The 56,460-nt window shown below is 71.8% G+C and carries 48 protein-coding genes and 2 pseudogenes (1 of these 50 cut by a window edge); 29 read left to right on the top strand and 21 right to left on the bottom strand.

Translation table 11 applies throughout. The annotated features are described in order from the left end of the window. Positions 1-6 precede the first annotated feature (6 nt). On the top strand, positions 7-516 hold the full coding sequence (locus ACSMTC_RS21175; protein ID WP_436561279.1) for an RICIN domain-containing protein: 510 nt from the start codon (positions 7-9) through the stop codon (positions 514-516). 731 nt (positions 517-1,247) lie between these two features. Here the strand turns inward: ACSMTC_RS21175 and ACSMTC_RS21180 are convergent. After that, on the bottom strand, positions 1,248-2,963 hold the full coding sequence (locus ACSMTC_RS21180) for an IS1634 family transposase (RefSeq protein ID WP_436561280.1): 1,716 nt from the start codon (positions 2,961-2,963) through the stop codon (positions 1,248-1,250). A gap of 651 nt (positions 2,964-3,614) precedes the next feature. On the opposite strand from ACSMTC_RS21180, the gene ACSMTC_RS21185 reads away from it, so the two are divergent. Continuing rightward, complete coding sequence (locus tag ACSMTC_RS21185) at positions 3,615-4,199, top strand: recombinase family protein (RefSeq protein WP_436561281.1); 585 nt, start codon at positions 3,615-3,617, stop codon at positions 4,197-4,199. 202 nt (positions 4,200-4,401) lie between these two features. Continuing rightward, positions 4,402-5,157: pseudogene (locus ACSMTC_RS21190) on the top strand (helix-turn-helix domain-containing protein); the annotation flags it as partial. An 86-nt stretch (positions 5,158-5,243) separates the two neighbouring features. On the opposite strand, the gene istB reads toward ACSMTC_RS21190, so the two are convergent. Both istB and istA read right to left on the bottom strand, forming a co-directional pair. Further along, entirely contained in the window at positions 5,244-6,083 is an 840-nt protein-coding gene (gene istB / locus ACSMTC_RS21195) for an IS21-like element helper ATPase IstB (protein WP_436558408.1), read from the bottom strand. Beyond that, entirely contained in the window at positions 6,083-7,354 is a 1,272-nt protein-coding gene (istA, locus tag ACSMTC_RS21200; RefSeq protein ID WP_436558407.1) for an IS21 family transposase, read from the bottom strand. The genes istB and istA overlap by 1 nt, the downstream gene beginning before the upstream one ends. A gap of 116 nt (positions 7,355-7,470) precedes the next feature. Here istA and ACSMTC_RS21205 point away from each other — a divergent pair. From ACSMTC_RS21205 to ACSMTC_RS21225, 5 genes and pseudogenes are all read left to right on the top strand, one after another. Beyond that, positions 7,471-7,941, top strand: a pseudogene (locus ACSMTC_RS21205) (transcriptional regulator); the annotation flags it as partial. Positions 7,942-8,027: 86 nt separating this feature from the next. Beyond that, positions 8,028-8,261, top strand: coding sequence for a hypothetical protein (locus ACSMTC_RS21210; RefSeq protein WP_436561282.1), 234 nt, complete (start codon positions 8,028-8,030; stop codon positions 8,259-8,261). Then, a complete protein-coding gene (locus ACSMTC_RS21215; protein WP_436561283.1) occupies positions 8,254-8,430 on the top strand; it encodes a hypothetical protein in 177 nt (58 codons plus the stop codon). The genes ACSMTC_RS21210 and ACSMTC_RS21215 overlap by 8 nt, the downstream gene beginning before the upstream one ends. 106 nt (positions 8,431-8,536) lie before the next feature. Next, the gene (locus ACSMTC_RS21220; protein ID WP_436561284.1) at positions 8,537-8,824 is read left to right on the top strand and encodes a DUF7848 domain-containing protein; all 288 of its coding nucleotides are present in this window, start codon (positions 8,537-8,539) and stop codon (positions 8,822-8,824) included. A gap of 656 nt (positions 8,825-9,480) precedes the next feature. Then, complete coding sequence (locus ACSMTC_RS21225) at positions 9,481-9,741, top strand: hypothetical protein (RefSeq protein ID WP_436561285.1); 261 nt, start codon at positions 9,481-9,483, stop codon at positions 9,739-9,741. Between the two features lie 71 nt (positions 9,742-9,812). Here ACSMTC_RS21225 and ACSMTC_RS21230 read toward each other — a convergent pair whose 3' ends face one another. Further along, positions 9,813-12,347, bottom strand: a complete 2,535-nt coding sequence (locus ACSMTC_RS21230) for a helicase-associated domain-containing protein (protein ID WP_436561286.1) — start codon at positions 12,345-12,347, stop codon at positions 9,813-9,815. Positions 12,348-12,741: 394 nt separating this feature from the next. Between ACSMTC_RS21230 and ACSMTC_RS21235 the strand changes: the two genes are divergently transcribed. Beyond that, positions 12,742-13,533 carry a hypothetical protein gene (locus tag ACSMTC_RS21235; RefSeq protein WP_436561287.1) on the top strand — a complete coding sequence of 264 codons (792 nt, stop codon included), beginning with the start codon at positions 12,742-12,744 and terminating at the stop codon, positions 13,531-13,533. An 11-nt stretch (positions 13,534-13,544) separates the two neighbouring features. Here ACSMTC_RS21235 and ACSMTC_RS21240 read toward each other — a convergent pair whose 3' ends face one another. Then, positions 13,545-14,570: an ABC transporter substrate-binding protein gene (locus ACSMTC_RS21240; protein WP_436561288.1), complete on the bottom strand. Its 1,026-nt coding sequence runs from the start codon at positions 14,568-14,570 to the stop codon at positions 13,545-13,547. 205 nt (positions 14,571-14,775) lie between these two features. On the opposite strand from ACSMTC_RS21240, the gene ACSMTC_RS21245 reads away from it, so the two are divergent. Next, positions 14,776-15,378, top strand: coding sequence for an HAD family hydrolase (locus tag ACSMTC_RS21245; RefSeq protein WP_436561289.1), 603 nt, complete (start codon positions 14,776-14,778; stop codon positions 15,376-15,378). Positions 15,379-15,464: 86 nt separating this feature from the next. On the opposite strand, the gene ACSMTC_RS21250 is transcribed toward ACSMTC_RS21245, so the two are convergent. Further along, positions 15,465-15,692, bottom strand: coding sequence for a hypothetical protein (locus ACSMTC_RS21250; protein ID WP_436561290.1), 228 nt, complete (start codon positions 15,690-15,692; stop codon positions 15,465-15,467). A gap of 269 nt (positions 15,693-15,961) precedes the next feature. On the opposite strand from ACSMTC_RS21250, the gene ACSMTC_RS21255 reads away from it, so the two are divergent. Both ACSMTC_RS21255 and ACSMTC_RS21260 read left to right on the top strand, forming a co-directional pair. Continuing rightward, the gene (locus ACSMTC_RS21255; RefSeq protein ID WP_436561291.1) at positions 15,962-17,119 is read left to right on the top strand and encodes an alpha/beta hydrolase; all 1,158 of its coding nucleotides are present in this window, start codon (positions 15,962-15,964) and stop codon (positions 17,117-17,119) included. Between the two features lie 422 nt (positions 17,120-17,541). Next, positions 17,542-17,925, top strand: coding sequence for a cold-shock protein (locus tag ACSMTC_RS21260; protein WP_436561292.1), 384 nt, complete (start codon positions 17,542-17,544; stop codon positions 17,923-17,925). Between the two features lie 154 nt (positions 17,926-18,079). Here ACSMTC_RS21260 and ACSMTC_RS21265 read toward each other — a convergent pair whose 3' ends face one another. The 4 genes from ACSMTC_RS21265 to ACSMTC_RS21280 form a co-directional block, all read right to left on the bottom strand. Further along, complete coding sequence (locus ACSMTC_RS21265) at positions 18,080-18,922, bottom strand: 1,4-dihydroxy-6-naphtoate synthase (RefSeq protein WP_436561293.1); 843 nt, start codon at positions 18,920-18,922, stop codon at positions 18,080-18,082. Beyond that, entirely contained in the window at positions 18,915-19,664 is a 750-nt protein-coding gene (locus tag ACSMTC_RS21270; protein ID WP_436561294.1) for a futalosine hydrolase, read from the bottom strand. Before ACSMTC_RS21270 ends, ACSMTC_RS21265 begins: the two co-directional genes overlap by 8 nt. Further along, positions 19,661-20,197 carry a hypothetical protein gene (locus ACSMTC_RS21275; protein ID WP_436561295.1) on the bottom strand — a complete coding sequence of 179 codons (537 nt, stop codon included), beginning with the start codon at positions 20,195-20,197 and terminating at the stop codon, positions 19,661-19,663. The genes ACSMTC_RS21270 and ACSMTC_RS21275 overlap by 4 nt, the downstream gene beginning before the upstream one ends. A 124-nt stretch (positions 20,198-20,321) precedes the next feature. Further along, the gene (locus ACSMTC_RS21280; protein WP_436564755.1) at positions 20,322-21,644 is read right to left on the bottom strand and encodes an MFS transporter; all 1,323 of its coding nucleotides are present in this window, start codon (positions 21,642-21,644) and stop codon (positions 20,322-20,324) included. Positions 21,645-22,316: 672 nt separating this feature from the next. On the opposite strand from ACSMTC_RS21280, the gene ACSMTC_RS21285 reads away from it, so the two are divergent. Together ACSMTC_RS21285 and ACSMTC_RS21290 are read left to right on the top strand one after the other, a co-directional pair. Next, positions 22,317-23,198 carry a DUF3027 domain-containing protein gene (locus ACSMTC_RS21285; protein WP_436564756.1) on the top strand — a complete coding sequence of 294 codons (882 nt, stop codon included), beginning with the start codon at positions 22,317-22,319 and terminating at the stop codon, positions 23,196-23,198. Positions 23,199-23,490: 292 nt separating this feature from the next. Then, a complete protein-coding gene (locus tag ACSMTC_RS21290) occupies positions 23,491-26,784 on the top strand; it encodes a sacsin N-terminal ATP-binding-like domain-containing protein (protein ID WP_436561296.1) in 3,294 nt (1,097 codons plus the stop codon). A gap of 79 nt (positions 26,785-26,863) precedes the next feature. Here ACSMTC_RS21290 and ACSMTC_RS21295 read toward each other — a convergent pair whose 3' ends face one another. Together ACSMTC_RS21295 and ACSMTC_RS21300 are read right to left on the bottom strand one after the other, a co-directional pair. Beyond that, positions 26,864-29,320: an HAD-IC family P-type ATPase gene (locus ACSMTC_RS21295; RefSeq protein WP_436561297.1), complete on the bottom strand. Its 2,457-nt coding sequence runs from the start codon at positions 29,318-29,320 to the stop codon at positions 26,864-26,866. Positions 29,321-29,372: 52 nt separating this feature from the next. Beyond that, positions 29,373-29,654 (bottom strand): DUF2530 domain-containing protein, encoded by a 282-nt coding sequence (locus ACSMTC_RS21300; RefSeq protein ID WP_436561298.1) that lies wholly within the window; start codon positions 29,652-29,654, stop codon positions 29,373-29,375. Positions 29,655-29,961: 307 nt separating this feature from the next. On the opposite strand from ACSMTC_RS21300, the gene ACSMTC_RS21305 reads away from it, so the two are divergent. Further along, a complete protein-coding gene (locus tag ACSMTC_RS21305; protein ID WP_436561299.1) occupies positions 29,962-31,422 on the top strand; it encodes an NCS2 family permease in 1,461 nt (486 codons plus the stop codon). 135 nt (positions 31,423-31,557) lie between these two features. Here the strand turns inward: ACSMTC_RS21305 and ACSMTC_RS21310 are convergent, their stop codons facing one another. Further along, the gene (locus tag ACSMTC_RS21310) at positions 31,558-32,058 is read right to left on the bottom strand and encodes an NUDIX domain-containing protein (protein ID WP_436561300.1); all 501 of its coding nucleotides are present in this window, start codon (positions 32,056-32,058) and stop codon (positions 31,558-31,560) included. Between the two features lie 29 nt (positions 32,059-32,087). Continuing rightward, entirely contained in the window at positions 32,088-33,440 is a 1,353-nt protein-coding gene (locus tag ACSMTC_RS21315; protein WP_436561301.1) for an NsdA family TPR-like regulatory protein, read from the bottom strand. Between the two features lie 301 nt (positions 33,441-33,741). On the opposite strand from ACSMTC_RS21315, the gene ACSMTC_RS21320 reads away from it, so the two are divergent. Both ACSMTC_RS21320 and ACSMTC_RS21325 read left to right on the top strand, forming a co-directional pair. After that, the gene (locus ACSMTC_RS21320; RefSeq protein ID WP_436561302.1) at positions 33,742-34,233 is read left to right on the top strand and encodes an ATP-binding protein; all 492 of its coding nucleotides are present in this window, start codon (positions 33,742-33,744) and stop codon (positions 34,231-34,233) included. Between the two features lie 642 nt (positions 34,234-34,875). Next, positions 34,876-35,289 carry a GNAT family N-acetyltransferase gene (locus ACSMTC_RS21325; protein WP_436561303.1) on the top strand — a complete coding sequence of 138 codons (414 nt, stop codon included), beginning with the start codon at positions 34,876-34,878 and terminating at the stop codon, positions 35,287-35,289. Between the two features lie 256 nt (positions 35,290-35,545). On the opposite strand, the gene ACSMTC_RS21330 is transcribed toward ACSMTC_RS21325, so the two are convergent. Continuing rightward, complete coding sequence (locus ACSMTC_RS21330; protein WP_436561304.1) at positions 35,546-36,688, bottom strand: hypothetical protein; 1,143 nt, start codon at positions 36,686-36,688, stop codon at positions 35,546-35,548. Further along, on the bottom strand, positions 36,685-37,203 hold the full coding sequence (locus ACSMTC_RS21335) for a SigE family RNA polymerase sigma factor (RefSeq protein ID WP_436561305.1): 519 nt from the start codon (positions 37,201-37,203) through the stop codon (positions 36,685-36,687). The genes ACSMTC_RS21330 and ACSMTC_RS21335 overlap by 4 nt, the downstream gene beginning before the upstream one ends. Positions 37,204-37,829: 626 nt before the next feature. Here ACSMTC_RS21335 and ACSMTC_RS21340 point away from each other — a divergent pair. Beyond that, entirely contained in the window at positions 37,830-39,524 is a 1,695-nt protein-coding gene (locus ACSMTC_RS21340; RefSeq protein ID WP_436561306.1) for a hydrogenase maturation protein, read from the top strand. Between the two features lie 83 nt (positions 39,525-39,607). Here ACSMTC_RS21340 and ACSMTC_RS21345 read toward each other — a convergent pair whose 3' ends face one another. Then, entirely contained in the window at positions 39,608-40,372 is a 765-nt protein-coding gene (locus tag ACSMTC_RS21345) for an MHYT domain-containing protein (RefSeq protein WP_436561307.1), read from the bottom strand. Positions 40,373-40,706: 334 nt separating this feature from the next. Here ACSMTC_RS21345 and ACSMTC_RS21350 point away from each other — a divergent pair, with 334 nt between their 5' ends. The 7 genes from ACSMTC_RS21350 to ACSMTC_RS21380 all read left to right on the top strand — a co-directional run bounded on the left by ACSMTC_RS21350 (position 40,707) and on the right by ACSMTC_RS21380 (position 47,943). Further along, positions 40,707-41,432: a WXG100-like domain-containing protein gene (locus ACSMTC_RS21350; protein ID WP_436561308.1), complete on the top strand. Its 726-nt coding sequence runs from the start codon at positions 40,707-40,709 to the stop codon at positions 41,430-41,432. Then, entirely contained in the window at positions 41,429-42,409 is a 981-nt protein-coding gene (locus ACSMTC_RS21355) for a nucleic acid/nucleotide deaminase domain-containing protein (RefSeq protein WP_436561309.1), read from the top strand. The genes ACSMTC_RS21350 and ACSMTC_RS21355 overlap by 4 nt, the downstream gene beginning before the upstream one ends. A 31-nt stretch (positions 42,410-42,440) precedes the next feature. Continuing rightward, entirely contained in the window at positions 42,441-43,001 is a 561-nt protein-coding gene (locus ACSMTC_RS21360) for an SUKH-4 family immunity protein (protein ID WP_436561310.1), read from the top strand. Between the two features lie 112 nt (positions 43,002-43,113). Then, entirely contained in the window at positions 43,114-43,953 is an 840-nt protein-coding gene (locus tag ACSMTC_RS21365) for a nucleic acid/nucleotide deaminase domain-containing protein (RefSeq protein WP_436561311.1), read from the top strand. 26 nt (positions 43,954-43,979) lie between these two features. Beyond that, positions 43,980-45,803 (top strand): hypothetical protein, encoded by a 1,824-nt coding sequence (locus ACSMTC_RS21370; RefSeq protein WP_436561312.1) that lies wholly within the window; start codon positions 43,980-43,982, stop codon positions 45,801-45,803. Between the two features lie 88 nt (positions 45,804-45,891). Further along, the gene (locus tag ACSMTC_RS21375; protein WP_436561313.1) at positions 45,892-46,326 is read left to right on the top strand and encodes a MarR family winged helix-turn-helix transcriptional regulator; all 435 of its coding nucleotides are present in this window, start codon (positions 45,892-45,894) and stop codon (positions 46,324-46,326) included. Between the two features lie 222 nt (positions 46,327-46,548). Beyond that, positions 46,549-47,943, top strand: coding sequence for an MFS transporter (locus ACSMTC_RS21380; protein ID WP_436564757.1), 1,395 nt, complete (start codon positions 46,549-46,551; stop codon positions 47,941-47,943). Positions 47,944-47,977: 34 nt separating this feature from the next. On the opposite strand, the gene ACSMTC_RS21385 is transcribed toward ACSMTC_RS21380, so the two are convergent. Then, the gene (locus ACSMTC_RS21385; protein ID WP_436561314.1) at positions 47,978-48,502 is read right to left on the bottom strand and encodes a GNAT family N-acetyltransferase; all 525 of its coding nucleotides are present in this window, start codon (positions 48,500-48,502) and stop codon (positions 47,978-47,980) included. A 107-nt stretch (positions 48,503-48,609) separates the two neighbouring features. On the opposite strand from ACSMTC_RS21385, the gene thpR reads away from it, so the two are divergent. Then, positions 48,610-49,203 (top strand): RNA 2',3'-cyclic phosphodiesterase, encoded by a 594-nt coding sequence (gene thpR / locus ACSMTC_RS21390; protein WP_436561315.1) that lies wholly within the window; start codon positions 48,610-48,612, stop codon positions 49,201-49,203. Between the two features lie 93 nt (positions 49,204-49,296). On the opposite strand, the gene ACSMTC_RS21395 is transcribed toward thpR, so the two are convergent. The 3 genes from ACSMTC_RS21395 to ACSMTC_RS21405 form a co-directional block, all read right to left on the bottom strand. Continuing rightward, positions 49,297-51,069: a glycoside hydrolase family 35 protein gene (locus tag ACSMTC_RS21395; protein ID WP_436561316.1), complete on the bottom strand. Its 1,773-nt coding sequence runs from the start codon at positions 51,067-51,069 to the stop codon at positions 49,297-49,299. 527 nt (positions 51,070-51,596) lie between these two features. Further along, on the bottom strand, positions 51,597-52,715 hold the full coding sequence (gene serC, locus ACSMTC_RS21400) for a phosphoserine transaminase (protein WP_436561317.1): 1,119 nt from the start codon (positions 52,713-52,715) through the stop codon (positions 51,597-51,599). 142 nt (positions 52,716-52,857) lie between these two features. Next, complete coding sequence (locus ACSMTC_RS21405) at positions 52,858-53,958, bottom strand: citrate synthase 2 (RefSeq protein ID WP_436561318.1); 1,101 nt, start codon at positions 53,956-53,958, stop codon at positions 52,858-52,860. A 401-nt stretch (positions 53,959-54,359) separates the two neighbouring features. Here ACSMTC_RS21405 and pdxH point away from each other — a divergent pair, with 401 nt between their 5' ends. The 3 genes from pdxH to ACSMTC_RS21420 all read left to right on the top strand — a co-directional run. Further along, on the top strand, positions 54,360-54,983 hold the full coding sequence (gene pdxH, locus ACSMTC_RS21410) for a pyridoxamine 5'-phosphate oxidase (protein WP_436564758.1): 624 nt from the start codon (positions 54,360-54,362) through the stop codon (positions 54,981-54,983). A gap of 337 nt (positions 54,984-55,320) precedes the next feature. Next, positions 55,321-55,503, top strand: a complete 183-nt coding sequence (fxsA, locus tag ACSMTC_RS21415) for an FxSxx-COOH cyclophane-containing RiPP peptide (RefSeq protein ID WP_436561319.1) — start codon at positions 55,321-55,323, stop codon at positions 55,501-55,503. A gap of 26 nt (positions 55,504-55,529) precedes the next feature. After that, positions 55,530-56,460 carry the 5' end (the start) of an FxsB family cyclophane-forming radical SAM/SPASM peptide maturase gene (locus ACSMTC_RS21420; RefSeq protein ID WP_436561320.1) on the top strand. It continues 1,469 nt past the right edge of the window, so only the first 931 of its 2,400 coding nucleotides appear in the window; it begins with the start codon at positions 55,530-55,532; the stop codon falls past the right edge of the window.

The following is a 56,460-nucleotide window of genomic DNA, read 5'->3' on the forward strand; positions in this document are numbered from 1 at the left end:
TCTTTTATGCGCATTCGATCTGCCTGTGCCATCGTCGCTCTAGCGCTGGGCGCGACCGTCCTTGGGGCGGGTACAGCTGACGCGACGGGGCCGCTGAGCGGCACCAAGGTCCGCAACTGGCAGAGCGGCTTCGTCCTTGGAGTCGCGGGCAACTCGACCGTTGGCGGCGAGGGGATCCAGTATCAGACCGACACGAACGATTTGGCTCAGAAGTGGGCTATCGATCCGGTCACCACCACGACCTTTCTTCTGCGCAACCTCAATAGTGACATGTGCATCACTGCTGTGAACAGTAACGGGGACGCGCTTCAGCAGCGTCCGTGCGACCCTCGCTGGAGTGAGCAGATCTTCTCCCTGTTGGACTCCAGCAAACCCAATCGGTACCTGCTGAAAAACCAGGACCGCGGCACATGTATGAACCCCGCCAACGTCTCTGTAGGCGCCTACGCCGTACTCGTCGACTGTGCCGCCAATGTCGGCCACGGGTACACCCAGCACTCGTTCGATGTCCGCTGACCTCACTTCAGTGCCAGGCCCCCTCTCCAGGAGGGGGCCTACTCATGTCTCCGCCAGAGATGAGGCCATAACGTCCTTTCGGGGTTAAGCCCCGCTCTGCCGAGGAGGCCCCCCGTGCCGCGAAGACCCCGCCCCCTTGCCCGATCCCCGGGTGCCCCGAGCTGGCCACTGGTGGCCGCTGTGAGCGGCACAGGCGCGAGGCTGAGGCGCAGCGAGGGACGACCGGGCAGCGCGGCTACGGGACCCGCTGGCAGCGCATCCGGAAGGCGTACATCTACGCGAACCCGTGGTGCCTGCTCTGCGGCAGGGCGTCGACCGTTGCTGACCATTTCCCGCTGTCGCGAAGGCAGTTGGTCGCTCAGGGTGTGGCGGATCCGGACGCGTGGCACAGGTTTCGGCCGTTGTGCACTGTGTGTCACAACCGTGAGACCGCGAAGAATCAGCCTGGCGGTTGGGCTGCTGAACGAGTCAAGCCCAAATCAGTGTGATCGCAGAGAACTTCGAGCCTGCCCCCAGGCGGGTGCCCCCTGCCCCTCCCGGCGCTGATCGGCAGTGAGCGGAAACTCTCGCACGGCTATTTGGACCCTTTGCGCGGACACGCTCCGTCGTCATCCCCACCCCGGGTTCGACATAATTCGGCAGCCTGGAGTGGCGAATCCGGGGTCTGACCTGGGCGGACGTGCTTGTGACCGCCTGGAGGGCGTTTCTCTAGGCGGTCGCGTTTCTGCTGGTCAGCGGGTTGCGGGCTGAAGCGCGACGACCTGCTTGGGGACGGGGATCTGCAGCTTCGCGAGCAGGTCCCGCTGAGGCTTCGTCAGGGCGGTGACCTGCTGGAACGTTCCGGTGGGGCCGGTGAAGGTGCCCAGGTGGAGGCGGTCGAGCTCGCGTCGGATGTGCGGCCAGGTGTCGCCGGTGGTGGTCTCGGTGATCCTGATCAGCAGGAGAGCGAGCCAGCACAGGACGACGTGGGCTCGGATGCGTTCTTCGAGTCGGTGGTAGACGGGCCGCAGGTCGATGATCTGCTTCATGTCGCGCCAGCCGCGCTCGACTTCCAGCAGTTGCTTGTAGCCGAGCGCGATGTCCTCGGCGCTCAGGTGAGGGTCCGAGCAGCGCAGGAGGTACTTCCCGTCGAGGTTCTCCTCAGCCTTGATCTTCGCCTGGTCGATGCGGAGCTTGCCGGCCGGGGTGGCGCGAAGGTAGCGGTTCAGGCCGGGCTTGTCGGCGATCCTGCCGCGCAGTTCGCCCCGCTTGAAGTCGCTGAGCTTGTCGGTGTCGGCGATCAAGTCGGCAAGTTGGGCGACGAGTTGTTCGCGCATGTGCCGGTCACGCTCGGCCGCTTCAGGGTTGTGGCAGATCACGAACCGGTCGGTGTCGGATATCCGCACTTCCTTGACGCGCATGTTCTCGCCGACGTCCTGGTAGCGGCCCTGCCGGGACAGGGCGGCCTGCACCTCGGGGCTCCCGGAGCGGAGCTTCTCGCCGATGATGTAGGCGTGGTCGCCCTTGCGCAGGTAGCGGCGGTTCTCGGCGGAGGAGAATCCGCGGTCGGCCACCCACACGATCTTGGAGAGGGTCCAGTCCCGCATCTCGTCCTTGACCTGCCGGATCAGGGTCTGGTCGGAGGCGTTGCCCGGCCAGCACCAGCAGCGCACCGGGATGCCGTCGCGGGTGACGGCCATGCCGATGACGATCTGCGGCAGGTCGTCGCGGGAGTCCTTCGACTTGCCGTAGGTCCGGAACCCGACCGGCTTCGCGTCGCCGCCTGCCTGGCCGTCGCCCTCCAGCCTGCGGCCGGCGTTGTCGCGGGCGACCGGCTCGTCGGGCTCCTCCAGCTCGAAGTAGGTGCTGGTGGTGTCGAAGAACAGCAGGTCCACCTCCAGGTTCAGCAGGTTCGCGACCTCGTCGAACACCTGCTTCTCCAGGTCGTCCTTGACCTCGTGCAGCCAGTCCATCGCCCGGTAGCAGGTCTGTTCGCCGGCATCGGCCAGGCCGTCGATGTGCACGTCGTTCGTGATCCAGTCCGCGGCTGCGAGCTTCGAGGACGGGGCCAGCGCGCGGTTGGCGACAAGGGCGAACAGCACCCGCTCGGTCGCGGCCATGTCCCGGCGGCGACCCCGCTTGGGCTGCCCGACTCGGCCCACGATTTGATCGATCCGCAGTCGGCGCCAGAGGTGGTCGAGTACGTAGGCGCCGCCGAACGGCACCGAGGAGACGAACTCCAGGTCGGAGGCGGCGGTCGCGGCCAGGGTGTCCCCCGGCTCCAGCAGCCTCGATAGAGACGCGACCAGGCGCTTGACCGCGTCGCGGTCCAGGTCGTCCTCGCGGCCGAAGGTGAACAGCACCTTCGGCACCGCCCGCCCCTTCACCGGGTCCCACTCGTTGTGGGCTAGGTGCAGGTACCGGACCGTCCCGGACTTGTTCTCCCGCTTCGTCGTCTTCACGTACACGACTCCAGACGATAGGCCGAAGCAGCAGGCCAGCGCAGGAGAATCAGAAAAGTCGCGTCTCTAGGCATTCTCGGGCGCCAGCACCCACCGCAGCCCGATGACCTGCACGTTCAACCCCGGAGACCCTCTAGAACCCGCGAATTACGTCGAACCCGGGCCCACGGTCTCGTCACTCGGCGTTGCGCCGAGGGGCGAAAAGGTCGAAACTCCAGCCTTTTTCCTATCTCTTCTTACTCGCGTTAGGGGGTTTAGAAAATAAGGGTTAGTTGGGCACTTTGGACCTTTGGTGCGACGGGGAGTGCGCGGACGGGGTGGGGGTGACCCTGGCGCGGGGGCGCCGGGGATCGTTGAGGTGCTGGGTCCCGCTGCCCGTACGGGTCTGGGGGCACACCGGGGGTGGGTCGAACTCTGGGCATGAGGCACTGAGGGACCCGGCCCCCGGGGGTGCGCACGTCGTCGCGAAACAGAGACCCGGGGGTATGCCTGGAGGCATCGTGACGGTGGGTCACCTTCGGAAGGCTTCTCAGAAACGATGGTTTGTGAGACGGTCGGCGAACGGGCCTCGGAAGAGATGGTTAGGCGTTCAAAACCCGTCTCAAAACCTGCCTGAAACCCCTGGTGTTGTGAGACGAGTTCTGAGACGATCTGGGCATGGCGACGAACAAGACCACCGGCCACCTGATCGGCTACGCGCGAGTCTCCACCGACGACCAGGAGGCGCAGCTTCAGCGTGACGCGCTGCGGGAAGCAGGCTGCTCCCGGATCTTCACGGACAAGGCGAGCGGGAAGAGCACGGACCGTCCGGAGCTTGCAGCCGTGCTGGACTACGTCCGCCCCGGGGACACGCTGTGCGTGTGGAAGCTGGACCGGTTCGCCCGCTCGCTGATCGACCTCGTGACGATGGTGGACGCGCTGTCGGTCCGGGGGATCGGGTTCAAGGTGCTGACGGGGGCCCTTGCGAGCATCGACCCGAACACGCCGGATGGACGGCTCATGCTTCAAGTTGTGGGTGCCATGGCCGAGTTCGAGCGGTCGCTGATCAAGGAGCGCACACAGGCGGGGTTGAACGCCGCGAAGGCGCAGGGCCGGACCGGCGGCCGTCCGGCTGTGATGGACGCTGACAAGCTGACGATAGCCCGTGCCCGCCGTGCCAAGGGGGAGAGCGTGACCGCGATTGCGAAGGCGCTGGGCGTTTCCCGCGCGACGCTGTACCGGGCCCTCGGGGATGACAAGTAGCCGCCCCTGCAAGCCCTCTGAGAGCCGTCTGCCCCGCTGTGGGTGGGCGGCTCTTCGCCTGTCTCTGGTGCCGGGGCGTAGCCGCTGTGAAAGCTCGGCGCGGTGCCGCTCGGCGTTCCCGGCCCCAACTCGCCGCACGCGCCCTGGGTGTGATCCATTTTTTAGCCCAAGCTCTCCACCGGCCGGGCGTACTCTCACCTCCATGGCGAGCGAGCATCTTGGGGAGCGCTTGGCGCGGCTCCGCCGACTGGCTGACCTGACCCAGGAAGGGTTAGCGGCGAAGTCGGGCGTATCGGTGGATGTCGTTAAGAAGCTGGAGCAGCGACGCAAGCACTCTGCTCGGTTGCCGACGCTGCATGCCTTGGCGAAGGGTCTCGGGGTGGAGGTGACGGCGCTGCTCGGGGACCCGCCCGCTGTGCCGTCCACGGGGGACGCGGAACCGCCTGAGCTGGTCGCGGTGCGCCGGGCCATCATGCCGCCGTTGTTTGCTCCACCGCCGACGCCGGACGGGGCTGACGCTCTGTCCCTGCCCTTGCTCCGTGCAGAGATCGCGGAAGCCTGGACCCTCTACCACGCCGCCGACTTCGGCAGGGTCATGGAGCTGCTTCCCGGGATCATCGCGGATGCCCGGCTTGCGGCTGCTGTCGGCACAGGCCGTGACAGGCTGGCCGGCCAGCATGCCCTGGGCAAGGCACTGCAACTCGGTGGCCACCTCGCAATCCGACTGGGCAAGACCGACCTGGGGCTGTCCAGTCTGGAGCGCGCCATAGGTGCTGCCGACTCGTCCGAGGACCCGCTGTTGCCCGCGATGATCTGCAACTCGGTGGCCTGGGCGTACCAGCGTCAGAACCGATTGGACGACGCGCAAGCCTTGGCGGTACACGCTGCGGACGGGGTGGAGCGGGACCACGTGACCAGCGCTGAGGGGTTGCGGGTCTGGGGCGGCTTGGTCATGTCTGTCGGCGGCGGCTGAACCGTGACCCACTTTGGGCGTTTGAGTTCTGACCCTTTTATGCCCTTTTGCGTCGTCGGTGGTCTTCTTGTTCAGTCGTTGTCGGTGGTGCGAACGCGGCCGAGTTCGCGGCCCCGCATGCGGTAGGACTCGCCTTTGAGGGAGTGGACCTCGGCGTGGTGGACGAGCCGGTCGATCATGGCGGCGGCGACGGTCTCGTCGCCGAAGACCTCTCCCCAACGTCCGAACGGCTTGTTCGAGGTGACGATCACGCTGGCCCTCTCGTAGCGGTTCGAGATCAGCTGGAAGAACAGGTTCGCGGCCTCGGCCTCGAACGGGATGTAGCCGACCTCATCGATCACGATCAGCGGGTAGCGGCCGAGTTTGACGAGTTCGTCCTGGAGTCGTCCGGCCTGGTGGGCGGCGGCCAGGCGGTCGACCCACTGGGCGGCGGTGGCGAACGCGACCCGGTGGCCTGCCTGGCAGGCCCGGATGGCGAGCCCGGTGGCCAGGTGGGTCTTGCCGGTGCCCGGCGGGCCGAGGAAGACGGCGTTCTCCTTGGCCGCTATGAAGTCCAATGTTGCCAGGTGGGCGAGTTGTTGGCGCGTCAGGCCGCGCAGATGGGTGCGGTCGAGTTCCTCGATGGTCTTGATCGCGGGGAAGCGGGCGGCGCGGATGCGGCCCTCGCCGCCGTGGGAGTCTCGGGCGGCCACCTCGCGCTGCAGGCAGGCGACCAGGAACTCCAGGTGGGTCCAGGACTCGGCCTGAGCGCGTTCGGCCAGGCGCTCGGCGGCGTCCAGCAGCGCGGGCGCCTTCATCACACGGGCATAGAAGGCCAGGTCGGCGGAGGTCTGCCGACCGGTTCGGGCCGCCTGGCCGTCGGGCCCGGGGGCTGTCGCGTCGGTCGTGGCGGCGGTGGTGGTGCGGGGCATCAGGTGTCCTCCTTTCCGGCTCCGCCCTCGATGAGGGTGAACATGCGGTCGTAGGTGGCCAGTTCGCGTTGCTCGACGTCGATGCCGAGGCCGTCGGGGTCCAGAAGGGTGGCGGCGCGGGCGGCTTGCGCTCGGGCTGCCTGCTGGTAGATGACCTCACCGCGCAGGGTCTGGGCCGCCGCGGCGTGCTCGGGGTCGGTGATCGACTGGTGTTTGGCCCAGCAGCGGGTGTGGCGGGCCACGATGTCGTTGCCGGCGATGACGGTGACCTGCTCGTTGTCGGCACGGACCATCACCGTCTTGCCGATAGCGCGGGGGTGGACGGAGTAGTCGTTGGTGTCCACGCGGATGTAGTGGTCGCGGCCGATGCGGGTGTGGAAGCGCCACCAATGCGGTGGGGAGACGGGCGGGATGGTGAGCATCGCGGCCCGGTCCGCCTCCCAGCGGTCCACCGGCCGGGCGTCGATCGAACGGTGCTGGCGCCGGTTGGCGATCTGCAGCCAGGCGGTCAGCTGGCGGTTGAAGTCGTCCGGGCCGGTGAAGGTGCGGCCGGGCAGGAAGCTGGTCTCCAGGTAGCCGTTGGCGCGCTCGACCAGGCCCTTCGCCTCCGGGTCGCGTGGCCGGCACAGATGGATCCTGACCGCGAGCAGGCCGGCGAACGCGGCGAACTCGCTGGTCAGTTTTCCTTTGCCGACACCCGGCTCGTTGTCCCAGACCAGCATTTTCGGGACAGCTCCCCAGCCGCCGGCGAGCAGGCGCCAGTGGCCGTCGATCAGGTCGCCGGTGTGCCTGGAGGGCAGCATCCGCGCGGTGATCACCCGCGAGTATCCGGACACGATCACCAGGACCGGGGGCCGGCCGCACTGGCCGTAGCCGAGCGGGATGTCCACCGGCGGGAACCACAGGTCGCACTGGGCGAGTTCGCCCGGCTGGTAGACCGTGCGGGAGACCGGATCGACGGGCAGGTAGGCCGGTCGCAGCTCGCGCACGCGTTCCTTGAGGATCGTCAGCCCGCGCTGCCAGCCGATCCGCTCGGCGATCACCGTGGCGGGCATCGTCGGGGTCTGCTTGAGCAACTCGCGGATGGCCGGCTCGACCGCGTCCACGGCCGATCCTTTCAGCGGGCGTTGGTAGACCGGCGGCCGGTCGGTGGCCAGGGCTCGCTTCACCGTGTTCTTCGAGATGCCCATGTGGCGGGCGATTGCCCGGATCGGCATCTCCTCGGCCCGGTGCAGTCGGCGGATCTCAGCCCAGTCCTCCACGGGAATCACCCTCTCCTCCTGACCCTCGATGGGGATCAGGATGATCAGACGATTACAAGAAGGGTCGGATTTGCTCCGGTGGGTCCCGATTCATCCGCCGTTCAGCGGTCACAATTGGCCCGTCGCTGAGAATGTCGGCGGCGACCAGCACGGCGCGCAGCGGTGACTACGACGGCGCGTCCGACATGATGCTGACTGCTGAGGAGGCAACGGCGCGGCTCGCCCGGATGTCTGCCCCTGCCGACGGTCGGATGGTGAGCGTCTTCAGTCGGTCTTCCGTGCGAATCGAGCGGGTACGCCTTGCTGTCCAGCATGCTCGCCCGGATGAGGCGCTGGTTCTGGCCCGGGGTATCCGGCTCAGCGCTGACACTCCGCCGTCGTGGCGCACGTGGCTGCTCCTGGACGTGGCGCGAGCGTACGCTGACATGGGCGACGCTGCCGGGGCCGTGGCAACCCTTGAGCGTCTTCAGCGGGTCGCTCCGGGCTGGATGCGGCATCACACGCTGGCCGTGGCGATCGTCTCCGATCTGTGGTCGGGTCCCGCAAGGCCTCCGGGCTTGCGGAGGCTGGCGCGGCTTCTGGGCGTCACGGATTAGCGTGCAGAAGTAGGACGTTCCGTCCCTGTTGGTGTTGCTCCCGTGACGGGAGCCTCTTCGTGTCGATACGGAGAGGAGCCGTGCCAGTGACGGAGCAGCGTAAACAGGTTCTCCCACCCAAGGGCTGGCGCCCCCTGGATGATTACGACCCGCAGTACTTCGAGAGGTTGCGGGGCAACGGCCGTGGCACGCCCAAGGATTGGGCGTTCTGCTCATGCGACAACAAGCGATGCCCGGACAGCGGGAAGGCCGACGGCAGTGCGATGGCCCCAATGCTCGGCCGCTCTGTTCCCCTCGCGGTGGTGGCCAGTTGTGACTGACGTTCCCAATCCCGAGGACGACCAGGAGCAGCCCCAGCAGCCCGTTGAGCGCCCGCTGGAGCCCGTGTCGGAGTCGGACACCATGCGCCAGCTTCGAGAGGCCGCAAGGGCAGCCACCGCCCGTTCCCTGCAAGAGTTCTACGTCGCGGAGGGGCTGCAATGGCCGTGAACCGCAACAGGCCACCGTTCGGCTGCTTCGACGCCCACCCACCCCGCGACGCGTACCGAACGGCAGAGCCGAAGCGGCCTGCCGACACAGCGGCGGGGGAGGGGCAATGAGCGGCGAAGTAGTCCTGAAGAAGCGCCGGTTCTTCAGATTCGTGGATTGGACTCTTCGGCGGGCCGACCAGGAACCCGACACACCTCGGACCACGCACCGCTTCGTGTGCCTCAGTGAGGACGAGGAAGGCACTCGGTGCGGTGCTGTGGGGCCGATCGAAGAGAACTTCGAGCAAGCGCAGGGGTGGCCCTTCAAGCACGTGAAGGACGAACCGGGCCACCGCACCTTCGGCCATGTGCCGGTGATCGCGTGGATCATCTCACCGAAGGAAGAACCCAGCTGAACACCGAAGTTCCCGACAGCGTAGGCGCGTTGGGGGATCTGTCGAAGTCACCTCCGTCCGCTCAGTGCGTGGAGTTGGCGGAGACCATCGGCAGGATCCTGAACCGAAGGCCGTGGATCGCTCCGCGCCCCGCCGGATGGCAGGTCTACTGCATATACGAGGGTGAACACATCACCGGCAAGACGCACTGGGATTTGTCGGTGGCCATCTGGCCCTACACCATCCCGGGTACCACCTGGCGGTGCTCGGAGCGGCAGCACGCTGTGAGGATCAGGATTTCTGTCCATGTTCCTGCGGTACCTGTGTACCGGCCGCACATGAGGCACCCGCGCCTGCTCCCTGGCCTGTAGGTGCACCAAGCCGCCCCGCCCATGCGTGCCCACCCCCCGTGGCGCATGGGCGGGGCTCTCCGTGTGCCCAGTATCTGGTGGATGGTCGCTGGCTGATGCCGCGTGAGCGTACCGGTCGGCTGGTCATCGGATGGGCCGCTCTACGGGGATGTCACGCTAGTATGCGCATCAGGCTTGATCGCATGGACGATGAGCGGTCCGTCGTTCACGCTGTGAAACCTCCGTAGGTCCGGTCGCAGACTTTCCAGTGTCCCGCACTCGGGGCAAAGCACGTGACCCGTGCCGCGGGCTCTCGTTGAGCCGGGCATGAAGACGCCGAAGCGGGTTCTCTCCGCCGTTGTCCTGTCCGGTGCCGCCCTCGCGGCCACTGCCACGCCCGCGCACGCCCTGGCCGGGCTCGGCGAGACCGGCGGGCCTTTCACCTACCTGGGGCTCGGGGCGGCCAGCCTGATCAGCGGCCAGGACGTCTCGCTGCCGGACACCAACAAGATCGTGCAGCAGGCCAAGGAGCAGCACGCCAAGGACCTGGCGGCCAAGGGGCAGCAGCAGCCGCAGCCGGGGCACTGAGACCGAGTGGCAACAGGGCCGCGGCGTAGCCTGCCGGCGGCCCTCGACCGGCCGCGGGTCCCGCGGCCGGTTCAGTCGTTGTCGTCCACCTCGGCGACGCCCGTGATGCGGTGCAGGGCGAAGGTGCGTACCTCGTCCGTGAGGTGGTCGTACGCGGTCACGAAGCCGCCCTCGACCTTGACCGGGTCGACGACGCGCTGGGAGGCCAGTCCCTCCGCGTTGATGTAGCCGATCCACATCCGCTCGCCGAGCAGGACGGCCGTCTGCAGGGCGGCGAGCGTGTCGGCGGCGGCGGTGCGGGGGAGCTGGCGCAGATCGGTGCGGGCCGGTCCGGTCTGCTGCGGTGTGGCGGCGGGACCGGCCACCGTCTCCTTGCGGACGGCGGTGGCCGCCCGGTCGCCCGCGCGCACCGCCTTGATCGCCGCGCCCAGCAGGACGTCGTCCGGGCGGGGCGGTCCGTCGGGGACCGGCGCCGGTGCGCTCCTCGGCGGGGTGCGGTGGCTGTCGGGGCGGGTGACCAGCACATCGCCCTCGGCGGACTCCGCGGCCGGCGCCAGGCCCATGCCGCGCAGCACCGAGAGCAGGGTCTCGGGCGGTGCCTGGGCGGCCAGCACGGTCGGCGCGAGCAGTCGCAGCCGCAGCTCGGCGGCCCGCCGGTCGGCGAGCACCTCGGCCAGCAGCGCGGTGTCGTCGCAGCGCAGGTACGAGGAGGCGGCGCCCACCCTCAGGACGCCGTGCCTGCGGGCGACGTCGTCGATCAGGTAGGTCAGCGGCTGCGGGACGCCGGTCCTGGAGTGCTGCCCCAGGAAGGCGTGCAGGTCGGAGGCGGTGCGTCCGGCGTCCAGCGCCCGCCGTACCGACTCGGTGGTGAAGCGGTAGACCGTGGCGCCGCCCTTGGACTCGACGTCCGCGCAGAGGGCCAGCGCCTGGGCGAGCGGAGTGAGCAGCGGTCCGGGGGCGATCGCGGTGAGGTCGGGCTGCAGGATCACATGGTCGAGCGGCTGCGGCAGCAGCGGGGCGAGGACCGGTACCGGGTCGCCGCCGTCCAGCAGGGGACGGGCCACCGCGGCGAGCGCGCCGCGGCCGGTGAGGCCGAGCAGTTCGGCCTCCTCCAGGGTGAACTCCACCAGGTGGTCGCGGAGTTCGCGGTTGTCCTGCTGCAGCGGGCCGCCGCGCAGCGGGCGCTGCCAGCGCAGTGCGGGCAGCAGCGCGTCGGCGTCGGCGGTGCCGCCGGGGGGCAGCGTGGCCAGCAGGGTGAGCGTGGCGCGGCGGACCGACGGGGCGAGGGTGCGGTCCAGTTCGGGGCCGAGTACGGCCCGGGCCTTGCCCCTGCCGTCGGGGGTGCCGGCGAGCCGGCCCACCCGGGTCGCGGCGAGCCAGCCGCGGGCGAGCAGCGCCCAGCGTTCGGCGACGGGCTGCTGCAGCCAGGTGTCGTACGCCGGGGTGGGCGCCCAGCGCTCGTCCGCCTCGCCGTCCGGGGCCAGCAGCCCTGCGGCGTAGGCGAGTTCGAGCCAGAAGGCGGCGGTGGGCTCGGGGCACTCCAGGGTGAGCGCGGCCCGCTTGAGGTCGCGTACGCCGAGTCCGCCGGCGCGCAGGCCCGCGGGCGGTTGCAGGCCCCAGGCGTCCAGCAGCTCCTCGACGGTGCGGACGGCGGTGTACGCCTGCCCGGCGGCGGCGCCGTCCACAGCCTGTGGATCGCGCTCAGGGCCCGGCACCGGCACGGGCGCGGCCGGCTCGACCGTACGGTGGCTGCGGCCGCCGCGCAGGTGCAGTGCCAGCTCGCGGGGGAGCCCCACCGAACCGGGACCGGACGGCAGCAGCAGCCCGCGCGCCAGCAGCCACTCGACCGGGCTGCGGGCCTCCTCGGCGGTCACCTGGCGGGCGGCGTCCGGGACGGTGCCGGTGGGCGGGCCCCAGACCAGCTTCTCCAGCAGCACCAGCGCCGCTTCCGGGGCCGTGGCGAGCAGCGCGGCACAGCGCTTGCGGTCGGCGAGCAGCCCGGTGAGTGCGGCCACGGCGGTGACCGGGTCCGGGGTCGGCGGCAGTCCGGCGCCGGCCAGCAGCTGCTGGAGCCGGGCCGGGGACATCCCGATCGTCGCCTCGGCGAGGGTGGGCCCCAGGCCGGTGCGGCCCGGGTTGTTCGCGCTGGGCACGAGCGCCTCGCGGACGGCGATCACCAGTCGCAGCGCGGAGTCCGGGCCCCAGAGCAGGGCCTGGCTGCGCAGGGTGGCCAGCGCGGCGGGCAGGGCGGCGGTGACCGCGGCACGGTCGGCCGCCGTCGCCTGGGGGTGCGGCCTGACCCGGGCCGGGCCGGCCAGCAGATTGCGGACGGTGGCCTCGGAACTGCCGTCGGGGGCGGCTGCCAGGGCCTCGGCGACCTGCAGGGTGAACCGGTCCAGGCGCTCCAGCGCGCGCAGTGCGGAGGCCCGGCTGGAGAGCCGGGCGGCCAGCTGCGTGAGGTCGCTCGGCACCGGGTTCAGCAGGTCGGGGCGGGCCCGCAGCAGCTCGGCCAGCGCCTCGTCGCTGCGGGCGCGGAGCTCCTCGGCGAGCGTACGGGGTGCGGCGGCGGTCCGGCCGGGGCGCGGGGCGCGCTGCGATGCGGTCATCCGAATCAGCTTAGTCTGCACCTCTTGGAGCGCGTCCCCGAGTGGACGCGCGGACCCGGTCGGCGAGCCGCAACGCGCCCCCGGGGCACGGGCAGTGGCGGGACTCCGGGCACACCGCGGGCGGGCGGCGACCCGCCGGGGGCGCGCGGGAAGGCGCGCACGGCCGCGGCGGGCTTCTCGCGTACCTCGGGGCGCCGCACCTCGTCGCCGGCACCGCAGCCGCCCCGCAGGGCTCCCCGCGCCCGCCGGGAGACACCGGCCGTTGCCGGTTCCGGCGCTCCCGCGGCGGGTGGGCTCCTCGGGCTTCTCACGGTGCGGGGCTCGCGTGGGTACTCGGGGAGTGGGTACCGTCGGCGGTCGGCGGCACGGCTACACGAGGCAGGGTGGCGGGGCGATGGCGGACGGGCGCGAGGGTGGCCGTGCGGGCGGCGAGTGGTGGCGGGTGGACGGGCCGTGGCGGGTCCTCGGTCAGTCGGATCCGCAGCGCGGGGGCTCCGCGCCCGAGTCGGAGAGCGTGTACGCGCCCGAGGTGCCGGAGCAGCCCCCGGCCCCGGCTTCCGTACCGCTGACCAAGCCCGCCGCGGCGGCGGGCACGCCCCCGGAGGGCGAGTCGGTTTCGCGCCCCAGGCGGATCGTCTCGGGCCCCGGGCTGAGCGCGGCCGACTTCCCCGGCTGGGACAGTGTCACCTTCGACTTCGGCAGCGCCGAGCCCCCGGCCGCGCCGGCCGTCCCCGACCAGCGCAAGGAGGCGGACTCCGGCGGTACCGAGTCCGCCCCCGACGGCACCCCTTCCGCCGCCCCCGCCGGTCAACCGCCGCGCGCCGCGGCCTTCCTGGCCGGCCGCCGCCCGTCAGCGCTGCTGCTGATCGCCGCGATCCTCCTGCTCGCTGGAGCGGCGACCGGGCAGATCCTGGTCATGCTGATCGGCTGGGCGGCCGCGTACCTCTCCGCCAGACTGGGCGATCTCACCAAGAAGTTCGCGGTCTTCGGCATCCCGCTGATCACCATGACCGCCTACACGGTCTGGATCTGGGGCCGGGCGAAGGGCCGTTGGGGCTCCCCGGTCGCGCCGGAGCAGCTCAACCACGAGGCCTGGGCGTCCGCGCCGAGCGTGCTGCGCCTGGCGGCGGTCCTCTCGGCGCTCTTCCTGCTGGCCCTCAACCTCCGCCGCGACCGGAAGGGTTGACCGGCCGCCGGTCACCCGCCGAGGAAGCGCTGGAGTTCGGCGAGCACGAGGTTGGCGCCGGTGTAGCCGATGCCCTCGAACCAGAGCTGGTCGTCCACCGGGAAGGCCCTGTGCGCCTTGACCGCGCCCAGCGCCTGCCAGCCGCCGCTCGCGAGTACGGCCGCGGTCCCGGCCTTCGCCGGATCGCCGTACGTGGAGTAGAGCAGCAGGTCGCCGTCGGCCTTGGCGATCTGGTCCGGCGGTACCTCGACGTCGAACTGGTCGACGTTCTGCGGATCGGGCCGCCCGAGGCCGAGGTCGGCGAGCAGCGTGCCGATGAAGTTCTGCCTGCCGTACAGCCGTACGTTGGGCGAGCCCTCGACGAAGCGGACGATACTGACCCGCTTCCCGGCGGAGCCCGCCTCGGCGATGGCCTGCGAGGCCTGGGCGACGTGCCGGCCGTACGCGGCGACGACCGCGGCGGCCTGCTCCTGGCGGCCGAGCGCCTGGGCGTGCAGCTGGAAGTCGGCCTTCCAGGGGTAGCCGGTGGTCTGGGTGAGCACGGTGGGCGCGATCCGGCTCAGGGTGTCGTAGTGGGCGCCGTCGCGGGTCTGGTTGCCGAGGATCAGCTGGGGGGTGAGCGCGGCGATCCTGGCGGGGTCGGGGTTGCCGACGGTGCCGACGGAGGCGATCTTCGTGAGCCAGGAGGCGGGCCAGTAGCCGGGCAGGCCGCGGTCGGCGGGGGCGCGGGCGGCGCCGACGGGGCTGATGCCCAGGGTGATCGCCGAGTCGAGCTCGGCGGTGTCCAGGGTGACCACCCGGACCGGCGAGCCGGGGACCACCACCGTGCCGGTGGCGGCGGTGACGGTGGTGCTGGGCATCGGACGCGGACTCGGCGGCCCGGTCTCGGGGAGGGTGGGCGACTGGCCGGACGGCAGCCCGGGCGAGGCGCTCCTGTGCGCCGGACCGCCGGACGGGGAGGTGCACCCGGCGAGCGCCTCCGAACCGAGCGCGGCCAGCCCGAGCAGGGCGCTGCGGCGGGAGAGCTGACGCGGCATCGGACGCTCCTCGCGGGCTGTGGTCGCGGACGTGCGGCCCCGGCGGATGATCGCGAAGGCCGCCCGCCCAGTATGTCCGAATTGCCGTACTGTCCGGGCCTCGGCGCCGCGGGCGCGCCCGGGAGCCGCCGCACCGGGGCCGGTGGAGCCTCCCGGTCGCCCGAGCGGCCCGGGGTGCGGCGGCGGCCCGCATACCCTGGTCCCCATGGTTCTCACCGTCGGCTTCGACCTGGACATGACCCTGCTCGACACCCGGCCCGGCATCAAGGCGGCCTACCGGGCCCTCTCCGACGCCACCGGCACCTGGATCGACAGCGACCTGGCGGTCACCCGGCTGGGACCGCCGCTCGAACGCGAGCTGGCGAACTGGTTCCCGGCCGAGCACGTGGCCGAGATGGTGATCCGCTACCGGGCGCTCTATCCCGAGTACGCGGTGCCCGGCACCCTGGTGCTGCCCGGTGCCCGCGAGTCGTTCGACGCGGTCCGCGCCCGGGGCGGCCGGGTCGCCGTGATCACCGGGAAGTACGAGCCGAACGCCCGGCTCCAGCTGGACCACGTCGGCCTCGACCCGGACATCGTGGTCGGCGACACCTGGGCCGAGGGCAAGGGCGACGCCCTGCGGGAACACGGCGCGGCCGTGTACGTGGGCGACCACCTCGGCGACATCCGGGGCGCACGGGCCGCCGACGCGGTCGCGATCGGCGTGGCCACCGGGCCGTACGGCCGGGCGGAACTGCACGAGGCGGGCGCGGACGTGGTGCTCGCCGACCTGACGGAGTTCCCGGCCTGGCTCGCGTCCTACCGGTAAGCCCTCCGCTGGGCCGTGGGCCGGGGCACCGCCCCGGGGGCGGGTCGGCGGCGCGACCCGTGCGCGCCCCCGGACCCGCCGTACGGCTAGGCCGCGGCGCGGCGGCGCTGGGCGCGGGCCGAGCGGAGCAGCCCGCAGAGCGCGAGCAGGAAGCCGGCCGGCATCAGCATGCAGACCCAGTACGCGATGCTCGGGAACCGCGGCAGGTCGAAGAAGAGCGGGACGAAGGTCACGATGGTGGCGATCGATCCGACGAGGAAGACGATCGAGCCGGCCCGGACCAGCCCGTCGCCGGGGCTCTTGGTGCTGCTCATGCCCGTTCCTCCAGCTGGGTCCGGCTCTGACGCCCGCGTCGACGCGGTACCGACGGTCCAGTGTCGCAGACCCCATACACCCCCGCCGATCGGCGGGGGTAGGCTCACCCCTGGCGCTCAGGTCTCCCAGGGAACTCTCAGGCACCCTAGGAGGATGTCGGTCTTCCGACGGGAGTCTCCCCGGGCGAAGGCCGGTGCCGTGAAGGCAACGGTGAAGCATGGCCGGCGGTGGAGCAGGGCCAACGGGTGGAGCAGGGGCGTAACTAGGCATGGGTCTGACCAGTCACAAGGTGCTGGCGCTGTCCGCGCTGATCTCGATTCTGATGGTCGCCGGCACGGTCTGGGTGTGGCCCCGGCTCGCCAAGCGCTCCGTGTCGGCGGTCTTCGGCCGGCTCGGCACCATCCTGGGCACGCAGCTCGCGGTGATGTGCACGCTCGGCCTGGTCGCCAACAACTACTTCGCCTTCTACAGCAGTTGGGCCGACCTGCTGGGCACCGGCAAGGACGGCCCGGTGACCATCCAGAACGCGCTCGGCAAGGACCGCCCCGCCGTCCAGCAGATCTCCAGCGAGAACGTGCGCGGCGCCAACACCGTCGGCCGTGACCCGGCGGTGGTCGGCAAGCTGGAGAAGATCCGCATCCCGGGTGCCAGCACCGGCCTGTCCACCGACGGCTACGTCTACTTGCCGCCGCAGTACTTCCAGGCGGACTTCAAGGACAAGAAGTTCCCGGCGGCGATCGCGATCACCGGCTTCCCCGGCGACGCCAAGAACCTGATCACCAAGCTGAACTACCCCTCCACCGAGCTGCAGCTCATCAAGGAGGGCAAGACCAACCCGACCATCCTGATCATGATGCGGCCGTCCCCGGCGATGCCGCGCGACACCGAGTGCGAGGACATCCCGGACAGCACGCAGTCCGAGACCTACTTCGCCAAGGACGTCCCGCAGGCCATCCGCGACTCCTACCGGGTCGCCGACGGCCCCGGCGGCTTCGGGGTGATCGGCAACTCCACCGGCGGCTACTGCGCGCTCAAGCTGGCGATGAAGCACCCGGACGTGTTCGCCGCCGCCGTCTCGCTCTCCGGCTACTACAAGGCCGCCGAGGACGCCACCACCGGTGACCTGTTCGCCGGCAGCCAGGACCGCCGCAACCAGGCCAACCTGGGCTGGCGGCTGGCCAACCTGCCCAAGCCGAAGGTCTCGCTGCTGGTCGGCGGGCCCAAGGAGGGCGACGGGAAGTACTACGCGGACACCAAGAAGTTCATCAAGGCGGCCAAGGGCAGCGAGACCAAGGTCGCCTCGATCACCCTGGACACCGGCGGCCACAACTTCAACACCTGGAACCGGATGCTCCCCGCCTCGCTGGGCTGGCTGGGAGAGCACCTCACCGCCCCCACCGCGGCCCCGGGCGGCAACGCCGCCTGAGTCCTCCGGCCCCCGGCGCTCCTCCGACGTCCGGACGCCCCGTCACTGCATGCAGTTCCCCGGGAACTGGGAGTTTTGGAAGCCCGTTGACCAGGGTATGCAGCCAACGCACGGGGCCGTCCGGACGTCCCGCTTTCCCGATGGGGGTGTGAGCCATGGACAGCGCTATGCCGCGCCCCGGCAGCACCAGGCCCGGGGTGGCGGCCGGGGCCTCAGCGGCGCACGCACCATCCGCGCACGGATCCCCGGAGCAGGGCCCCAAGCGAGTGTCCGGCCCACGGTGAGCGGTTGAACCGCTGACGGATCATTAGTCTGCAGACCGAGTCCGGCCCTTCCGTCCATGCGGTCGGCTCGCCATCCACCCGGCGGTCCGCGGCCCTCGTGCCGAGATCGCCCCGCACCCACACCGAGGACTTTTCGAGATGCCCACCGGCCAGGTCAAGTGGTTCAACGAGACGAAGGGGTTCGGCTTCCTGTCGCGCGATGACGGCGGGGACGTCTTCGTCCACACCAAGGCGCTGCCCGCCGGGGTCACCTCGCTCCGGCCCGGTCAGCGGGTCGAGTTCGGTGTCGTCGCCGGCCACCGGGGCGACCAGGCGATGGCCGTCACCCTGCTGGAGGCGCTGCCTTCGGTGGCCGCCGCCCAGCGCCGCAGCGCGGACGACATGGCGCCGATCGTGCAGGACCTGATCACCACGCTGGACGCGGTCCTGCCCGGGCTGCAGCGAGGCCGCTACCCCGCGAAGCCCGCGGGGCAGAAGCTCGCGGTGCTGCTGCGGGCGGTCGCCGACCAGTTCGACATCTGACGTCCGGGCACCGGGCGCGCGGAGCCGGCCACGCGGGCTGGACGCGGCCCGGCGAGCGGGCGAAGGCGCGGGGAACCGCACGGGAGACCGACCGCGAAGCCGCGCGGTCTCCCGTGCGGTTTCCCGTGCCCGGGGTGCCGCCCGCCGGGGCGTCTCAGAAGTCGAGCGCGCCCGGGTCGACCGCGGGTACCAGCCCCTCGGCGGCGGCCCGGGTGAGCAGGCCGCGCACGGCCGCGTAGCCGGCCTCGCCGAGGTCGGCGGTGAACTCGTTGACGTAGAGCGCGATGTGCTGGTCCGCGACGTCCGGGTCCATCTCCTGGGCGTGCGCCAGCACGTACCGGCGGGAGGCCGACGGGTCCTGCCAGGCCAGTTCGACCGAGGTGCGGACGGCTGCGGCGAGCTCGCGCAGCCGCTCGGCGCCGAGCGAGCGCCGGGCGATGATCGCGCCCAGCGGGATCGGCAGACCGGTGTCCTGCTCCCAGGCCTCGCCCATGTCGGCCAGCTTGTGCAGGCCGTACTGCTGGTAGGTGAACCGGGCCTCGTGGATCACCAGACCGGCGTCCACCCGCCCGTCCCGGACGGCGGGCATGATCTCGTGGAACGGCAGCACCACGATCTCCCCGAACCCGCCCGGCACCGCCTTGGCGGCCCAGAGCCGGAACAGCAGGTATGCCGTGGAGCGCTCGCTCGGCACCGCGACCCGGCGGCCGGTCAGGTCCGTCCCGGGCTCCCGGGTGAGCACCAGCGGGCCGCAGCCCCGGCCCAGCGCGCCGCCGCAGGGCAGCAGCGCGTACTCGTCCAGCACCCAGGGCAGCTGGCCGTAGCTGATCTTCAGAACGTCCAGCTCCCCGCGCTCGGCGAGGCCGTTGGTGATGTCGATGTCCGCGAAGGTCACTTCGGGGGCCGCCGCGCCCGGGACCAGGCCGTGGGCCCAGGCGTGGAAGACGAAGGTGTCGTTCGGGCAGGGGGAGTAGGCGATTTGCAGCGGCTCAGCCATGTCCGGCCTCCTGGAGCAGTTCAGGGTACGGAAGGTGGGCGAAGGCCCGTTCCAGCGCGCCGAGCGCCTCGCCGATGCGCCAGGCGGAGCGGTCGCGCGGGCCGACGGTGTTGGAGACGGTCCGCAGCTCGAACACCGGCACCCCGTGCCGGGCGGCGGCCTCGGCGACCCCGAACCCCTCCATCGCCTCGGCCAGCGCGCGCGGATGGCGGGCGGTCAGCTCGGCGGTCCGCTCGGCGCTGCCGGTGACGGTGGAGACGGTCAGTACGGTGCCGCGGGCGGCGCCCAGGGCCTCGGCGGCGCAGCGGACGGCGGCCGGTACCGGGGTGTGGCGGACGCTGCCGAAGCCCAGCTCGGCGACGTCCAGGAAACCCTCGGGGGTCTGCGCGCCCAGGTCGGCGGCGAGGATCTCGTCGGCGACCACCACGGATCCGATCGGCGCGTGCGGGGCGAAACCGCCCGCGATCCCGGCCGAGACCACCAGTTCGTAGCGGTGCAGCCAGGGCAGGCTCGCGGTGGCGGCGGCCACCGCCGCCGGGCCGACGCCGCCTGCCAGGACGTCCACCGGCACACCGCAGGCGTGCCGGGCGCGGTGCAGCTCACCGCCGGGGACGGGGACCGGCACGGCGCTGCCGCCGAGCCCGCGCAGCACGGCCTCGGCCTCGGCGGGAACGGCGACGACGACGAGCAGCCGGGCGGCCTGGGCCGCGGGCTGCTCGCCGTCGAGCGGACGCCGTGTCACTGCGCGGTGGGGACGAAGTCCTTGTTCTTGAGGTCGAAGAACCAGGCGGCGATGATGTCGCCGGTCTTCGCGTCGTTCTCGACCACGGTGACCCGGGTGTTCGCGGAGCTGGTGGAGAGCAGCGTGGAGGCGGGCTGCAGACCGGAGAAGGTCGAGCCGGTGCGCAGCGAGGCGAGCTGGGCCTGGCCCTGGCCGCCGTCGGTCGCGGCCCACCAGCCGGTGTCGGCGACGCCGGGGTCGACACCGACGCCGATCCGGTCGCCGTTCGTCACGTCGGACGAGGGCAGGGTGCCCTCGTCACCGGCCTTCTTGGCGTCGGCCTGGCACTTGGCGATGGCGTCCTTGTTCAGCGGCTTGCCGTCGTTGTAGCAGGTCGGCCCGGCGTGGATGGAGGACCGGCCGACCACCAGGGTGGCCAGCGGGTGCTCGGGCTGACCCTGGTTGCTGGCGTATGCGACGGAACCGACGACCGTGCCGGCGCCGATCACGACAACGGCGCCGACGGCGGCGATGACACGGGTGCTGAGGCTCATGGGCATGAATCTACCGGGCAGCGCCGATCAAGGTGCGCGCGGGTGGCCAAGTCTCCTCCGCCCGTGTCACGTGGAGCCGCTCGGCACCCGGGAACCTTCCGGGCGCGCGGGGAGCGCCGGGCGCCTAGGCGACCCGGGGCCGGGCCGCCGGCCCGCGGAGGCCGATCCTGAGCAGGGCCCGTACGGTCCACAGGAGCATCAGGCCGACCAGCCCGGCGGCCACCGAGAGACCGAGCGCGCCGTCCAGCGGCAGCAGGATGCCGATCGCGCCGCCCGCCACCCAGGACAGCTGGAGCATCGTCTCGGAGCGGGCGAAGGCCGAGGTCCTGACCGTCTCGGGGACGTCCCGCTGGATCAGGGCGTCCAGGGCCAGCTTGCCGAGCGAGGCGGCCACCCCGGCCGCGCCCGCCACCAGCGCGACCGTGACGAGTCCGTACCAGAGCGCCGCCGCCCCCGCCGCCAGCGTGGCCAGCAGCAGCATGACCGTCACGGTGGCCTCCGAACCCCTGGTGCGCAGCCAGGAGCCGAGCGCCGAGCCGAGCGCGTTCCCGGTGCCGGCCGCGGCCGCGATGATGCCGAGGCTCACCGTCGGCGCGAGGTCGCCCACCGGGTCCTCGCGCAGCAGGAAGGCCAGGAACATCACCAGGAAGCCGACCAGCGCGCGCAGGGTCGCCACCGCGCGCAGGGCGAGGATCACCGACGGGCCGACGGTGCGCAGGCTCGCCTTCTCCGGGAGCACGGTGACCCCGTCCGGCGGCGCCGGGTACTGGTCGTCGGCGTGCAGGACGGCGCGCTGCTCGCCCTGGGCGGAGTCCACCTCGTGCGGCAGGTGGAAGGCCATCAGGGTGCCGATGACGAAAACCAGGAGGGCGCCGCGCAGCGGCCAGCCGGGCCCGAGCAGGTGCAGCAGCCCGCCGATCCCCGCCGCCAGCCCGGTGGCCAGCAGCCCGGCCAGGGTCACCCGGGAGTTCGCCTTCACCAGGGACAGCCGGGTCGGCAGCAGCCGGGGCACCACCACGCTGCGCACCACTCCGTACGCCTTGGAGGCCACCAGTACGCCGAGGGCCTCCGGATAGAGCGCGAGGCCGCCGTCGGCGACCGTACCGGCCATGGTCCAGGCCAGCACCGCGCGGACCAGCATCGACATCGCCATCGCGGTGCGGCGGCCGTGCGGCATCCGGTCCAGCAGCGGGCCGATCACCGGGGCCAGCAGGGCGAACGGCGCCATGGTGACCAGCAGGTAGAGCGCCACCCGGCCGCGGGCCTCGCCGGTGGGGACCGAGAAGAAGATGGTCGAGGCCAGCGCGATGGTGATCAGCATGTCGCCGAAGGAGTTCAGCGCGTGCAGTTCGATCAGTTTCGCCAGGCCCGACTCGCCGGCGCCCTCGGCGGCCGTCGCCCGGCGGATCCGCCGGCCGGTGCCGTGCACCAGCCGGCCGGTGCGCAGGCCGGCCGCGGAGGCGCAGCGGATCAGCAGGTTGCGGTGTCCGCCGGGCGGCGTGAAGGGTTCGTGCTCGGCGGTGGAGGGCTCGGGCGTGGGCGTCGCGGCCGCCGAGGGCGGGTCGGATCCGCCCTCCGACTGCGGCGCGGCGCCGTCCGGGGGGACCGGGTACTGCGGTCGCGGCACGTCGGCCGGATCCGGATCCGGGCCCGGGGTGCCGCCGGCCTGCTGGTCGTGCGGTACGTGCCGCGACGGGGTCTCGTCCGCCACGTACGTCATCCTGCCCGACAAACCCTCGCCGTACGAGGGAACCGGCGCCGATCGGCGCGGCTCCGTCAGGACCTCGGCACCGGACTGTCGGAGGGGGCCGGACGGCGGGTAGCCTGCACTTCGCGTGTGCGCTACCCGGTGGGCGGCGCGGCCGGTCCCCGCGAGGGCGCCGGGTCGCGCAGAATAGGAGCACGGTACCAGCGGGACCGGAACCCGTGGCACGGTCCGGTGGAGGTTCTCGGAGCCTTCTCCCGGGAGCATCTCCCGGAGAGCTCCTCGAGTCCCACCGCGGTGGGTGACCGCGCGGAGCGGGCGCCGGAACGCTGGCAAGGGACCGACGGCACCGGACCGCCGGTCATGGACCGCAGGCAACAGAACTGGGAGAGAATCGACGCCGTGAGTGCTGCGATGCGAAGCCGTACCCCCGACCGGCTCTGTGCCGAGGCCGTCGAACTCGCCCGCCAGGCCGCCGTCGACAGCGTCGGGGCCGAGATCGTGGGCGCCCACCTCGGCGTCCAGGCGGACGGTGACCGGGTGGTGACCCACACCTTCGAGTGTCTGGACGCCGCCTACCGCGGCTGGCACTGTGCGGTCACCGTGGCCCGCGCACCGCGAGCCAAGAACGTCACCCTGGACGAGGTCGTGCTGCTGCCCGGCGAGGACGCGGTGCTGGCTCCGCAGTGGGTGCCGTGGAGCGAGCGGCTGCGTCCCGGTGACCTCGGGCCCGGGGACCTGCTGCCGACCGGCGCCGACGACCTGCGCCTGGAGCCGGGCTGGACCGGCGAGGACGAGCCGGCCCCGAACTCCGCCGTCGCGCTGGCGGCCGAGGAGGACGTGGTGGTCGCCGACGCCGGCGTCCAGCCCGCGCCCGCCCGCGCCCAGATCAGCGCCGTCGCGGACGAGCTCGGCATGGGCCGGCCCCGGGTGCTCTCCCGGTTCGGACTGCACCTGGCCGCCGAGCGCTGGGAGACCGCCTACGGTCCGCAGACGCCGATGGCGCAGTCCGCGCCGGCACACTGCACCAGCTGCGGGTTCCTGGTGCCGATCGGCGGGTCGCTCGGGCAGGCCTTCGGGATCTGCGGCAATGAGTTCGGTCCGGCGGACGGACAGGTGGTCTCGCTCTCCTACGGGTGCGGCGGGCACTCGGAGGCGGCGGTGCTGCCGGCTCCGCCGGTGCCTTCGGAGCTGATCCTGGACGAGCTGAAGGTCGAGCCGCTCCAGCTGCACCCCGACCGCTCCAGCGGCTCGGTCGAGCCGGACGCCCCGGCCGAGGAGCTGGGCCACTCCTGACGGGGAGAAGCCCCGGGGGCGCCGCCGGAAGAAGCCGCGGCACCCTCGGGGGCGGTGCGCCTTGCCCGAGGACGTCCGGCGCGGCGGTGGGATCTTCCGGTTCGCGCGGTTCCCCGCGCCCTGGGGGGCATCACCACTCCCGTGCCCGGGGCCGTCCGCCGTGCCGCCTCCGGGGCCGTCCGCCGTGCCCGAAGCGCCTCGTCCGCCCCCTGGTCGGTGGCACCGGGTCGGGCGAGGGAGAATGCCCACCGTACGCAGGGCAGGGTGCAGACGGCGGAAGGCGGCAAGGCCAGTGGAGCCTCGGATCATCGGCAGCGGTACGGACGAGCAGGCCCCCGACGTCTTCGACACGGCCGGGCTGCGCCGCCGGGTCCTTGAGGCGTGGACCGCAGCACCCGCCCGGTTCCGGGAGGACGCCAACGCGGAGGAGGAGCTGGCCCTCGGGGGCTACCGTGACCGGCTGATCGTGGAGCTGGCGCAGAACGCCGCCGACGCCGCCGCACGGGCCGGTTCCGCCCCCGGGCGGCTGCGGCTGACCCTGCACGACGGTGTGCTGGCCGCGGCCAACACGGGCGCCCCGCTGGACGCCACCGCCGTGGAGTCGCTCTCCACCCTGCGGGCCTCGGCGAAGCGGGCCGATGACGGTACCGCCGTGGGCCGGTTCGGCGTCGGCTTCTCCGCCGTGCTGGCGGTCACCGACGAGCCCGCCGTGCTGAGCGCCCACGGCGGCGTGCGCTGGTCGCTGTCCGAGGCGCACGCGCTCACCGAGGCACGGGGAGAGCTGGCCGAGGAGCTGCGCCGCCGGGAGGGCCATGTGCCGCTGCTGCGGCTGCCGTTCCCCGCCGAGGGCGCCGCGCCCGACGGGTACGACACGGTGGTGGTGCTGCCGCTGCGGGACACCGCCGCCGAGGACCTGACCCGCCGGCTGCTCGCCGAGATCGACGACGCCCTGCTGCTCACCCTGCCCGGCCTGGCCGAGGTGGTGGTCGACACCCCGGACGGGATCCGCACGCTCACCCGGGCCGCCGCACCGCAGCGGCCGGACGGCATCACCACCGTCACCATCACCGACAACGGCGCCGAGACCGTCTGGCAGACCGTCACCCTCGCCGGTGCCACCGCCCCCGAGCTGCTGGCCGACCGGCCCACCGAGGAACGCGCCCGCCCGTACTGGACGGTGACCTGGGCGCTCCCGGTCGACGCGGACGGCGCTCCGCAGCCGCTGCGCACCCTGCCCGTGGTGCACGCGCCCACCCCGAGCGACGAACCGCTGGGCGTCCCGGCCCTGCTGATCGCCGGATACCCGCTCGACCCGACCCGGCGGCATGTCGCGTCCGGGCCGCTCACCGACTTCCTGACCGAGCGCGCCGCCGACGCGTACACCGATCTGCTGCGGGCCAGGGGCGCCGATCTCGGTTCGCTCTCGCTGGTGCCGGGCCCGCTGGGGCAGGGGACGCTGGACAACGCGCTGCGCGCGGCGGTCGTCGGCCGGCTGCCCGGGACACCGTTCCTGCCGCACCCGGCGCCGGTGGAGGAGGGCACCCCGGCACTCCGGCCGCGCGATGCGACGCTGCTGGAGGGCGCGGACCACTCGGTGGTGGAGGCGCTCGCCCCGATCTTCCCCGGACTGCTCCCGGCCGGGCTCGAACGCCGCACCGAGCTGCGGGTGCTCGGGGTGCGCCGGGTGCCGCTGGCCGAGGTGGTCGACCAGCTCGGCGGCCTGGAGCGGGAGCCCGCCTGGTGGCGCAACCTGTACGCGGCGCTGGCCGGGGCGGACCCGGAGGCGCTGGGCGCACTGCCGGTCCCGCTCGCCGACGGCCGTACCGTGACCGGGCCGCGCCGGGTCCTGCTGCCCTCCGACGCCGCCGACTGGGCCGGCTACGAGGGCTACCCGGGCACCCTCGCCGAGGCCCTCGGACTGCTCGATCTGCGGCTGGCCCACCCCGAGGCCGCCCACCCGCTGCTGGCCAGGCTCGGCGCCGGCACCGCGACCCCCGCCGGGGTGCTGGACACCCCCGAGGTGCGGGCGGCCGTGGCCCGTTCGCTGGAGCTCGGCGAGGACGACTTCGACGCCGCGGTCGATCTCTCCGACGCCGTGCTGGCGCTGGTCAAGGCCGCCGGGGCCGCCCCCGGAGAGCACCCCTGGCTGGCCCGGCTCGCCCTGGTGGACGACGAGGGCGAGCTCGCCCGCGCCGGCGAGCTGATCCTGCCGGACAGCCCGCTCGCCGCGCTCGCCCGCGAGGAGGACGCCGGGTACGTGGACGAGGACCTGCTGGAGCGCTGGGGGCCCGAAGTCCTGGCCGCGGCAGGCGCGTTGAGTGACTTCGTACTGGTCCGCGCCGAGGACGTGGTGCTCGACCCGGACGACCTGGAGCGGCTCGACCCCACCGTGCCCGCCGACCGGGCCGCCGGCGGCCGTCCCACCGGGCTGCTGGACGAGGCCCCCGACGGCCTCGCCGAGTGGTGCGAGGACGCCCTGGAGGCCCTGCACGCCGACGGCGAGGCGGAGCCCAGTGTGCCGCCGGTCGCCGCCGAGCTGCTGGCCGTGCGCGACCTGGACCTGATCGACGACGACGCCTGGCCCGAGGCGCTGGCCCTGCTGGCCCGTCCGCCGTACCGGGACGCCGTGGTCAATCCGGTGCGGACCCTGCTGCCGGACGGCTCGTACACCGACCTGCCGCCGTACACCGCCTGGTGGCTGCGCGACCACCCGGTGCTGGACGGCCGGGAGCCCGCCGGGCTGCGCGCGGCCGGGGCCGACCCGCTGCTGCGCGGCCTCTACGAGGAGGCCCGCACCGGCCTGGACGAGCCCTTCCTGCACGCGCTGGGCGTCCGTACCACGCTGGCCGCGCTGCTCGCCGAGCCGCACGGCCCGGACGAGCTGCTGGACCGCCTGGTCGACCCGGCGTCGACCGTCTCGCACCGTCAACTGCACGGCGTCTACAGTGCGTTGGCCGCGCTGCCGGTCGACCGGGTGGAGCCGCTGGACATGGTGCGGGCCGTCCCGCCGCTGGACGCGGACACCGGGCGCCGCCCCGACGGCACGGTCATCGTGGACGCCGCCGAGGCGGTCGTCGCCGACGCCCCCGACCTGGTCGAACTCCTGCATGACCACCCGGTGCTGCCGGTCGCTCCCGAGCGGGCCGCCGGCCTCGCCGAGCGCCTGCACGTCTCGCTCGCCAGCGAGCTCGCGGGCGGCCGGGTGCTCTCCGAGGGCACGCTGCACCGGACCCCCGCCGTGGTGCGGGAGTTGCTGCCCGGCTGCCCCGCGGTGTACGAGGAGCACGAGGAACTGCTGGTGGTCGGCCCGGACGGCGAGGAGGCCGCGATCGGCTGGCGCTGGGACCACGCCGCCACCGCGCCCGAGCTTCCGTACGACCCCGAGGACACCGAAGCGGCCGACGAGGACGAGGAGTTCGAGGTGCCGCCGGTGCCCGGTCTGCTGCACGCGGCCACCCCCGAGGGCCTGGCGGCCGGTCTCGCCTGGTCGGTCGGCCAGTGGCACCGGCGGTTCGAGATCCTGGCCGCGCTCACCGAACCCGACCGGGCCTACGAGTTGCTGGCCGCCCGGGACTTCGAGTCCTGAGCCCCGCGCCGGGCTCGGAGCCTGCGGTAGATCAGTACCGTGGTCCCGAGCCCGGCACAGCCGGCCGGGCCGTGTCCGATCAGCCGCCGTCAGGGGTCCGGCGGACGACGAAGCGCCAGACGATCTCCAGCAGGATCCCCGCGACCACCGCGATGCCCACTCCGACCAGGGGGTCGCGCAGGCCCACCAGGGAGAGCTGGAAGAAGTCCGACAGGAACGGCACCCACAGGACCAGGGCGAAGGCCGCGCCCATGGTGCCGATCAGGGTCAGACGCCACCAGTTGTAGGGCCGGGCCACCATCGCGAGCACCCACATCGCCACCAGGAAGAGGGTCAGGGTGGCCACACTGGTGTCGGCCTTCAGATCGGTGGCGTGGTCGGCCCGGGCGAGCATGTAGGCCGTGAAGGTGGCCGTACCGGCGATCAGGCCGCCGGGGACGGCGAGCCGCAGCACCCGCCGGACGAACCCGGTCCTGGCCCGTTCGCTGTTGGGGGCGAGCGCCAGGAAGAAGGCCGGGATGCCGATGGTCAGCGAGCTCAGCACGGTCGAGTGCCGGGGCAGGAACGGGTACGGCACGTGGCAGATCACCACCAGGACGGCCAGCAGCACCGAGTAGACCGTCTTCACCAGGAAGAGGTTGGCCACCCGCTCGATGTTGCCGATCACCCGGCGGCCCTCGGCGACCACCGAGGGCAGGGTGGCGAAGCGGTCGTCGAGCAGCACGATCTGGGCCACCGCCCGGGTCGCCTCGCTGCCCGAGCCCATGGCCACGCCGATGTCGGCGTCCTTGAGGGCGAGCACGTCGTTGACGCCGTCGCCGGTCATCGCCACGGTGCGGCCGCTCGACTGGAGCGCGCCGACCAGCTCGCGCTTCTGCTGCGGGGTGACCCGGCCGAAGACGGTGGTCCGGTCGGCGACCTCGGCCAGCTCGGTGGACACGCTCGGCAGCGTACGGGCGTCCACCGCGCGCTCGGCGCCGGGCAGGCCCAGGTGGGAGGCGACCGCGCCGACCGAGACCGCGCTGTCGCCGGAGATCACCTTCGCCTCGACCCGCTGGCTCTCGAAGTACCGCAGGGTGGCCGCCGCGTCATCGCGCAGCCGCTGCTGCAGCACCACCAGGGCGAGCGGATCCAGCTCGCTCGCCGGGTCCGGCGCGTCCAGCGGGAGCGGTGAGCGGCCGACCAGCAGCACCCGCAGGCCCTTGGCGCCCAGCTCGTCCACCTCGCCGAGGGCCGGGTGGTCCTCGGGCAGCAGCACGTCCGGCGCGCCGAGCAGCCAGCTGGCCTCGCCGCCCTGCGGCTCCAGGAACTGCACCCCGCTCCACTTGCGGGCGGAGGAGAACGGCATGGCCTCCAGCACCCGCCAGCCGTCCTCGCCGTCCGGGCCGCCGTAGGCGTCGATCACGGCCTGCATGGAGGGGTTGGGACGGGCGTCCGCGCGGCCCATCGCGCCGAGCGCCTGCCGCAGCACCGACACCTCGGCGGGGACCGGCCGGGCGGGCGGTGCGGCCGGGGCGAGCGGGCGCAGCTCGACCACGTCCATCCCGCCCTCGGTGAGGGTGCCGGTCTTGTCCAGGCAGACGGTGTCCACCCGGGCCAGGCCCTCGATCGCCGGCAGTTCCTGGACCAGGCACTTCTGCCGCCCCAGCCGCACCACACCGATCGCGAAGGCAACCGAGGTCAGCAGCACCAGGCCCTCCGGCACCATCGGCACGATGCCGGCCACCATCCGGCGGACGGCCTCCTTCCAGTCGTGCCGCTCCACCGCCAGCTGGCTGACCACCAGGCCGATCGCCGCCGGGATCAGCAGATAGGTGATGAACCGCAGGATGCTGTTGATGCCGCTGCGCAGTTCGGAGCTGACCAGCGTGAACCGGGTGGCCTCCTCGGCCAGCTGCGCCGCGTACGCCTGACGGCCGACCTTGGTGGCGGTGAAGGCGCCCGCCCCGGCGACCACGAAGCTGCCGGACATCACCGGGTCGCCCGGGTGCTTGAGTACGGGGTCGGGTTCACCGGTGAGCAGGGACTCGTCGATCTCCAGCCCGTCCGCCTCGGTGACCAGGCCGTCCACGACCACCTTGTCGCCGGTGCCGAGGAGCACGGTGTCGTCCAGCACGATCCCGGCCACCGCGACCTGCCGGACGGAGCCCTCCCGGCGGACCTGCGGCCTGGCCTCGCCGATCACCGCCAGGCTGTCCAGGGTCTTCTTGGCCCGCAGCTCCTGGATGATGCCGATGCCCGTGTTGGCGACGATCACCAGGCCGAACAGCCCGTCCTGGATCGGTCCGACCACCAGGATGATCGCGAACATGACGCCGATGATCGCGTTGAACCGGGTGAAGACGTTGGCCCGGACGATCTCGCGGACCGAGCGGCTGGAGCGGACCGGTACGTCGTTCACCTGGCCCCGCGCGACTCGTTCGGCGACCTCCGCCTCGGTCAGGCCGCTCGGGCGGCCCGGTCCCGGTCCCGAGTGGGCGCCCGGATTCGCCGAATCCCGGCCGGTGCCCGCTGTCTCTTCCGCCGGATGAGTCATGGGACCGACTCTAGACGGGTGATTTGTCCTATGCGCCCCCCTGTGGGGCGATTCAGTCCAACCGAGTGGCGGGGGGTTCGGGGAACTCGGCGGCGGCCTTGCTGCGCCTGATGGCGTCCCGGCGGGCGCGGCAGTACCAGAGTCCGATCAGTCCGAGGCAGCCGCCGGCCAGGCAGATCCACTGCCAGTTGCCGTGCCCGTTCTTCTCCAGCGCGCCGTGGAACGGCAGCAGCACCAGGAAGGCGACGAACCACAGCACCGTGCCGCCGCCGACGATCGCGACGTCGTTCGCTTCGAGCGGCGGGGGAGAGGGGCGCAGCGGGGTCTTGAGCATGGCCCCAAGGGTACGGGTGGGGCGGGGGCGGTGGCCCGGGTGGTCGGCCGGGTCTCCGGAGGCCTTCAAACGGCCGGAGCCGCGCGATAGCCTGAAAACGCCGGGGGTGAACGGCCGTCATACGGTCGGTGATCGTAAGGGATGCCTTCTACGCGCGAAGATGGCGCGTGCACGACCGAGGAACACATACTTGAGGTCCGGTTGGCTCCGGCGTGTTGCCTTGACCGCGCCGCGCCCCCGGGACCCGGTCACCGTCGCCCCGGGTCGCCCCCTCCTCCTCCGCCCCCATTCGACGAGGACCCCCCGTATGTCTCCGACGGCCCAGCCGACCGCCACGTCGCCCGAGCCTTCCCAGGACTCCCTCTCCCCCAAGAGCCCCCTGGACCGCTACTTCCGGATCTCCGAGCGGGGCTCCAGCCTCCCGCGCGAGATCCGGGGCGGTATCGCCACCTTCTTCACCATGGCCTACATCCTGGTGCTGAACCCGATCATTCTTGCCAGCGGCACGGACATCAACGGCGCCCATCTGAACAGCGGCCAGCTGGTCACGGCGACCGCCCTCACCGCGGGTCTCACCACCCTGCTGATGGGCGTCATCGGCAACGTCCCGATCGGCCTGGCCGCCGGGCTCGGCGTCAACACCATCGTCTCCCTCCAGCTCGCGCCCAAGATGACCTGGCCCGACGCCATGGGCATGGTGGTGCTGGCCGGTTTCGCGATCATGCTGCTGGTGGCCACCGGGCTGCGCGAGCGGGTGATGAGCGCGGTGCCGCTGGGCCTGCGGAAGGCCATCGCGATCGGTATCGGTCTGTTCATCGGCCTGGTCGGCCTGGTCGACTCCGGGTTCGTCAGCCGGATCCCGGACGCCGCCCACACCACCGTCCCGCTCCAGCTCGGCGGCAACGGCCACCTCAACGGCTGGCCGGTACTGATCTTCATCCTGGGCCTGCTGCTCACCCTGGTGCTGGTGATCCGCAAGGTGCCCGGCGCCATCCTGATCTCCATCGCCACCATGACGCTGGTCGCGGTGGTCGTCGACAAGCTGGCGAGCATCCCGGCCATGCACTGGGGCCTCACCGTCCCCGCCTGGCCCGGGAACCCGGTCGCCGCGCCGGACTTCGGACTGGTCGGCAAGGTCAGCCTGTTCGGCGGCTTCCACCAGGTCGGTGTGCTGACCGGTGTGCTCTTCGTCTTCACCGTGCTGATGTCCTGCTTCTTCGACGCGATGGGCACCATCCTGGGTGTCGCGGACGAGGCGCACCTGCTGGACGAGAAGGGCGACCTGCCCGGCATCAACAAGGTGCTGATGATCGACGGCGTCGCCACCGCCCTCGGCGGTGCCACCTCCTCCTCGGCCAACACCTGCTTCGTGGAGTCCACGGCGGGCGTCGGCGAGGGAGCGCGCACCGGTTTCGCCTCGATCGTCACCGGCGGTCTCTTCCTGGGTGCCCTGTTCCTGACCCCGCTGGCCACCATGGTCCCCGCGCAGGCGGCCACCCCCGCGCTGGTCACGGTCGGCTTCCTGATCCTGGCGAACTCCATCCGGGATATCGACTGGAGCGACTACACCATCGCCGTCCCGGCCTTCCTGACCATGGTGATGATGCCGTTCACGTACTCGATCACCAACGGCATCGGCTTCGGCTTCATCACCTTCTGCGTCCTGCGCCTGGCTGCCGGCCGCGGCCGGTCTGTGCCGGTGGCGCTGTACGCGGTCGCGGGCGTCTTCGCCTTCTACTACCTGATGCCGGCGCTGGGGCTTGGGTAAGTAGCTGTCCCATGGAGCATGCGAGGGCCACCTCGGAGACGTGCCTCCGGTGTGGCCCTTCGTGCTGCACCGCACTGGCTCACGACGGCCCGAGTAGGTTGCTATCAGGAGGGATCGCTTCGCCTTCGTCGGGGATCAGCCGGGCCACGAGTCCAGAGAGACGCTGGGCCCGTCGTTGAGGTAACCGAGCAGGGCCGTCCGCGTAGTCGACACGAACTCCTGCGGGATGGCGTCGGTGCTCACCCAGGCAACCTCAGAATGCTTGTCGGGCTCCCCGTTGGTGAGTTCGCATGACCAGGAGTGGGCGGCGAAGACGACGGTCAGGAAGCCGTTGGGGGCCTCGACCCCACGGGCGCCGTGGATGACGTGGACCAGATGCAGGTCTTCCGGCGTGATGACGAGGCCGGTCTCTTCCTTCAGCTCGCGGATCGCGGTCTCCGTGATGGGCTCGCCCGGCTCGCTCTTGCCGACCGGAAGGTCCCACATGTTTTGGGCGAATTTGGCCTTGGGACCGCGCCGCAGGAGCGCGACACGCTGAGTCTCGCGGTCGTGAACGATGACTGCAGCGACCAGCAGGGTCATTGACTCCGTAGCGGGCTTGAGCGCGGTGGTCTGGTCGGTGGTCGGCTGGGCCACGTCGATCGGTCCTTCCTGCGGTGCGGCTGTCAGGTCAGTGCCTCGCGTGCTCGGTGTTCCAGGTTGGCGGCTCCGGGAACACCCCGCTTACGGTAGATCGCCAAGCTTGGTCTGATCGAGGAGATCGCCCTTCTTGTGCGATCCGAGGTCATGCCCTCCATGAGGTCGAGTGCACGGCCCCAGGTGGCCACGGCCTCGTCTGCCCGGGCCTGGGCGGCCAGGCTGTCGCCGAGATCGGCGTACGTGAGGGCGTGAACGCGCTTGTACTTCTCAGCGTCCCAGCGGACCAGCGCGGCGCGATGCTGCTGCTCAGTTCCCGCGTGGTCTTCGAGATCGGTGAGCGTACGGGCGGTGTGGCTGGCGACTGTGCCGGCCGCCGGGCCGCTGACGAGCGAGAAACTGGGCTGCGGGTCGCCATCGCGGGTGAGGGCGTTCTCGGCGGCAAGGAGTGCTCGGGCCGCGGCCGGTTTGTCACGGGTGGCTGCGAAAGCGCGAGCGTGAGTGATGTGGAGGAGTGCCTCGGTCTGTCCGTCCACGCGGCCCACGCTGCGCGCAAGGGCATTCTCAATCAGGGCGACGCAGTGGTGCGGTTGCTTGAGGCTGAGAGCTTGATGGGCCAGCGCCCGCATCATCCATCCTGCGTGGCCGTGTGGGTCAGCCTCCACAGCGAGTTGGTAGCCAACCTGGTAGTAGTGCTGGGCCGCGCCCTCCTGGCCTAGGTCGTGGTGCTTCCAGCCGGCGAGGTAGGCGAGTTCGGCAACTGCTCCGAAAGCCTGGCCCCGGGTGCGCTCGTCGGGGAAGCGACCGTTGAGCATCGGGGCAGCGGTGTCAGCAAGGTAGGCGGTCACGGTGGTCAGCCCGTGCCCACCACCGAGTCGCTCGTCTGCCGCACTGAACACGGCGGTGATCTGCCGGACGACTTCGACCTCTTCAACGCCCACCCGGGCCCTGCCGGTGCGGGCGCGCATCAAACGTGAAACCGGCTCGGGGTCGTAGAGCAGAGGCATGGCCACGCCTGCGGTCGTGAAGGCGGCAACGCCCAGAAACGTACGACGCTCGACATCCGCACGGCCGAGGTTGGCGGCTGCCTCGACGGGATCACTGCTGGCCGCCAACGAGTCCTCGGGGGTGGCGAAGCCCAGTTCGGCCAAGGTGATCCGGTGTCCGGCCCGGCGGGACAACGCCTCAGCGATGTACTGGCCCACCTGGCCGGCCGGTTGTGCGTCGGTGATCCAGTGCGCCACGGCCGACTTGTTGGTGAGCAGCGTCTCACCGTTCTCCGCGCCGATGCGTCGTACGGCCTTGGCCAGTGCCTCATAGGTCCAGCCATCGGCTGAAATCACTTCCCTGAACTGGCGGTTGGGCTGTCTGCGTGTGGCCACGATCAATCTCCTGAGGTGGAGCTGTAAACCGCGTAAACCACTCTACGTGTTGTCGGGTGTACCGATTGTGTTGATAGGAGGGTTGACTGGGGGTCAGCCACTCGGGAAGAGGGGTCGGTGACCCGGTTCTGTCGGGAACCTCCCTGGGCGGCGGCAACAGCAGTGTTCACCCCGGTCTGACCTGGGGAGAGCTCTGTCCCCAACCCACCTGTTGGCTGGAGGTTCGCGTGATCGCAAACGTCGCGGCGCGGGGCTGCTACACGCTGCCTGACGCTCTTCAGCCGAAGAGTTCGGTGAACGGATGAGTGCGTTGGACATGGCGTCGTTTCCGGTGCTGCAGGACTGGGATGTCGAGCCTGACGCCGCTGCGGTGCCATCGGCTCGGCGGTTGATCGTGGACGTCGCGCGGTTCTGGAAGGTCCCGCTGCCCGAGGACGCGTTGGCTGACGTGGCCGTGTGCGCCAGCGAGTTGTTGGCGAACGCAATGGAGCACACGAAGGCGCGGTCCAAGGTGACGGTGCGGTGGACCGGTGAGCGGCTGCGAGTAGAGGTTGCGGACACCAATCTCGAGCCTCCGGACCCGGAGGCAGCGCAGGACTGTGTGACGGGCGGACGGGGCTTGGCTGTGGTGGCCGGACTGGCTCACGCATGGGGCTGGTACCCCGCCGGTGCGGGCAAGGTCGTGTGGTTCGAGGTTGCCGCTGACCACATGACCGCTGTTGACGACCGCCATCCTGTCCTGGAACGCACCACGCAGGCCCAGGTCGTGAGCCGTTCGGGCACCTCGTCCTGAAAGCCGCTTCGGTCTCGCCCGATCGCGAATCCGTGCCAGCCGAACCGATACCAACGCGGCAGTCGGCGCCAACACTGAGGAGGTACCGCAGGTGCATCAACTCATCGCGAGCCGGTTCCTGGACGACTACTTGGTGGTCTGCCCCGGGAGTACTGCCGGCATCAAGATTCCGCTACGCCGGTTCACCGAGTTGGAGCGGTCCGCCACCACGGGCGAACCCGCGCCGCCCTGGTTGATCAAGGCTGCCCGACAGCGCTGGGCCCTGGACCTCGCTCCCGTTCGCCCAGCCTGTGATTTCCTCTTGGTCCGGCAGAAGGCGGATCCGCAGTACAGCCGTGCGTCGTGGGAGATCAACCTCGGGTGCAACTACGACTGTGAGCACTGCTACCTCGGCCTGAAGACGTTCGAGGGGCTGCCCATGGCCGACAAGGCTCGTCTGCTGCACGTCTGCACTACTACGGCGCCACGGGACCGGACCTCGCGGCCCTGCGGGATGAAGCGGCGAAGCTCCGGGCCGACCACGGCGCCGAGACGGCCCGGATCATCTGGTTCCAGGCTCCTGAGGCAACCCCGCTGATCGGGGAGCAGTGCACGCGAGTCCAGCTCAAGACCTTCGAACCTCCGGAGCCGCCAGAGGCCACCGTGCGAGATCTGCGAGACCTCCCGCCTGCGGTGGCGGCCACGTTCGCCGACTTCGCCCACCGGATGGCCGCCGACGGGTTCGCGTTCCTGTGGGATCGGTTCCGGGCCGGTGACCTTGACGGTCCGATTCTCACGGTTGCTGCCGAAGGCAGGGTGGTCGGAGCGATCGGCCCGATGGAGACCATGAAGGACTCGGCCGGAACCGCGCGGTTTCTTCCGCAGTACTTCGGTGTGCTGCCCGACCAGCGCGGCCACGGCTACGGCCGCCGGCTCTGGCGCGGGGCCATGTACTGGGGCCAGTCCACCGGCGCTGCTTACCAACTGCTCCAGACGGAGCTTGACGGGGCGTCGGACCACCTCTGCCAGGCCGAAGGGCTGGAGAGCCTCGGCCATGTTCTGGCCGCCCCCGCGTAGGTGTCGAAGCGCCGTGCGCTGAACGTCGGGGACCACTGCGGCCGGGCTCACAGGACACCCAGCAGCCCAAGCGGCGCTGGTATCGCGCGGCGGCCCGGCCGAGCCGCCCGGTGGTCGCCAGCAGCCGGTACGTCTCCCCAGCCATCCCCAAGGGAGGGCCCGTACAACTCGGAGCGGTACCGCCACTGATCCGGTAAGCACAGACGTACGCCCGTTGCCCCCGTGCGCACCGGGCGTACGTGTCTGTGGCGAACCGTCAGCCGAGCATGGCAGTGCTCCACTTGGTCTGGTCCGTGCCGAAGGGGGTGATCCTGTTCAGCAGGCCCTGTGCGCCGCTGGCCGGGTCGAAAACGTGCTCCGGGTTCTCCAGGGCCTTGATGCACACCTTCACGCCGTGCTCGGACTTGCACGTCATCGGCTGCTGCTTGATCGGCATTCCGCTCGGCCCGGTCTGCTCCGGTTCCGGGACGTCCGGCTTGACCGTGACAGCGATGACCTCGTTGGCCGCCGCCCCGACGCTCATGTCCAGCCTGAAGTCGTTGCCGTCGCGCGACTGGTCGAGCGTCACCGAGTTCACCGTGTAGCCCTTCGGCATGTCGCTGATCCGCAGCGGCAGCGGCACCTGCCAGTGGCCCGTGGTCACGCCGGCCGCCACCCGCAGCGGTAGCCGCTGTCCGTCCTCATCGGGGAGGTGGCCGGAGTCGAGCTCCGCCCACCGGCCCTCCGCGGTCTTCCAGCGCAGAAGGTTCAGATCCTTCGCGAAATTGGGATCGCTCGCGGTGATCCAGTACGCCTCCCGCCCGTTGACCGGTGGGGCATCGACGCGGATTGCGTGATTTCCAGGCGTGAAGCCCGGCAGGTTGGGCTTCCCGTCCGGAAAGTTCGGCAGCTCGGGCGTCACCCCCGCCGGGTAGACCTTGAGGTGGAAGGAGGGACTCCCGAGCTTCTCCGGATCGCCCTGCGCGTTCGCCCACCCGCCGTTGGACTCGAGCGAGTAGCTGATCGTTTTGATCGAGTCCGGCAGCCAGCCGAACCGGCCGTCGGAGATCAGCGGATCCATGCCGGTCAACGGGGCGGGCGTCCTGCTGCCGGACGGCGCGGCGGCGGGTCCGGTCGGAGGCGGGATCGGGTTCCACGTACTCACCCCGCTCGGCGACGGGGACACCGTCACGGTCGGCCGCGCGGCAGGTCCTTCCGCCTTGCCACTGCCGGGCAGCGCCGCGGCCAGTGCGACCGAGGAGGCCACCACCACCGTCGCCGCGGTCAGCAGCACCACCCGACGCCGCAGCAGTCGGCCCCGACCGTGCCGCAGCGCCTCATGGACGTCCACCCCGCTCGGCGGGGCGGACCCCTCGGCCAACGCCGAGAGTTCCGCGGCCAGTTCCGTCTCCTCGTTCATGCCCTGCTCCCCTCAACCGGTCGCTGCACGAACGAACGCCGGAGCGCGTCCAGACCGCGCGAGCTCTGACTCTTCACATTTCCGGCGGAGCACCCCAGGAGGTCGGCGGCCTGATCGACCGAGAGGTCGCAGTAGTACCGCAGCACCACCGCCGCCCGTTGCCGTGGCGGCAACGCGGCCAGGGCCTGCCGCAGGTCGAGCGAGACGTCCACGTCCGTCCCCGCTGACGCCTGATCCGGCGCCGTGCCCCCCGTGCGCGTCCGACGCCACCAGGAGGTCCGCTGCTCCGCCAGGAAGGTGTTGACCAGCACCGTCCGGGCATAGCCGTCCCGGTTCTCCACCCGCCCCGCCCGGGACCAGTTCACATAGAGCTTGGTGATGCTCTCCTGCACCAGGTCGTCCGCCCGGTGCCAGTCACCGCAGAGCAGATACGCGATCTTGCGCAGCCACCCGGCCCGGGACGCCGCGTACTCGGTGAACTCGGCGTCGCGTGAACTCGCCGCGATCCGTGCCATCAGGGCCCCCTCCTCCCCGTCGAGGGCACCGCCGGATGCGCCGCCCGGATCCCTAATGCCGAGTGCCGTGCGAAAGGTTGCACAGGCCTCCGGGCATGCCCAACGGCCGGTACCCACTCCACGGCACACGCGCCACTCCTGAACGGCGAGGAGCGCCCGGGCCACCGGCTGGGCCGCCCCCGCGATGAGCTGCTGATGGACGCCACGGCCGACGCCTTCCTGCTCACCGTCGAGTCCGCCTGAGCGACGGGCGCGGCCTGGACAACTTCATGAGCGCGCCCGAGGTGCCGGACAGGTGCCGCGAAGGCGCCCCCTCCGGTCGCCGGGCACGGCCTCCGGGCTGCGGCGGAGGCGGTCGGGCGGTGATCGTTCTGTAGGGCGATCGGGCGCCTGGTCGCGGGTTTGTGCGAACACCGTGAGGGGTTGGGGAGTTGGGATGATCACGGGTACTTGCGTGGCATGACCATGGTTGGATGGCCCGGCCCGGGGTCGGGCGGGTGTCCGTGTCGCACGCCCCGGTGACGTGGAGTCGCGGGGTGCGTACCGTCGGCGGTGCCTGCGCGGGTCGGGACCGGACAGAGCCGGGGGACCACACAGCACTGCTGACAACACTGTCGGAGGGCACCTTGCGCATCCTGCTGATCGCCAGCGCGTTCAACAGCCTCACTCAGCGCGTCCACACCGAACTGCGGGAGCGGGGCCACACCGTCGGCGTCGAACTCGCCCTCGGGGACGGGCCGGTACGGGCCGGGGTGGCCCGCTTCCGGCCCGATCTGATCCTGGCGCCGATGCTCACCAAGGCGATACCGGGGGACATCTGGTCCCGGCACACGGTGCTGATCGTGCACCCCGGCCCCAAGGGCGACCGCGGCCCGTCCTCGTTGGACTGGGCGATCCACGAGGGGGCGGCCGAGTGGGGCGTCACGGTGCTGCAGGCGGTCGCCGAGATGGACGCGGGACCGATCTGGGCCTCGGTGCCGTACCCCGTACCGCCGTGCGGCAAGAGCGAGTTGTACCGGAACGAGGTCGCCGACGCGGCCCTTGAGGCGGTGCTGCTGGCGGTGGAGCGCTTCGAGAGCGGATGGTTCACGCCCGAGCCGCTGGACTACGGGCGCTGGGACGTCCGGGGCCGGCTGCGCCCGTACCACGCGCAGGAGTTCCGGCGGATCGACTGGGCGGCGGACGACACCGCCACGGTGCTGCGCAAGCTGCGGTCCGCCGACTCGCAGCCCGGTGTGCTGGACGAGCTGTACGGACGCGAGTACTTCCTGCACGGCGGGCACGCCGAGGACGAACTGCGCGGCGCTCCCGGCGCGGTGATCGCCACCCGGGACGGTGCGATCTGCCGGGCAACGGTGGACGGCGCCGTCTGGATCCCGCAGCTGCGCCCGCGCCGCACCCCCGGCGGACCCGCCGCCTACAAGCTGCCGGCGGCCCAGGTGCTCGGTGAACTGCTGGCCGGCGTACCCCAGTCGCCGATCTCACCGGTGGCGGCGGCCTGGCGGAACCGCACCTGGTCGGAGATCCGCTACCGGGAGGAGGGGCGGGTCGGCTACCTCGAATTCGCCTTCCCCGGCGGTGCGATGAGCACCGGGCAGTGCCGCCGCCTGCTGGCCGCGTACCGGGAGGCCGTGAACCGCCCGACCTCGGTGCTGGTGCTCGGCCCGGCCCGGGACTTCTTCTCCAACGGCATCCATCTGAACGTGATCGAGTCAGCCGCCGACCCCGCCGAGGAGTCCTGGCAGAACATCAACGCCATGGACGACCTGGTCGAGGCGGTCCTCACCACCGGGGACAAGGTCACCGTCGCCGCCCTGCCCGGGAACGCGGCGGCGGGCGGCCTGATGCTGGCCATCGCCGCGGACGAGGTGTGGTGCCGGGAGTCGGCGGTGCTCAACCCGCACTACCGGCTGATGGGCCTGCACGGCTCCGAGTACTGGACGTACACCCTGCCGCGCCGGGTGGGCGCCGAGTGGGCGGCCCGGCTGACCACGCAGGCGCTGCCGGTCGGTGCCCGGCAGGCCCGGCTGCTGGGGCTGGTGGACCGGACCAAGCCCGGCAGCGCGGCGGAGTTCCGGGCCTGGACGGTGCGGCGCGCCGAAGCGCTGGCGGCGGCACCGGAGTTGGAGCAGCGGCTGCTGGAGAAGAAGCGTCGGCGTGCGGACGACGAGGCGGTGAAGCCTCTCGCGGCCTACCGGGCCGAGGAGTTGGCCGAGATGCGGCGCAACTTCTGGGATCCGCAGGAGCCTTACCACGCGCTGCGGCGCGCCTTCGTGCACAAGGCCTGCCCGGTGGCCACCCCGGAGCACCTGCTCGGCTGACGTCCACCGGGGCATCCCGCCGGAACGGTCACGGCTCGCGGGTGCCGCACCTGTGCGACCACGGTGCGGCACCCGCGCGGCCTTCAACGGCGCAGCGGCGCCGCCCGGCCGGCGAGGGCGGGCGGGCGCTTCGCGGTCTTGCTGGGGGCGACGGCGAAGGCGAGCGAGCTGGCGAAGACGTAGGCGGCGAAGCCCACCGCCAGCGGGAAGACGAACTGCAGGGCGACGACCCCGCCGGTCACGGAGTCCCGGCCGGGATCGAGGTGCACCGAGAGCGCCGCCATGCCGGTGTAGTGCATCGCGCAGACCGCCACGCCCATCACCGGGGCGGCGGCCGCCACGGCGAGCGTGCCCCGGATGTTCAGTGCCGCCCAGAGCGCCGCGGTGGCGGCGAGGATCGCGATGGCGACCGAGATCCCGACCGTCAGGTGGTCGTACGAGAGCGCACCGGGCAGCCGCATCGCGGCCATCCCCAGGTAGTGCATCGCCGCGACCCCGAGGCCGGTGAACACCCCGCCGACGAGGACCGCGCCGAGCGGCCGCCTGCTGTAGCCGACGGTGAAGATGCCCGCGCCGACCACCGCGACCGCCACGAGCAGGCTGAGCGCGGTCAGCGGTACGTCGTAGTGGATCTCGACGCCCGAGACGGTGAAGCCGAGCATGGCGATGAAGTGCATGCTCCAGATGCCGAAGCCGAGCGAGAATGAGGCGAACATCAGCCAGTTGCGCCGGCCCCGTCCCTCGGTGAGCAGGGCCCAGCGGGTGCCGCGCAGCGCCAGCAGGGAGCCGACACAGGCGATGGCGTACGAGATCGCCGGTATCAGCCAGCCGTGGACAGCATGGTTCATGTGACCCAAAGGGGACTCCCTGGACGGGTGGTTCATGCCGGGCGTGCCGTGTTCCTGACAGCGAGGCACAGTAGCCACACCCCCGGATGTGGGCAAGATTGGTGTTTTCGGTGAACTCGCAGCTCAGTGCGGGTACTTCACGATCAGGTCACGAGTCGCGCGCGAAACTCCACGGGATTCCCAGGCGTGCTCCGTGAGATGGAGGCCCGGCGAAGGAGCGGTGTGGAGGTGAGGTGAACGTCTCAACTCGACTTCAGCATGGCCGTCTTGATGATCCGGCGGTACCGGCTACGATCCGATGGTAGGTGCGGATGTCGCTGCGAGGGGTTGACCAATGGCCATCGAGCTGCCGGACGAGGTGGTGTCGTTACTGTCGTTCATCGGCATCAACTGGCCCACCGTGAACGAGGACAAGGTCCGCGAGTTCGCCTCGCACGTCAGGGAGTTCGCGGACAACATCGACTCCGCCCACCGGGATTCGACGGCGACGGTCCAGCGGCTGGGTGAGTCGTACGAGGGTGCGTCGTACGAGGCGCTGATGGCCAAGTGGTCGCAGCTGTCGAGCAGTCACATGGACGAGCTGGTGCAGGCCTGCCACACGGTGGCGACGGCGCTGGACGTGGCCGCGGACGTGATCGTCGGGATGAAGGTCGAGACGATCGCCGAACTGGTGGTGATGGCCGCGGCGTTCGTGGCAGACCAGGCGGCCGCGGTGGCGACCTTCGGGCTGGCCGAGGCGGCGGTGGTCGCGATCGAGGCGGCGGCGCGGAAGCTGGTCAACTACCTGGAGCAGCAGCTGGAGCAGTACGTCATCGGCCAGGTGATCGAGGCGGCGATCGATCCGCTGGCCGAGGTGGTGGGGCGGGCGGTCAGCGGGATGGTGTTCCAGGCCGCCGAGTCGGCGCTGGGGGTGTCCGGCGGCGGTGCCTCGGGTACCGGCTTCCGGATCGACCCCGCGGCGCTGGAGGCACACGCGCAGACCATGCACGACCACGCCGAGACGGTGGCCGGCCACGCGCAGGCGTTCCAGGCCAAGATCGCGGGGGTGAGCTTCGAGTGACCAACCAGATCGTCAAGGCACTTGAACGCGGGGCGCAGAAGGTCGGCGAGACGCTGGCCCAGAATGCCGGCAAGGCGGTCAAGGACCTCTACGACTCGACCGGGCACAACCTGAAGAAGGTCGCCCACAACACCCGTGAGACCGACGCCACCCACGCGGGCGACCTGAAGCGGATGCTGGACGGCTCGCGGAAGAACCCGCCCCATGAACCCCACAAGCCCGGCGGCCCGAGCGGCGGCGGTGGTGGCGGCGGTGGAGGCGGGCGCAAGAAGTACTTCATCCACGACGACGGCCGGGTGCAGGAGATCCGCGGCGGCAAGCTCGTGGACCTGGACCCGAAGGACAAGTCCGGGATACACACCCTCCTCGACTCGACCAGCGGGAAGGTCAAGGACCCGTCGAAGAAGGAGCTGGACTCCAAGTACCACGCCCGCAAGCCGGTCAAGCCCGGCGAGAAGGTGCACAGCGACAAGATCGACGAACCGTCCGAACTCTCCCGCGCCGTGGAGGAGGCCCGCCGCGCCGAATCCGACTACAAGGGCAAGAACTACGCGGCCCTGCGGTACAAGGACGACAAGGGCGAGTTCATCCTGGTGGGGCGGAGCGGCGACCTCCGCAGCCACTCCGAGCGGTCGATCGGGAAACCGCTGCTCGGCGGCAGGGAGCAGCACGTCAAGGAGCTGTACACGGAACGGGCGCCCTGTCAGAAGGACGCGAACTGCGAACGCTGGCTGGCCAGGCACTTCGAGCCGCACAACCCCGACCTCAAGGTCTCCCATGGAGTCGACTACGACAGCAAGGTCCCCCAGAAGGACCGCGACTGGGGACACAAGGCCTATGTCGACCGACTCGCACAGGATCACCGCGCGGGCGAATACGGTGGCACGATGGGCAAGCACGACTTCGACGCGCAGGGGCAGCTGGACAAGGCGGCCGCCGAGGCCAGGCGGGCCAAGCGGGCCCGCAAGGGCCAGTAGAGTCGGCGCGGCGGACCGGGAGGAGTGACAGGTGCTGGTACAGGTCGACTGGCAGGCGATCGCGCGGGAGACACCGGCGGGCGGTCTGCTCAGACTGCGGCCGGAGGCCGCCGCGCGGCTCTTCCCCGACGAGGACGCCGCGCGCTTCGCCGTGGAGTTCGGAATCCCGCACTCCAACGGGCTCTTCCGGTTGCTCGCCGACCTGGCCGAGCGGGATCCGGCCCACCCCGACTGGGCCCTGGTCGAGCCCCTTGAGCCGGAACCGGTGGACACCCCGCACGGGAAGCTCTCGCAACTGGGCGAGCTCTACAAGGCGTTCGTCTTCGTCAGGCCCTCCGACGGCACCATCTGGGTCTCGGACCCGGACTCGGAGACCCGCTACGAGCTGGTCCACCGGGACCTCTCCTCGCTGAGCTACCTGGTGTACAAGGTCGCCGTGGAGAAGCCGGGCCCCGAGGAGGACCCGGATCCCTACGACTGGGCGGACGTGGAGGAGATCATCCGCGAGGACATGACCGCCTGGGACAGCCTGCCGTTCGAGAGCGGAGCCCACTTCTGGGAGATGTACCTGGAGGACTACCCGATGCTGTAGGCGGGTCGGGCACCGCGTGGGATCGCCTGCCGTTCGAGTGTGGCGCGGAGTTCCGGAGGATGTTCCCGACGGACCGTGCGCCGCTGTGAGTTGAGAGATTGGTGCTGCGCAGATGAGTGAAGAGCTGTCGGCCGCGCTGCTGGCGCACTTCGGCGAGCGAGGGCTGTACAGCCTCCCGGTCGCCCCGGCCGGGCCGCTGCGCAGTCCCGGTCTGCCGCTCCAGGTGGGGCCGTACTTCCGCTCGCCCGACCAGGAGGACCCGCTCTCGCTCGGCGAGTACGCGGCCGAGTGGGAGCTGGACGCCGGGCCGGTCGCGGGTCAGCTGCGGATCGGTACCGACCGCGGGGCCCAGTTCTACTTCGCACCGGACCGCTCCGTCCGCGCCGTGGTGCTCGGCGTCGACCTGCCCGAACTGGCCGTGAGCAGCAGCGTGGAGGCCTTCGCCACCGGGCTCCTCCTGCTGGACCGCTACCTGCCCGCGATGAGCGACACCCAGGACGAGGACTCGGCGCTGGCCGCCTACCGGGAGCTGCGCCAGGAGCTGCTCCGGGCCGACCCGGCGGCCTTCGAGGACCGGGAGAGCTGGTGGTCGAGGGTGCTGGACGATCTGCGCAGGCCGCTGAACATCGACTCCTCGGCGGCCTTCGAGTACCTCGACGAGCACGGGGAGAAGCAGATCGTCACCGGCAACGGCGGCGCGGGGCCGGCGCACCCGGAGGAGCTGCTCTGGTACCGCCTGCGGGCGCAGGGCGTCGAGCCTGAGCAGGTCACCCGCGTCTACTGCGAGCTGGAGCCGTGTCTGATGCCCGGTCACTACTGCGCGCTGTGGCTGGCGGAGACCTTCCCGAACGCGGCCTTCACCCACAGCTTCGACTACGGCGAGACCGCGGAGTCCAGGGACGAGGGGATCAAGGCACTGATGATCAGTCTGGCGGAACAGCAGGGCCGGTAGGACCGGTCCGTTCGGGAGGGGTGGGCATGGCAGGGAACGCACGCTGGATACCCCCGCTCGCGGCGGGACGCCGGGCGGCCGGCCTGGCGCTCCTGGGCTGGCTGGACGATCCACGGGCACCGCGCCTGTGCCGGGTCTCCGGGCCGCCCGGGGCGGGGAAGTCACATCTGCTCGCCTGGCTGGTGGGCGGCTGCACCACGGCCGAGACGCCGGACGCCCAGCGGATCCACGCGGTACTGCCCGCCGCAGGAGTCACCGTACGCGGCGCGGTCTGGACCCTCGGGCAGCAGCTCGGAGTGGTCGCGCACGGCGTCGGACCCCTGCTGGAGGCGCTGGCCGCCGACGACCGGCGCACCGTGATCTGCGTACCGGAGCTGGACTCGGCGGCCGATCCCGGCCGACTGGTGTCCGAACTGCTCGATCCGATGCTGGAGTTGGCACACGTACGGCTGGTGGTGGAGGCGTCCACCGGCGGGCAGGCGGCCGGTGCCTTGCCGGCGGCGGTCACCCCGGCCGTGCTGGAGCTGGACGATCTGCAGTGGACCGACCGGGCGCGTTTCACCGCGTGGTGCGCCGAGGCGGGCGCGGACGCCGACGCCTACCCCCTGCCGGGGCCGGCCCTCGGGCTCGCCGCGCCACCGCCCCCGGCGGGTGCGGCGGAACTGATCGCCCGGGTGCCCCGTGGCGCCGAGGGCTCGCCCGATCTGCGGGCGGCCGGCGAGGACCTGCTCTCGGAGCTCTGGACGGCCGCCGCCGACGCGGGTGACCTCGGGCCGGTGGCGGCCGATCCGCTGCTGTACGCGCTGGCCCGGCCGGTGGCGGTGACGGCCGCGACCGAGGGACGGGCGGATCCGGTCGCCCTGGCCTGGGACGCCGCGGGCCCGGCCCTGATCGACGAACCCGATCCCGCAACCAGGGCCGCCGTGCTGCGCACCCGGCTGCTGGGCGTGGACCCCGCCGCGGCGTCCGCGCTGGCCGCCCTGCCCGGCGCCTGGTCCGGGCGCTGGGCCCGGTGGCGGCGGGCCGGCCGGGGCTGGCCGGGCCCCGCGGTCACCATGGCGGCCGGAGCGGCGCAGTACGTCTCCCAGGTGCTGGTCGCCGATCCCGGCGGTTCGGTGCGCTGCTACGACGCCGCCACCGGACGGCGGCTCGGCGCGGTGGCGGTGCCCTCCCCGAGGCCGTTGCGCGCCCTGGCGGTGACGGCCGGCGGCTCCGTCGTGCTGCTCGACGCGTGGGGCGGCGCGGAGCTGGTGGCCCCGGCCGAGTCGCGCCCGGGTCTGGAACCGCACCAGCTGTCCGAGGCACTCGAGCAGATCTCCTCCGACGCCGAGGAGTTGAGCGCGGTGGCGGCCCTCGGCCCGCTCCCGAAGGCCGCACCGGCCTTCGGGGACACGGCCGGTTCGGTGTACTGGTACGAGGACGGCGAGGTGATCGGCGAGCGGCTGCACCGCGGTCCGGTGACCGCGCTGGCGGGTACCGCGACGGGCGGCCACGGGCTGTCGGACCCGGAGGTCCCACTGCTGGTGAGCGGCGGCCTGGACGGAGCCGTACGGCTCTGGGGGCCCGAATCCGACCCGATGGCCGAACCGTCCGACCGGCGCGGCTGCCCGGTGACGGCGGTGGCCGTCAGCTCGACCGCGGCCGGGCCGCTGGTGGCCGCGGCCTGGGCCGACGGGCTGGTGCGGGTCCGGAGCCTCGGCCGGGGCGGCGGGGTGCACGATCTGCGGCTGGGCTCGGAGGTCTGGTCGATGGCGCTGACCGGCACTCTGCTGACGCTTGGCATGCCGGACGGCGTGGCCGCGATCGACCTGCGGGCCGGTGCCGGCGGGGCGCGCCCGGAGGGCCGCTGACCGCAGGTCCGCCGGGAGCGGGGCGCGCGGGGCTGGTTCGCGCCGTAATCAATTTTCTTTAGCGAGGGTAATGACATAGGCTAAGGACATGCCCGAGATGTCCGAGGACGACCTCGCAGCCGTAAGCCAGCTGAGGTCGTCCGCGATGCGCCTTGCCCGACGACTGCGACACCAGCGTGTGGAGGAGTCGTTGAGCCCCACCGAGATGGGGGTGCTCGGCACCCTCGGCCGGTGCGGCAAGGCCACGCCCGGTGAGCTCGCCCGCAAGGAGCACGTCCAGCCGCCGTCGATGACCAGGATCATCGCGATGCTGGAGGAGAAGGGGCTGGTCCGGCGCGAGCCGCACCCCGAGGACCGCCGTCAGGTGGTCGTCAGCAGCACCGAGCAGGCCGACGCGATCCTTGCCGAGAGCCGCCGGCGCCGCAACGCCTGGCTGGCCGAACTGGCCCAGGGGCTCAGCGAGGAGGAGTGGGCGGTCCTCAAGGAGGCCGCACCGGTTCTCTACAAGCTGGCCCACCTCTGAGCGACACCGTCCGCGACGTTCCGGGACCGGAAGAAGGAGCACCGCATCACCGCAGGACCACGACCTGACACCAGCCGCGCGGCGATCGCCCTGCCGATCGCCGCGCACCGAGGGGAGACCACCGTGACACCGCCGGCCGCCGCCAGCGCCGCCGCCATCCGAACCGACGACTCCACCACCGACCAGGCAGCCGGCGCTGCCGCCGCCGAGAGCCAGGCGCCCATGCCCGTGGGTCTGCCCGGCAGCGGCGACGACGACCCCGACGAACGCACCGCGGCGGCCCCCGCCGCCGCGCCGGGCCCCACCGGGGCGCGTTCCGCCCGGTCCACGGGGATGTTCTCCTCCCTGCGGATCCGCAACTACCGCTACTACTTCGCCGGCCAGGTGGTCTCCAATACCGGCACCTGGATGCAGCGCATCGCCCAGGACTGGCTGGTGCTGAACCTGACCGGCAGCCCCTTCGCGGTCGGTGTGACCACCGCGATGCAGTTCCTGCCGATGCTGCTGTTCGGCATCTACGGCGGTGTGCTCGCCGACCGGATGCCCAAGCGGCGCCTGCTGATCGTGACCCAGGGCGTGATGGGCCTGCTGGCCGCGGGCCTCGCCGTGATGACCGTCACCGGCATCGTCACGCAGTACTACGTCTACGCCTTCGCGCTGCTGCTCGGCCTGGTGACCGTGGTGGACAACCCGACCAGGCAGGCCTTCGTGAGCGAGATGGTCGGCCCCAGGGACCTGGCCAACGCGGTCAGCCTGAACGCCGCCAACTTCCAGACCGCCCGGCTGGTCGGCCCGGCGGTCGCCGGTCTGCTGATCGCCGCCGTGGGCAGCGGCTGGGCCTTCGCGGTCAACGCGCTGTCCTTCGCCGCCGTGATCGGCGGACTGCTGGCGATGCGCGGCAGCGAGCTGCGCCCGATCGAGCCGATCGCCCGTGAGAAGGGCCAACTCCGGGAGGGGCTCCGCTATGTGAAGGAGCGTCCGGAGCTGCTCTGGCCGATGGTGCTGGCCGGGTTCATCGGCACCTTCGGGTTCAACTTCGCCACCGTGCTGTCGGGTTTCGCGTACGACGTCTTCAAGGTCGGCGCGGGCGAGTACGGTCTGCTGAACACCGGGATGGCGGTGGGCTCGCTGGTCGGCGCCCTGCTGGCCGCGCGCCGCGGCGCGCCCCGGCTGCGGAAGCTGGTCGCGGCGGCACTGGCGTTCGGTGCACTGGAGGTGCTGGCCGCCTTCGCGCCCGGGTACTGGACCTTCGCGCTGCTGCTGCCGCTGATCGGCGTCTTCGGTCTCACCTTCAACACCTCGGTGAACTCGATGCTCCAGCTCTCCACCGACCCCGAGATGCGGGGCCGGGTGATGGGCCTGCTGGTGCTGGTGTTCACCGGCGGAACGCCGATCGGCGCCCCGCTGGTGGGCTGGGTCACCGACGCCTACGGGCCCCGGCTGGGCCTGCTGGCCTGCGGCGTGGTGTCGGCGCTGGCCGCCGCCGTGGTCGGCCTGGTGCTGGCGCGGGTGGCCGGCCTCCGGGTGCGGGTGGACCTGCGCCCGGGGCGCGGCGGCCGGGTCGTCGCGGTGGTGCCGCGCGGCATCGCCAAGCAGCGGCTGGCAGCCGCCTGCTGACGCCTCGTCACATCGGAGCGGCCCCTGCCGCCGGTCAGAGCCTGATCTCCAGGACCTGGCCGCGCCAGGGGCCGTTCGGCTGCTCGACCTCGAAAGCGTCGGTCGGGGTGAAGCCCAGCTTCAGGTACTGGCCGACCAGCCGGCGGTCACCGTCGGCGTAGCAGTCCACCCGGACCAGGGTGATGCCCCGGCGGCGGGCCTCCTCCAGGGCGTCCGCCACCAGCGCCGCTCCGATCCCCGAGCCCTTGCGGCTGCGGTCGGTGACCAGGTTGCGGATGTACAGCTCGCGCTCCTCGACCACGGTGGCATGGATGTTGGCCTGTTCGGAGACCACACAGGCGCCGACCACGGTGCCGTCCTCGGCCTCGGCGAGCCGGACCAGGAAGGTGTCGGCGTCATGGGTGTAGTCGCGCACGCGCTGGGCCGTCGCCGGGCGGCCGGACCACGGCTGGTCGCCCCACTGGCCGGTGCGGCCGAGCGAGACCAGCCAGGCCACGGCGCCGTCGAGCAGTTCCAGGACGTCGGCCGTGTCGTCGGGGCCACCGGTACGAATCCTCATGGAGTCGTTTCTATCCGTTCGGGAGGTCGAGTGGAAGGGCTGTCAGGTCCGGCTCCCGGGCGGGGTGTCGGGGCCCGAAGCGCAGGTGGGGCGGGGAGGATGGGCCCATGAGGCTCTTTGTGGCGGTGGACCCGCCGGTGGTGGCGATGCAGGAACTGGCGGACGCCGTGGCGCCGTTGCGGGAGCTGCCGGGCGCCGACCGGCTGCGCTGGACGGGAGTGGACGGCTGGCACCTGACCCTGGCCTTCCTCGGCGAGGTCGCGGTGACGGACCTCCCGCGGCTGGAGGAGGTGCTCGCCGACGCGGCGGCCGTCAACGGCGCGCACCGGCTGCGGCTGGCCGGTGGCGGTCACTTCGGCGACCGGGTGCTCTGGGTCGGTCTGGAGGGGGAGACCTGGGCGCTGCGGCGGCTGGCGGACTCCGTCCGGGAGGGGGTCGCCCGGCTCGGCATCGAGGCCGACGAGCGGGGCTTCCATCCGCATCTGACGCTGGCCCGGGCAGGTTCCGGCCATGGGCACAGCCGGGCGGTGCGGCGGTCCGCGCCAGGGGAGCTGCTCGGGATGGCGGCGGCCCTGGAGGGGTTCCGGGGCAGCGAGTGGGAGGCCGCCGAGGTGCGGCTGATGCGCAGCACGATCGGCTACGGGCCGGCCAGGTACGAGGAGCTGCGGTCCTGGCCGCTCGCCCGCTGGGAGGCTCCGTAGCGGCTTCTTCCACGCGTCACGGCGGCCGTGCGGTGCCGTCCTCGCGGAGGGCACCGCCGTGCCTCCCCGGCCGCGCCGGAACCCGTCGGGCGGTTACGGCGCCGCCGCCCCGATCGACGGCTCGGCCCGCAGTTCGACGAACCGCGGCTCGGCGTCGCCGAGTTCGAGCAGGACCAGCTCGTTGCGGCCGCTCCGCAGCAGCGGCTGCGGGCAGAACAGGGTCTGCTGCGGTCCCGCGGCGTCGTAGCGGCCGAGCAGGAAGCCGTTGACCCAGAGGCAGCCGCGGCCGCCGCCGGGCACGGCCAGGTAGGTGTCACCGGTCGCGTCCAGGGTGAGCACTCCCCGGGAGAGGCCGAAGCCGTCGCCGCCGAAGGCGAGTTCGGGCAGCGGCGCGTCCAGGTCGAAGACCTCGGCCCGGCAGCCGTGCAGGTACTGCCGCTCGTGCCGGACACCGCCGGTGATGCCCTTGGGCTCCCCGCCGTGCGGTCCGTAGTTGACCCGCCCGAGCGAGTCCACCAGCAGTTCGACCAGCGCTCCGCCCGCCACCGTCACGGGCTCCGCCGGCACCCCGCGGGCCGGCTCGGCGACCCGCTCGCCGTCCACCAGCAGCACTGCCCGGTCGTGCAGGCCCTCGACCGTCAGCGGGAGTCCGGGCCGCGGCCCCGGCACCCGGAAGGTGTACCTGACCAGCCCGTGCTCGATCCCCAGTTCCTCGAAGGCCGGCGGGACGGCCGACTCCACCGCCTTGCCGAACGGGATCGGCGCCCGCTCGGTCAGCTCGACCGTCACCGGGCCCAGCAGCGCGGGCAGTGCGGGGAACCGGGGCGTGACCGCGGAGCGGTACCGGGCCTCGTGGGGGTGCGTCGCCGCGAACTCGGCCAGTACGGACCGGAACAGCCCGTACTTCGGGGTCGGCGCACCGCGCTCGTCCAGCGGGGCGTCGTAGTCGTACGAGGTGGTGACCGGCTGGTACGGCGAGTGCGTCCAGTCGGTGGAGTTGAACGGCGGGTCGGCGTGGTTGGCCCCGGCGCCGGTGCCGAAGTTGCTGCCGCCGTGCGCCATGTACAGGTTGACCGAGGCGCCCGCGGCCAGGATCCGGCGCAGGGTGTCGGCGGCGTCGGCGGCGTCCCTGGTGTGGTGCGGCTCGCCCCAGTGGTCGAACCAGCCGTTCCAGAACTCCATGCAGAACGGCGGGTCCTGCGGCCGGTGCCGGCGCAGCACCTCGAAGGCCGCTTCGGGACCGGAGCCGAAGTTCACGGTGGCGAGCACCCCGGGCAGGGTGCCGCCGGTGAGCATGAGGTCCTCCGGGCCGTCCGAGGTGAACAGCGGCACGGTCACGCCCCGCCGCCGCAGCCCGTCGGCCAGGTACCGCAGATAGCCGGCGTCGCTGCCGTACGAGCCGTACTCGTTCTCCACCTGCACCATGAGCACATTGCCGCCCGCGTCCACCTGCCGTGCCACCACCGAGGGCAGCACGGCGTCGAAGTAGCCGTCCACGGCGGCCAGATAGGCCGGATCGGCGGTCCTGGCCCGCCGCCCGACCCGGGAGGTCAGCCAGCCGGGCAGACCGCCGTTGTCCCACTCGGCGCAGATGTACGGCCCGGGGCGGACGATCGCCCAGAGCCCCTGCCGGTCCGCCTCGTCCAGGAAGCCGGCGAGCTCGCCCAGCCGCCGGAACTCGCCGGGCCTGGGCTCGTGCAGGTTCCACGGGACGTACGTCTCGACCGTGTTGAGCCCCATCGCACGCAGTGCCGCCAGGCGCTGCGGCCACTGCTGCGGGCGGGTGCGGAAGTAGTGCATGGCGCCCGAGAGGATCCGCAGCGGGCGGCCGCCGAGCCTGAAGCCCGCGGAGTCGTAGGTCAGCATGCGCCCAGCCTGCGGGAGCGGCGCCTCGAACGCCATGGACCGGACCCCGGGGCGTGTTGGCCCGCCGGGGCCCGCCCGCTCGGCCGGCGGGGCCGACAGCCCGCCCGGCGGGGGCCGTCGGACCCGAACCGGGAGCTCAGCGGGGTGTGGCGACGGGAGCGGGGGAGTGCCGAGGCTTGCGGAGCCACCCGGTACCCTCGATGGACGTGGACCCCAAGACTCGTATGCGGATCGTCTCCGGCGCACTCGTGATGCTGCTCGCGGTAGTGCTGATCAGCTCGCTCATGAACAAGTAGGCGCGGGGGCGGGCGCCCCTCCCCCTGCCCGGCCGACCGCGGGCGGAAACCGGCTGGTGACCGCCTTCGGCCTTCTCCGGTGGGCCGGCCGCACCCCGGCGCCCGGTGCGTGCCGAGGCGGCCGGAGCGCCGGAGGACGGCGCTGCCCGGAGCCTTCGACGGGGCACCCCGGCCGGTCGACCGGAGCCTTCGGGGCCGGCCGCGACTTCGACCGGCCCCGCGGAGGTACGCCTAGAGCCGGCCGACCACGTAGTCGATGCAGGCGGTGAGCGCCTGCACGTCGGACGGGTCGACGGCCGGGAACATCGCGATCCGCAGCTGGTTGCGGCCCAGCTTGCGGTACGGCTCGGTGTCCACGATCCCGTTGGCACGCAGTGCCTTGGCGACCGCGGCGGCGTCCACCGACTCGTCGAAGTCGATGGTGCCGACGACCTGCGAGCGCTCCTCGGGCTTGGCCACGAAGGGCTGCGCGAAGGAGGACTGCTCGGCCCAGGTGTAGAGGATCGAGGAGGACTCGGCGGTCCGCTTGACGGCCCAGTCCAGTCCGCCGTTGCCGTTCAGCCACTCCAGCTGGTCGGCCAGCAGGAAGAGGGTGGAGATCGCCGGGGTGTTGTAGGTCTGGTCCTTCGACGAGTTGTCGATCGCGGTCGGCAGGTCGAAGAACGGCGGGATGTACCGGCCGGAGGCGGCGATCCCGGCGGCGCGCTCCAGCGCGGCCGGGGAGAAGGCGGCCAGCCACAGCCCGCCCTCGGAGGCGAAGGACTTCTGCGGGGCGAAGTAGTAGACGTCGGTCTCGGTGATGTCGACCGGCAGGCCGCCGGCGCCCGAGGTGGCGTCCACCAGGACCAGCGAGCCCTCGTCCGCGCCCGCCGGGCGGCGGATCGGCATGGCGACACCGGTCGAGGTCTCGTTGTGGGTGAGCGCGTAGACGTCCACGCCCGCCTCGGCGGCCGGCAGCGGGTGGGTGCCCGGCTCGGTCCTGATCACCGACGGTTCGGCCAGCCAGGGCGCGGCCTTCACCGAGGCGGCGAACTTGGCCGAGAACTCACCGAAGTTGAGGTGCTGGGACTTCTCGCGCACCAGGCCGAAGGCCGCGATGTCCCAGAAGGCGGTGGAGCCGCCGTTGCCGAGCACCACCTGGTATCCCTCGGGGAGGGAGAACAGGCTGCTCACGCCTTCGCGGACGCGCTTGACCAGGTTCTTGACCGGGGCCTGGCGGTGCGAGGTGCCCAGCAGTGAGGTTCCGGTGGCGGCGAGGGCACTCAGGGCCTCGGGGCGCACCTTGGACGGACCGCAGCCGAAGCGGCCGTCAGCGGGCAGATTGTCGGTGGGGATCTGGATCTGAGCCACGGGCGCAGCCTAGTGGTCCGGATCGCGCCGGCGGTAGGTTCGTCCGCCCGCTGAGATGTGATCTTTTCCCAGGCGAGCGGGCCCGGAGGGTACTTCCGGGCCCGCTCGAAAGAGTGATATGCCGTCAGTCGTCTCGCGGCGCTCAGTGCGAGATCGCGTCCCAGCCCTCGACCTCCTGCGGGCTGCGCGCGCCGGGGCCCACGTAGCGCGCGGAGGGGCGCACGAGGCGGCCGGTGCGCTTCTGCTCCAGAATGTGCGCCGACCAGCCGGCCGTGCGGGCACAGGTGAACATCGAGGTGAACATGTGCGCGGGGACCTCGGCGAAGTCCAGCATGATCGCGGCCCAGAACTCCACGTTGGTGGCCAGCACGCGGTCGGGGCGGCGGTTGTGCAGCTCCTCCAGCGCGGCCTTCTCCAGCGCCTCGGCGATCTCGAAGCGCGGTGCGCCGAGCTCCTTGGCGGTCCGGCGCAGCACCCGGGCGCGCGGGTCCTCGGCACGGTAGACGCGGTGGCCGAAGCCCATCAGGCGCTCGCCCTTGTCGAGGGCCTTCTTCACGTAGCCGACGGCGTCACCGGTGCGCTCGATCTCCTCGATCATGTGCAGCACCCGGGAGGGCGCGCCGCCGTGCAGCGGCCCGGACATCGCGCCGACGGCGCCCGAGAGGGCCGCCGCCACGTCGGCACCGGTCGAGGCGATGACCCGGGCGGTGAAGGTGGAGGCGTTCATGCCGTGCTCGGCGGCGGAGGTCCAGTACGCGTCAACGGCCTTGACGTGCTTGGGGTCCGGCTCCCCACGCCAGCGGATCATGAAGCGCTCGACCACGGTCTCGGCCTTGTCGATCTCGCGCTGCGGCACCATCGGCAGGCCCTGGCCGCGCGCGGACTGCGCGACGTAGGAGAGCGCCATGACCGCGGCGCGGGCGAGGTCGTCGCGGGCCTGCTCGGCGGAGATGTCCAGCAGCGGCTTGAGGCCCCAGACCGGCGCGAGCATGGCGAGGGCGGACTGCACGTCGACCCGGATGTCACCGGAGTGCACCGGGATCGGGAACGGCTCCGCGGCGGGCAGGCCCGGGTTGAACTTGCCGTCCACCAGCAGGCCCCAGACGTGCCCGAAGGAGACGTGACCGACCAGGTCGTCGATGTCCACGCCTCGGTAGCGCAGCGCGCCGCCTTCACGGTCGGGCTCGGCGATCTCGCTCTCGAAGGCGACTACTCCCTCAAGCCCGGGTACGAAATCGGACATCAGACGGCTCCTTCAGTGATCCGGTCCGGCGGGTGCCATGGTGGGGCGGTCCCGCCGGGTGACCGATGGTGGTTGGCACTCGGTGCCAGCGTGGCAGGCACGGAGTGCATTGCGCCATACACCACCATGGTGATGTTTCCCCTTGTGCCACATCCAACCCGGCCCCATGGGCGGCATCGGCGGCGGATTTCCCGGAGCTATCCGGATGATTACGGACATAGTCACCGGCCGAAGCACGGCGGCACGGCGGTGGGACACCGGATCTCCCGCCCAGGTTTCCCCGGACGTAGCGGTACCCGACGCTTGTCGTACGGGATGATGTTGGCGTGCCTACCGCGGAACGCCACCCGACACCCCTGACCACGCCGACCGAGGACCGGCCGGGTCCGGACCTGACCGTGATGCGCAAGCATTACCAGCACGAGGGCCTGGTCGAGGAGCAGCTCGCGGCCGACCCGGTCGCCCAGTTCACCCGCTGGTTCCACGAGGCCGACGAGGCCGGCGTGGCGGAGCCGAACGCCATGGTGCTCTCCACCGCCGACGCCGAGGGCCGGCCGAGCTCGCGCACCGTCCTGTTGAAGGGATACGACCGGCGCGGTTTCGTCTTCTACACCAACTACGGTTCGCAGAAGGGGAGTGAACTGTCCGTCAACCCCCATGCGGCGCTGCTCTTCCCGTGGGTCGCGATCGCCCGCCAGGTGCTGGTCACCGGCCGGGTGGAGAAGGTCGGCCGGGACGAGACGGCGGCCTACTTCCGTACCAGGCCGCATGGTTCGCAGCTCGGCGCCTGGGCGAGCGAGCAGTCCAGCCCGGTGAGCAGCCGGGAGGTGCTGGAGCAGCGCTACGCCGAGCTGGAACGCCGCTACCCGGAGGGCGAGGGTGTGCCCGTGCCGCCGTTCTGGGGCGGGTACCGGGTGGTCCCCGAACGGGTGGAGTTCTGGCAGGGCCGGGAGAACCGGCTGCACGACCGGTTGCGCTATGTGGCGGAGGGCGGCGGCTGGCGGGTCGAGCGGCTCTGCCCGTAGCGGGACGCGGAGCGCTGGACGGGGCTCGATCGGTTCTACGCCGGTTGCAGTAGTACGGCGCTCCGCCGATCCGATGGATCGGCCGCGCGAACGGGTGTTTCTCCCGGTTCTGCCCATATGCTCGTGTTTCGGCGACCCGGACTGCGGTTGTAGCCGATGCCGTCAGTCGCAGTAATGCGATTCGCTCAACATGCTGAACCAATTCACCCGGACGGACTAGTAACGGGGAAACCGCAGTCACCTCTCGGGATACTCGCCGTTGGGTGGACCAGGGCGAGGGGAGGTCTTGTGTTTGACCCGCTTCCTCACCGTTCCACTCGCAGAAACGAGACATCACATGGTCGCCGCACTCGTCACCGGGCCAGCTGACCGCGAGGCCGTCGAGGAGCCAGCCCCACGGGCCTCGCTCGCCGCACTCGCCGCTCTGGGCACCGACACCCTCACCGCAGACCTGCACCGGGTGCTGCCGGGCACCGACTCCGGCCGACTCGCCGTGGCGGCCTTCAACTCCTCTATCTGACGGGCTGATACGGCCGGCAGACGCTGATGTCCCCCCTGATGGTCCCGTTCTCGCAGTTCGTGCTCAAAGTGCACAGCAGATGCGACCTCGCCTGTGACCACTGCTACGTGTACGAGCACGCCGACACCAGTTGGCGTGGCAAACCCCGCGCGGTCTCCGAGCGGGTGCTGGTGGCGGCGGCCGAGCGGATCGCCGAACACGCCGGGACACACCGTCTGCCGGCCGTCCACGTCGTCCTCCACGGCGGCGAACCACTGCTCGCGGGCCCGGCCCTGCTGCGGCGGGCCGCCGAGGAACTCCGCCGGGCCCTCCCGCCCGGTTGCGCCCTGGACCTGCGGATCCACACCAACGGTGTGCTGCTCAGCCGGGACTTCTGCGACCTCTTCGCCGAGCTGGAGATCAAGGTCGGGATCTCGCTCGACGGTGATCGCGCGGCCAACGACCGGCACCGCCGCTTCGCCGACGGACGGAGCAGCCACGCCAAGGTGCTCGCCGCGGTCGAGCTGCTGAGGCTCCCCGAGTACCGCCATCTGTACGCGGGGCTGCTCTGCACCATCGACGTGGAGAACGACCCGGTCGCCGTCTACGACGCACTGGTCGCCCTCGAACCGCCCCGGATCGACTTCCTGCTGCCGCACGCCACCTGGGACCAGCCGCCGAAGCGGCCGGACGGCGCGGGGCGGACGCCCTACGCGGATTGGCTGATGGCCGTCTACGACCGCTGGACGAGCACGGGCGGTCCGGTCCCCGTACGTACCTTCGACTCCGTGCACCGCACCCTGCGCGGGCAGTCCAGCCTCACCGAGTCGCTCGGGCTGGACCCGGCCGACCTGGTGGTGATCGAGACCGACGGCACGCTGGAGCAGGCGGACAGCCTGAAGACCGCCTACGACGGCGCACCAACCACCGGCTTCAACCTGTTCGACCACAGCCTGGACGAGGTGGCTGCCCACCCGG

Source organism: Kitasatospora sp. HPM-01-4 (assembly GCF_051374625.1).
Lineage (GTDB): Bacteria > Actinomycetota > Actinomycetes > Streptomycetales > Streptomycetaceae > Kitasatospora.

Coding starts and splice junctions, on each gene's coding strand:
- ACSMTC_RS21250 (WP_436561290.1), bottom strand. CDS start 15,692: ATGAGCAGCACCAAGAGCCCCGGCGACGGGCTGGTCCGGGCCGGCTCG.
- istB (WP_436558408.1), bottom strand. CDS start 6,083: ATGCCCCGCACCACCACCGCCGCCACGACCGACGCGACAGCCCCCGGG.
- fxsA (WP_436561319.1), top strand. CDS start 55,321: ATGGTCGCCGCACTCGTCACCGGGCCAGCTGACCGCGAGGCCGTCGAG.
- ACSMTC_RS21375 (WP_436561313.1), top strand. CDS start 45,892: ATGCCCGAGATGTCCGAGGACGACCTCGCAGCCGTAAGCCAGCTGAGG.
- pdxH (WP_436564758.1), top strand. CDS start 54,360: ATGCGCAAGCATTACCAGCACGAGGGCCTGGTCGAGGAGCAGCTCGCG.
- ACSMTC_RS21405 (WP_436561318.1), bottom strand. CDS start 53,958: ATGTCCGATTTCGTACCCGGGCTTGAGGGAGTAGTCGCCTTCGAGAGC.
- ACSMTC_RS21185 (WP_436561281.1), top strand. CDS start 3,615: ATGGCGACGAACAAGACCACCGGCCACCTGATCGGCTACGCGCGAGTC.
- ACSMTC_RS21245 (WP_436561289.1), top strand. CDS start 14,776: ATGGTTCTCACCGTCGGCTTCGACCTGGACATGACCCTGCTCGACACC.
- ACSMTC_RS21225 (WP_436561285.1), top strand. CDS start 9,481: ATGAAGACGCCGAAGCGGGTTCTCTCCGCCGTTGTCCTGTCCGGTGCC.
- ACSMTC_RS21220 (WP_436561284.1), top strand. CDS start 8,537: ATGAGCGGCGAAGTAGTCCTGAAGAAGCGCCGGTTCTTCAGATTCGTG.
- ACSMTC_RS21320 (WP_436561302.1), top strand. CDS start 33,742: ATGAGTGCGTTGGACATGGCGTCGTTTCCGGTGCTGCAGGACTGGGAT.
- ACSMTC_RS21345 (WP_436561307.1), bottom strand. CDS start 40,372: ATGAACCATGCTGTCCACGGCTGGCTGATACCGGCGATCTCGTACGCC.
- ACSMTC_RS21365 (WP_436561311.1), top strand. CDS start 43,114: ATGAGTGAAGAGCTGTCGGCCGCGCTGCTGGCGCACTTCGGCGAGCGA.
- ACSMTC_RS21175 (WP_436561279.1), top strand. CDS start 7: ATGCGCATTCGATCTGCCTGTGCCATCGTCGCTCTAGCGCTGGGCGCG.
- ACSMTC_RS21335 (WP_436561305.1), bottom strand. CDS start 37,203: ATGGCACGGATCGCGGCGAGTTCACGCGACGCCGAGTTCACCGAGTAC.
- ACSMTC_RS21265 (WP_436561293.1), bottom strand. CDS start 18,922: ATGGCTGAGCCGCTGCAAATCGCCTACTCCCCCTGCCCGAACGACACC.
- ACSMTC_RS21370 (WP_436561312.1), top strand. CDS start 43,980: ATGGCAGGGAACGCACGCTGGATACCCCCGCTCGCGGCGGGACGCCGG.
- ACSMTC_RS21255 (WP_436561291.1), top strand. CDS start 15,962: ATGGGTCTGACCAGTCACAAGGTGCTGGCGCTGTCCGCGCTGATCTCG.
- ACSMTC_RS21260 (WP_436561292.1), top strand. CDS start 17,542: ATGCCCACCGGCCAGGTCAAGTGGTTCAACGAGACGAAGGGGTTCGGC.
- ACSMTC_RS21295 (WP_436561297.1), bottom strand. CDS start 29,320: ATGACTCATCCGGCGGAAGAGACAGCGGGCACCGGCCGGGATTCGGCG.
- ACSMTC_RS21235 (WP_436561287.1), top strand. CDS start 12,742: ATGGCGGACGGGCGCGAGGGTGGCCGTGCGGGCGGCGAGTGGTGGCGG.
- ACSMTC_RS21350 (WP_436561308.1), top strand. CDS start 40,707: ATGGCCATCGAGCTGCCGGACGAGGTGGTGTCGTTACTGTCGTTCATC.
- ACSMTC_RS21240 (WP_436561288.1), bottom strand. CDS start 14,570: ATGCCGCGTCAGCTCTCCCGCCGCAGCGCCCTGCTCGGGCTGGCCGCG.
- ACSMTC_RS21285 (WP_436564756.1), top strand. CDS start 22,317: ATGCGAAGCCGTACCCCCGACCGGCTCTGTGCCGAGGCCGTCGAACTC.
- thpR (WP_436561315.1), top strand. CDS start 48,610: ATGAGGCTCTTTGTGGCGGTGGACCCGCCGGTGGTGGCGATGCAGGAA.
- ACSMTC_RS21330 (WP_436561304.1), bottom strand. CDS start 36,688: ATGAACGAGGAGACGGAACTGGCCGCGGAACTCTCGGCGTTGGCCGAG.
- ACSMTC_RS21380 (WP_436564757.1), top strand. CDS start 46,549: ATGCCCGTGGGTCTGCCCGGCAGCGGCGACGACGACCCCGACGAACGC.
- ACSMTC_RS21275 (WP_436561295.1), bottom strand. CDS start 20,197: ATGAGCCTCAGCACCCGTGTCATCGCCGCCGTCGGCGCCGTTGTCGTG.
- ACSMTC_RS21300 (WP_436561298.1), bottom strand. CDS start 29,654: ATGCTCAAGACCCCGCTGCGCCCCTCTCCCCCGCCGCTCGAAGCGAAC.
- ACSMTC_RS21305 (WP_436561299.1), top strand. CDS start 29,962: ATGTCTCCGACGGCCCAGCCGACCGCCACGTCGCCCGAGCCTTCCCAG.
- ACSMTC_RS21395 (WP_436561316.1), bottom strand. CDS start 51,069: ATGCTGACCTACGACTCCGCGGGCTTCAGGCTCGGCGGCCGCCCGCTG.
- ACSMTC_RS21385 (WP_436561314.1), bottom strand. CDS start 48,502: ATGAGGATTCGTACCGGTGGCCCCGACGACACGGCCGACGTCCTGGAA.
- ACSMTC_RS21230 (WP_436561286.1), bottom strand. CDS start 12,347: ATGACCGCATCGCAGCGCGCCCCGCGCCCCGGCCGGACCGCCGCCGCA.